The sequence below is a fragment of the Roseomonas sp. E05 genome, from assembly GCF_030063475.1.
In the GTDB taxonomy this organism is placed as follows: Bacteria; Pseudomonadota; Alphaproteobacteria; order Acetobacterales; family Acetobacteraceae; genus Pseudoroseomonas.
Genome location: NZ_JASIRT010000006.1, coordinates 1 through 56,607 on the forward strand (window position 1 = coordinate 1; position 56,607 = coordinate 56,607).

The 56,607-nt window shown below is 69.2% G+C and carries 50 protein-coding genes and 2 tRNA genes (1 of these 52 only partly in view); 44 read left to right on the forward strand and 8 right to left on the reverse strand.

Going from position 1 to position 56,607, the window contains the following annotated elements:
- Positions 1-295: 295 nt before the first annotated feature.
- The 19 genes from QMO56_RS08305 to QMO56_RS08395 all read left to right on the forward strand — a co-directional run bounded on the left by QMO56_RS08305 (position 296) and on the right by QMO56_RS08395 (position 18,577).
- Positions 296-577 carry an HU family DNA-binding protein gene (locus QMO56_RS08305; protein WP_283524855.1) on the forward strand — a complete coding sequence of 94 codons (282 nt, stop codon included), beginning with the start codon at positions 296-298 and terminating at the stop codon, positions 575-577.
- A 108-nt stretch (positions 578-685) separates the two neighbouring features.
- A tRNA-Val gene (locus tag QMO56_RS08310) sits at positions 686-757 on the forward strand.
- Between the two features lie 128 nt (positions 758-885).
- Positions 886-962, forward strand: a tRNA-Asp gene (locus tag QMO56_RS08315).
- Positions 963-1,185: 223 nt separating this feature from the next.
- A complete protein-coding gene (locus QMO56_RS08320; RefSeq protein WP_283524857.1) occupies positions 1,186-1,554 on the forward strand; it encodes an NADH-quinone oxidoreductase subunit A in 369 nt (122 codons plus the stop codon).
- Complete coding sequence (locus QMO56_RS08325) at positions 1,551-2,114, forward strand: NuoB/complex I 20 kDa subunit family protein (RefSeq protein ID WP_408906512.1); 564 nt, start codon at positions 1,551-1,553, stop codon at positions 2,112-2,114. The genes QMO56_RS08320 and QMO56_RS08325 overlap by 4 nt, the downstream gene beginning before the upstream one ends.
- Positions 2,107-2,772, forward strand: coding sequence for an NADH-quinone oxidoreductase subunit C (locus QMO56_RS08330; RefSeq protein ID WP_283524860.1), 666 nt, complete (start codon positions 2,107-2,109; stop codon positions 2,770-2,772). Before QMO56_RS08325 ends, QMO56_RS08330 begins: the two co-directional genes overlap by 8 nt.
- Complete coding sequence (locus tag QMO56_RS08335) at positions 2,769-3,986, forward strand: NADH-quinone oxidoreductase subunit D (protein WP_283524862.1); 1,218 nt, start codon at positions 2,769-2,771, stop codon at positions 3,984-3,986. Before QMO56_RS08330 ends, QMO56_RS08335 begins: the two co-directional genes overlap by 4 nt.
- Positions 3,983-4,648, forward strand: coding sequence for an NAD(P)H-dependent oxidoreductase subunit E (locus QMO56_RS08340; RefSeq protein WP_283524864.1), 666 nt, complete (start codon positions 3,983-3,985; stop codon positions 4,646-4,648). Before QMO56_RS08335 ends, QMO56_RS08340 begins: the two co-directional genes overlap by 4 nt.
- Before the next feature lie 4 nt (positions 4,649-4,652).
- Positions 4,653-5,963 (forward strand): NADH-quinone oxidoreductase subunit NuoF, encoded by a 1,311-nt coding sequence (gene nuoF / locus QMO56_RS08345; protein WP_283524865.1) that lies wholly within the window; start codon positions 4,653-4,655, stop codon positions 5,961-5,963.
- A gap of 6 nt (positions 5,964-5,969) precedes the next feature.
- Positions 5,970-8,033, forward strand: coding sequence for an NADH-quinone oxidoreductase subunit NuoG (nuoG, locus tag QMO56_RS08350; protein WP_283524867.1), 2,064 nt, complete (start codon positions 5,970-5,972; stop codon positions 8,031-8,033).
- Positions 8,034-8,038: 5 nt separating this feature from the next.
- Positions 8,039-9,049, forward strand: a complete 1,011-nt coding sequence (gene nuoH / locus QMO56_RS08355; protein WP_283524869.1) for an NADH-quinone oxidoreductase subunit NuoH — start codon at positions 8,039-8,041, stop codon at positions 9,047-9,049.
- A gap of 53 nt (positions 9,050-9,102) precedes the next feature.
- Positions 9,103-9,591: an NADH-quinone oxidoreductase subunit NuoI gene (nuoI, locus tag QMO56_RS08360; RefSeq protein ID WP_283524871.1), complete on the forward strand. Its 489-nt coding sequence runs from the start codon at positions 9,103-9,105 to the stop codon at positions 9,589-9,591.
- A gap of 126 nt (positions 9,592-9,717) precedes the next feature.
- Positions 9,718-10,437: an NADH-quinone oxidoreductase subunit J gene (locus QMO56_RS08365; RefSeq protein WP_283524873.1), complete on the forward strand. Its 720-nt coding sequence runs from the start codon at positions 9,718-9,720 to the stop codon at positions 10,435-10,437.
- Position 10,438: 1 nt separating this feature from the next.
- On the forward strand, positions 10,439-10,750 hold the full coding sequence (nuoK, locus tag QMO56_RS08370) for an NADH-quinone oxidoreductase subunit NuoK (RefSeq protein WP_283524874.1): 312 nt from the start codon (positions 10,439-10,441) through the stop codon (positions 10,748-10,750).
- A gap of 4 nt (positions 10,751-10,754) precedes the next feature.
- On the forward strand, positions 10,755-12,671 hold the full coding sequence (gene nuoL, locus QMO56_RS08375; protein ID WP_283524875.1) for an NADH-quinone oxidoreductase subunit L: 1,917 nt from the start codon (positions 10,755-10,757) through the stop codon (positions 12,669-12,671).
- Positions 12,668-14,179, forward strand: a complete 1,512-nt coding sequence (locus QMO56_RS08380) for an NADH-quinone oxidoreductase subunit M (RefSeq protein WP_283524876.1) — start codon at positions 12,668-12,670, stop codon at positions 14,177-14,179. The genes nuoL and QMO56_RS08380 overlap by 4 nt, the downstream gene beginning before the upstream one ends.
- A 5-nt stretch (positions 14,180-14,184) precedes the next feature.
- Entirely contained in the window at positions 14,185-15,603 is a 1,419-nt protein-coding gene (nuoN, locus tag QMO56_RS08385) for an NADH-quinone oxidoreductase subunit NuoN (protein WP_283524878.1), read from the forward strand.
- A gap of 8 nt (positions 15,604-15,611) precedes the next feature.
- Complete coding sequence (locus tag QMO56_RS08390) at positions 15,612-16,430, forward strand: biotin--[acetyl-CoA-carboxylase] ligase (protein WP_283524880.1); 819 nt, start codon at positions 15,612-15,614, stop codon at positions 16,428-16,430.
- 485 nt (positions 16,431-16,915) lie between these two features.
- A complete protein-coding gene (locus QMO56_RS08395; RefSeq protein WP_283524882.1) occupies positions 16,916-18,577 on the forward strand; it encodes a ribonuclease J in 1,662 nt (553 codons plus the stop codon).
- A gap of 39 nt (positions 18,578-18,616) precedes the next feature.
- On the opposite strand, the gene QMO56_RS08400 is transcribed toward QMO56_RS08395, so the two are convergent.
- Entirely contained in the window at positions 18,617-19,738 is a 1,122-nt protein-coding gene (locus tag QMO56_RS08400; protein ID WP_283524883.1) for an acyltransferase, read from the reverse strand.
- Between the two features lie 256 nt (positions 19,739-19,994).
- Between QMO56_RS08400 and QMO56_RS08405 the strand changes: the two genes are divergently transcribed.
- From QMO56_RS08405 to dnaE, 5 genes are all read left to right on the forward strand, one after another.
- Complete coding sequence (locus QMO56_RS08405) at positions 19,995-20,255, forward strand: DUF1467 family protein (RefSeq protein WP_283524884.1); 261 nt, start codon at positions 19,995-19,997, stop codon at positions 20,253-20,255.
- A 418-nt stretch (positions 20,256-20,673) separates the two neighbouring features.
- Positions 20,674-21,984 carry a proline--tRNA ligase gene (gene proS / locus QMO56_RS08410; RefSeq protein WP_283524885.1) on the forward strand — a complete coding sequence of 437 codons (1,311 nt, stop codon included), beginning with the start codon at positions 20,674-20,676 and terminating at the stop codon, positions 21,982-21,984.
- Positions 21,985-21,991: 7 nt separating this feature from the next.
- On the forward strand, positions 21,992-23,245 hold the full coding sequence (locus QMO56_RS08415; RefSeq protein WP_283524886.1) for a lipoprotein-releasing ABC transporter permease subunit: 1,254 nt from the start codon (positions 21,992-21,994) through the stop codon (positions 23,243-23,245).
- A complete protein-coding gene (locus tag QMO56_RS08420) occupies positions 23,238-23,957 on the forward strand; it encodes an ABC transporter ATP-binding protein (RefSeq protein ID WP_283524888.1) in 720 nt (239 codons plus the stop codon). The genes QMO56_RS08415 and QMO56_RS08420 overlap by 8 nt, the downstream gene beginning before the upstream one ends.
- A 257-nt stretch (positions 23,958-24,214) precedes the next feature.
- Positions 24,215-27,649: a DNA polymerase III subunit alpha gene (gene dnaE, locus QMO56_RS08425; protein ID WP_283524889.1), complete on the forward strand. Its 3,435-nt coding sequence runs from the start codon at positions 24,215-24,217 to the stop codon at positions 27,647-27,649.
- Positions 27,650-27,710: 61 nt separating this feature from the next.
- Here dnaE and QMO56_RS08430 read toward each other — a convergent pair whose 3' ends face one another.
- Positions 27,711-29,774 carry a methyl-accepting chemotaxis protein gene (locus QMO56_RS08430; RefSeq protein ID WP_283524890.1) on the reverse strand — a complete coding sequence of 688 codons (2,064 nt, stop codon included), beginning with the start codon at positions 29,772-29,774 and terminating at the stop codon, positions 27,711-27,713.
- 289 nt (positions 29,775-30,063) lie between these two features.
- Here QMO56_RS08430 and rpsB point away from each other — a divergent pair, with 289 nt between their 5' ends.
- From rpsB to gloA, 15 genes are all read left to right on the forward strand, one after another.
- Positions 30,064-30,918, forward strand: coding sequence for a 30S ribosomal protein S2 (gene rpsB / locus QMO56_RS08435; RefSeq protein ID WP_283524892.1), 855 nt, complete (start codon positions 30,064-30,066; stop codon positions 30,916-30,918).
- A 28-nt stretch (positions 30,919-30,946) separates the two neighbouring features.
- Positions 30,947-31,858, forward strand: coding sequence for a translation elongation factor Ts (gene tsf / locus QMO56_RS08440; protein WP_283524893.1), 912 nt, complete (start codon positions 30,947-30,949; stop codon positions 31,856-31,858).
- A gap of 185 nt (positions 31,859-32,043) precedes the next feature.
- Positions 32,044-32,763: a UMP kinase gene (pyrH, locus tag QMO56_RS08445; protein WP_283524894.1), complete on the forward strand. Its 720-nt coding sequence runs from the start codon at positions 32,044-32,046 to the stop codon at positions 32,761-32,763.
- Between the two features lie 16 nt (positions 32,764-32,779).
- A complete protein-coding gene (frr, locus tag QMO56_RS08450; RefSeq protein WP_283524896.1) occupies positions 32,780-33,352 on the forward strand; it encodes a ribosome recycling factor in 573 nt (190 codons plus the stop codon).
- A 7-nt stretch (positions 33,353-33,359) separates the two neighbouring features.
- Complete coding sequence (locus QMO56_RS08455; protein ID WP_283524897.1) at positions 33,360-34,121, forward strand: isoprenyl transferase; 762 nt, start codon at positions 33,360-33,362, stop codon at positions 34,119-34,121.
- A 2-nt stretch (positions 34,122-34,123) separates the two neighbouring features.
- On the forward strand, positions 34,124-34,987 hold the full coding sequence (locus QMO56_RS08460; RefSeq protein ID WP_283524898.1) for a phosphatidate cytidylyltransferase: 864 nt from the start codon (positions 34,124-34,126) through the stop codon (positions 34,985-34,987).
- A complete protein-coding gene (gene dxr / locus QMO56_RS08465; RefSeq protein ID WP_283524899.1) occupies positions 34,978-36,150 on the forward strand; it encodes a 1-deoxy-D-xylulose-5-phosphate reductoisomerase in 1,173 nt (390 codons plus the stop codon). The genes QMO56_RS08460 and dxr overlap by 10 nt, the downstream gene beginning before the upstream one ends.
- Positions 36,151-36,207: 57 nt before the next feature.
- Positions 36,208-37,317 carry an RIP metalloprotease RseP gene (rseP, locus tag QMO56_RS08470; RefSeq protein WP_408906513.1) on the forward strand — a complete coding sequence of 370 codons (1,110 nt, stop codon included), beginning with the start codon at positions 36,208-36,210 and terminating at the stop codon, positions 37,315-37,317.
- Positions 37,318-37,529: 212 nt separating this feature from the next.
- Positions 37,530-39,854 (forward strand): outer membrane protein assembly factor BamA, encoded by a 2,325-nt coding sequence (gene bamA, locus QMO56_RS08475; RefSeq protein WP_283524901.1) that lies wholly within the window; start codon positions 37,530-37,532, stop codon positions 39,852-39,854.
- Between the two features lie 23 nt (positions 39,855-39,877).
- Entirely contained in the window at positions 39,878-40,621 is a 744-nt protein-coding gene (locus QMO56_RS08480) for an OmpH family outer membrane protein (RefSeq protein WP_283524902.1), read from the forward strand.
- 4 nt (positions 40,622-40,625) lie between these two features.
- A complete protein-coding gene (gene lpxD, locus QMO56_RS08485; RefSeq protein WP_283524904.1) occupies positions 40,626-41,717 on the forward strand; it encodes a UDP-3-O-(3-hydroxymyristoyl)glucosamine N-acyltransferase in 1,092 nt (363 codons plus the stop codon).
- A 6-nt stretch (positions 41,718-41,723) separates the two neighbouring features.
- Positions 41,724-42,212 carry a 3-hydroxyacyl-ACP dehydratase FabZ gene (gene fabZ / locus QMO56_RS08490; protein WP_283524905.1) on the forward strand — a complete coding sequence of 163 codons (489 nt, stop codon included), beginning with the start codon at positions 41,724-41,726 and terminating at the stop codon, positions 42,210-42,212.
- A 16-nt stretch (positions 42,213-42,228) separates the two neighbouring features.
- Positions 42,229-43,083, forward strand: coding sequence for an acyl-ACP--UDP-N-acetylglucosamine O-acyltransferase (gene lpxA, locus QMO56_RS08495; RefSeq protein WP_283524906.1), 855 nt, complete (start codon positions 42,229-42,231; stop codon positions 43,081-43,083).
- Between the two features lie 4 nt (positions 43,084-43,087).
- A complete protein-coding gene (locus tag QMO56_RS08500; protein WP_283524907.1) occupies positions 43,088-43,939 on the forward strand; it encodes an LpxI family protein in 852 nt (283 codons plus the stop codon).
- Between the two features lie 16 nt (positions 43,940-43,955).
- Positions 43,956-44,369: a lactoylglutathione lyase gene (gene gloA / locus QMO56_RS08505; protein WP_283524909.1), complete on the forward strand. Its 414-nt coding sequence runs from the start codon at positions 43,956-43,958 to the stop codon at positions 44,367-44,369.
- A gap of 42 nt (positions 44,370-44,411) precedes the next feature.
- On the opposite strand, the gene QMO56_RS08510 is transcribed toward gloA, so the two are convergent.
- Together QMO56_RS08510 and QMO56_RS08515 are read right to left on the reverse strand one after the other, a co-directional pair.
- Positions 44,412-45,224 carry an alpha/beta hydrolase gene (locus QMO56_RS08510; RefSeq protein ID WP_283524910.1) on the reverse strand — a complete coding sequence of 271 codons (813 nt, stop codon included), beginning with the start codon at positions 45,222-45,224 and terminating at the stop codon, positions 44,412-44,414.
- Positions 45,225-45,360: 136 nt separating this feature from the next.
- Positions 45,361-45,807 (reverse strand): thioesterase family protein, encoded by a 447-nt coding sequence (locus tag QMO56_RS08515; protein ID WP_283524911.1) that lies wholly within the window; start codon positions 45,805-45,807, stop codon positions 45,361-45,363.
- Positions 45,808-46,032: 225 nt separating this feature from the next.
- Between QMO56_RS08515 and minC the strand changes: the two genes are divergently transcribed.
- The 3 genes from minC to minE are packed head-to-tail and all read left to right on the forward strand — an operon-like array spanning position 46,033 to position 47,941.
- The gene (gene minC / locus QMO56_RS08520) at positions 46,033-46,788 is read left to right on the forward strand and encodes a septum site-determining protein MinC (RefSeq protein WP_283524912.1); all 756 of its coding nucleotides are present in this window, start codon (positions 46,033-46,035) and stop codon (positions 46,786-46,788) included.
- A 32-nt stretch (positions 46,789-46,820) separates the two neighbouring features.
- Positions 46,821-47,639, forward strand: coding sequence for a septum site-determining protein MinD (gene minD, locus QMO56_RS08525; protein WP_283524913.1), 819 nt, complete (start codon positions 46,821-46,823; stop codon positions 47,637-47,639).
- Entirely contained in the window at positions 47,636-47,941 is a 306-nt protein-coding gene (minE, locus tag QMO56_RS08530) for a cell division topological specificity factor MinE (RefSeq protein WP_283524914.1), read from the forward strand. Before minD ends, minE begins: the two co-directional genes overlap by 4 nt.
- A gap of 251 nt (positions 47,942-48,192) precedes the next feature.
- Here minE and QMO56_RS08535 read toward each other — a convergent pair whose 3' ends face one another.
- The 4 genes from QMO56_RS08535 to QMO56_RS08550 form a co-directional block, all read right to left on the reverse strand.
- Positions 48,193-48,378 (reverse strand): hypothetical protein, encoded by a 186-nt coding sequence (locus tag QMO56_RS08535; protein WP_283524916.1) that lies wholly within the window; start codon positions 48,376-48,378, stop codon positions 48,193-48,195.
- Between the two features lie 70 nt (positions 48,379-48,448).
- On the reverse strand, positions 48,449-48,901 hold the full coding sequence (locus tag QMO56_RS08540) for a MarR family winged helix-turn-helix transcriptional regulator (RefSeq protein WP_283524917.1): 453 nt from the start codon (positions 48,899-48,901) through the stop codon (positions 48,449-48,451).
- Positions 48,902-48,975: 74 nt separating this feature from the next.
- A complete protein-coding gene (locus tag QMO56_RS08545) occupies positions 48,976-52,812 on the reverse strand; it encodes a translocation/assembly module TamB domain-containing protein (RefSeq protein WP_283524919.1) in 3,837 nt (1,278 codons plus the stop codon).
- Complete coding sequence (locus tag QMO56_RS08550; RefSeq protein ID WP_283524922.1) at positions 52,812-54,707, reverse strand: autotransporter assembly complex family protein; 1,896 nt, start codon at positions 54,705-54,707, stop codon at positions 52,812-52,814. Before QMO56_RS08550 ends, QMO56_RS08545 begins: the two co-directional genes overlap by 1 nt.
- 25 nt (positions 54,708-54,732) lie before the next feature.
- Between QMO56_RS08550 and QMO56_RS08555 the strand changes: the two genes are divergently transcribed.
- Both QMO56_RS08555 and QMO56_RS08560 read left to right on the forward strand, forming a co-directional pair.
- A complete protein-coding gene (locus tag QMO56_RS08555; protein ID WP_283524923.1) occupies positions 54,733-55,890 on the forward strand; it encodes an amidohydrolase in 1,158 nt (385 codons plus the stop codon).
- Between the two features lie 165 nt (positions 55,891-56,055).
- Positions 56,056-56,607, forward strand: partial view of an aldo/keto reductase gene (locus QMO56_RS08560; RefSeq protein WP_283524924.1) — the 5' portion only. It continues 276 nt past the right edge of the window; only the first 552 of its 828 coding nucleotides appear in the window; its start codon is at positions 56,056-56,058; its stop codon lies off the right edge, out of view.

Here is a 56,607-nt window from a genome sequence, read left to right on the forward strand (position 1 = left end):
CAATCCGTTCCCTTTAGGTTCCGAACCCGCCAAAACACCCCCAAAATACCAACGCCCGCTCCGGCCCGTAGTGAAACGGGGTCCGAAACGGGCGTCAACAGATTAAGCTAGTGGCTGGGGGGCTTGCCTCCCGGCCTTTTTCTTTGCCCGAAGGTCTGCAGGACGGACAGGACGGCATGATCCGGCCACTTCGGCGGAGCACTGCAAGCCCGGCGTTGACGCGGCAAAATCCTGTTGCCTAGTGTCGGTACCGTGCGGGCCAGCCCGGGCTGATTCCGTCCACTCTCAGGCGAGGATGAACCAGGTGAACAAGCAGGATCTCGTCGCGGTTGTCGCGGAGACGGGAGAGCTCTCCAAGGCCAAGGCCGGCGAGGTGCTAGAGGCGGTATTCGACGCGATCAGCCAGGCGCTCAAGGCCAAGCAGGAAGTCCGGCTGGTGGGCTTCGGCACCTTCTCCACCTCCAGCCGAAAGGGGGGCAAGGGCCGCAACCCGCGGACCGGGGAGGAGATCGAGATCGCCGCTTCCACCACCGTGCGATTCAAGGCCGGAAAGGCGCTGAAGGACACGCTGGGGTAAGCCGCAGGTGAGGCGGATTTGGGAAAAGGCCGGCATCACCGCCGGCCTTTCGCGTTTTTGGGCTTTGCCAGCAGTGGGGGAGGGCGCTAATCGCTGCGTCGGAAGGGTGGGCACTTAGCTCAGCGGTAGAGCGCCTCGCTTACACCGAGGATGCCGGCGGTTCGAATCCGTCAGTGCCCAGTCCCCCGTCCCCCCGCCTCCAGCGAGATCCTGGCCAATCGGTTTCTTCTGCGGATTGATCACCGGGAGGCGGTTTTCGTTGATTGACAGGGGGGCGCCGCCGGATTATTTCCCCCTCCACGCCGCAAGCGGGTGTAGCTCAGTTGGTTAGAGCGCCGGCCTGTCACGCCGGAGGTCGCGGGTTCGAGCCCCGTCACTCGCGCCAGTGCGTTTTGAAACGCTGCCCCAGGGATCTGGGGCGGCGTTTTCAGCTTTAAGCCTACCTAATTTCAATGTGCTGCAATGCCCCAGGGGCTATGGCGAAGCGGGCGTCAGGGGGGTAATGTCCGCCCCGAGCGTTGCGCTGCGGCATGGCCTGTGGCGTGGCTGGCCATGCGCTCCCCTGCGCTTGGCCATGATGGGCCATAGGCCCGAGGGACGGACGCATCATGACCCAGCCACTGCTGGCGAACTATTTCCCGATCCTGGTCTTCCTGGCCATTGCGGCCGCGATCGCCGTCGCCATGGTGGTGGGGAGCGTATTGGCGGCCCGCCAGAAGCCCTACGCGGAGAAGGTCTCGGCGTATGAGTGCGGCTTCGAGCCGTTCGACGACACGCGCCGGCGCTTTGACGTGCGGTTCTACCTGGTGGCCATCCTGTTCATCATCTTCGATCTGGAGGTGGCCTTCCTCTTTCCCTGGGCGGTGGCGCTGGGCGACATTGGCTGGCTGGGCTTCCTCTCCATGATGGGCTTCCTGGCCGTGCTGACGGTGGGCTTTCTCTACGAATGGCGCAAAGGCGCCCTGGATTGGGAATGAATCCCATGAGTACGAGCAACGAACTGGCCTGGAACAAGCAGGCCCTGCAGCCTGGCGCCGATCAGGACGCGGTGGTGAAGGCCGCCACCGACGAAATCGAGGACAAGGGCTTCATCGTCGCCAACCTCGACAAGGTGGTGAACTGGGCGCGCACCGGCAGCCTCTGGCCGATGACCTTCGGCCTGGCCTGCTGCGCCGTGCCGATGATCCATGCCTACATGCCGCGCTATGACCTTGACCGCTTCGGCACCATTCCGCGCGGCTCGCCGCGGCAGTCGGATGTGATGATCGTGGCCGGCACGCTGACCAACAAGATGGCCCCCGCCCTGCGCAAGGTCTACGACCAGATGGCCGAGCCCCGCTGGGTCATTTCGATGGGCAGCTGCGCCAATGGCGGCGGCTACTATCATTACAGCTACAGCGTCGTCCGCGGCTGCGACCGCATCGTGCCGGTGGACGTCTACGTGCCGGGCTGCCCGCCCACGGCCGAGGCGCTGGTCTATGGCGTGCTGCAGTTACAGAAGAAGATCCGGCGGACGGGGAGCATCCTGCGTGGCTGACGAGACCGCCATTGCCCCGGCCGAGGCGCCCCGCGCCCCGACCGCACAGGAAGAGCTGCTGAACGCCGTGCTCGGCGCCATCCCGCAAGGGGTGGTGACCGAGTCGGGGATCGCGCGCGGCGCCGAGGTGGAGATCCGCGTGCAGCGCGCCGCCATCCATGCGGTGCTGCAGCTGCTGCGCGATGAATCGCGCTTCGCCTTCGAGCAGTGCATGGACATCTGCGGCGTGGACTGGCCGAGCCGGCCGGAGCGCTTCGATGTCGTCTATAACCTGCTGTCGCTGACGCATAACCACCGCATCCGCGTCATCACCACGACCGATGCCACGGCGCCGGTGCCGACCGTTTCCGACCTCTGGCCCTCCGCCACCTGGTTCGAGCGCGAGGCGTGGGACATGTACGGCATCATCTTCAGCGGCCAGCCCGACCTGCGGCGCCTGCTCACCGACTATGGCTTCGAGGGGCACCCGCTGCGCAAGGACTTCCCGCTGACCGGCTATGTCGAGGTCCGCTACGACCCCGAGCGGCAGGCCGTGGTCTATGAGCCGGTCAAGCTGCAGCAGGATTTCCGCAACTTCGACTTCCTCTCGCCCTGGGAAGGCATGACCACGCTGCCCGGCGACGAGAAGGTGCACCTCAACCGGATCACCCGCGAATGAGCCTCAGCACCGAAGACACTCCCGCCGCCGCCGGCAAGCGCGTCGTCGAGATCGACAGCCACACCATCAATTTCGGCCCGCAGCATCCGGCCGCGCATGGCGTTCTGCGTCTCATCCTGGAATTGCAGGGTGAGGTGGTGGAGCGTGCCGATCCGCATATCGGCCTGCTGCATCGCGGCACCGAGAAGCTGATCGAGCACAAGACCTATATCCAGGCGCTGCCCTATTTCGACCGGCTCGACTATGTGGCGCCGATGTCGCAGGAGCATGCCTTCGCCCTCGCCACCGAGCGCCTGCTCGGCATCGAGGCGCCGATCCGCGCGCAGTACATCCGTGTGCTGTTCGCCGAGATCAGCCGCATCCTGAACCACATCCTGAACATCACGACCTATGCGCTGGATGTGGGCGCGACGACGCCGAGCCTCTGGGGCTTCGAGCAGCGCGAAGCGTTGCTGGAGTTCTACGACTCCACCTCCGGCTCCCATTACCACGCCAATTACTTCCGCGCCGGTGGCGTATCGAAGGATCTGCCGGCCGGGCTGACCGACCGCATCGCCGCCTGGGCGGAGCAGTTCCCCAAGTTTGTGGACGATATCGAGCGCCTGCTGACGGGCAACCGTATCTTCAAGCAGCGCACCGTCGATATCGGCATCATGACGGCCGAGGAGGCCTTCGCCTGGGGCTTCTCCGGCCCCTGCCTGCGCGCCTCGGGCTGCGCCTGGGACCTGCGCCGCAGCCAGCCTTATGACGTGTACGACCAGCTCGACTTCGAGATCCCGGTTGGCAGCCATGGCGACTGCTATGAGCGCTATCTCGTCCGCATCGCGGAGATGCGGGAGAGCCATAAGATCATCAAGCAGTGCCTGGCGCAGATGCCGGGCGGCCCGATCAAGGTCCAGGACAGCAAGATCGCCTCTCCGAAGCGGGCCGAGATGAAGCGCTCGATGGAATCGCTGATCCATCACTTCAAGCTTTATTCCGAAGGCTACCACGTCCCCGAGGGCTCGACCTACACGGTGGTCGAGGCGCCGAAGGGCGAGTTCGGCGTGTTCCTCGTGGCGGATGGCACCAACCGCCCCTACCGCTGCAAGATCCGGGCGCCCGGCTTTGCGCATCTGCAGGCCATGGAGAAGCTTTCCAAGGGGCACATGCTGGCCGACGCCGTGTCCATCATCGGCAGCCTGGACATCGTTTTCGGAGAGATCGACCGGTGAGCGCCCAGCAGGACGTGAATCATCACGAGGAACCCGCGAGCTTCGCCTTCGATCCGGAAAGCGAAGCGCAGATCGAAAAGATCCTGAAGCGCTATCCGGCCGGCAAGGAGGCGAGCGCGGTCATCCCGCTGCTCTACGTCGTGCAGAAGCAGATGGGCCGCGCCACCGGCAGCGCCTGGGTGCCGCGCGTCGCGATGGACGTGGTGGCGACCCGGCTGCACATGGCGCCGATCCGCGTCTATGAGGTGGCCACCTTCTATTTCATGTTCAACACCAAGCCGATCGGCCGGTTTCACCTGCAGGTCTGCGGCACGACGCCCTGCTGGCTGCGCGGCTCGGATGAGGTGCTGCGCGCCTGCAAGGATGCCGGCGCGCTCAAGGGCTATGGCGACACCAGCGAGGACGGTCTGTTCACCCTTTCCGAGGTGGAATGCCTCGGCGGCTGCGTGAACGCGCCCGTGCTGGCCGTCGATGACGACTACTACGAAGACCTGGACTACGAGAGCACGGTGAAGCTGATCGAGTCCCTGAAGCGGGGCGAGCGCCCGAAGCCGGGCAGCGCCAAGGGCCGCCTCTGCAGCGCGCCCGAGGGCGGGCCGGAGGTGCTGCTCGACATTCCGCTGAAGGACCCCGCCATCGTGGTCGGGCGGAAGGGAGAATGACGCCATGCCGCTGAGCGACAAGGACCGCATCTTCACCAACCTCTACGGCATCCATCACTGGGGGCTGCAGGAGGCGCTGCGCCGCGGCAACTGGGACGGCACCGCCGGCATCATCGCCAAAGGTCGGGACTGGATCATCGAGGAGATGAAGCAGTCGGGCCTGCGCGGCCGCGGCGGGGCCGGCTTCCCGACCGGCATGAAGTGGAGCTTCATGCCGAAGGCCTCGCCCGATGGCCGGCCGTCCTACCTCGTCGTCAACTGCGACGAGTCGGAACCGGGCACCTGCAAGGACCGCGACATCGTCCGCAACGACCCGCAGACGCTGATCGAGGGCTGTCTGATCGCCTCCTTCGCCATGGGGGCGCACGCGGCCTACATCTACATCCGCGGCGAGTACTACAACGAGGCCGTGGTGCTGCAGGCGGCCATCGACGAGGCCTACGACGCGGGGCTGCTGGGCAAGAACGCCGCCGGCTCGGGCTGGGACTTCGACCTCTACCTGCACCGTGGTGCCGGCGCCTATATCTGCGGCGAAGAGACGGCGCTGATCGAAAGCCTCGAAGGCAAGAAGGGCATGCCGCGCCTGAAGCCGCCCTTCCCGGCGGCGGTGGGCCTCTATGGCTGCCCGACCACGGTCAACAACGTCGAGACCATCGCAGTGGTGCCGACCATCCTGCGGCGCGGTGCCTCCTGGTTCGCCGGCTTCGGCCGTCCGCGCAACTCGGGCACCAAGGTCTTCTGCATCCAGGGCCATGTGAACAAGCCCTGCAACGTGGAAGCCGAGATGAGCATCCCGATGCGGGAGCTGATCGAGCGCTATGCCGGCGGCGTGCGCGGCGGCTGGGACAACCTGCTGGCCGTCATCCCCGGCGGTTCCTCGACGCCGCTGCTGCCGAAGCACATCTGCGACGACGTGCTGATGGATTTCGACGCCCTGCGCGACCACAAGTCGGGCCTCGGCACCGCCGCGGTGATCGTGATGGACAAGTCCACCGACATCATCAAGGCCATCTCGCGCCTGGCCGATTTCTACAAGCACGAGAGCTGCGGCCAGTGCACCCCCTGCCGCGAGGGCATGGGCTGGCAGAAGCGCCTGATGGACCGCATGGTCGAGGGCCGCGCCGAGATCGAGGAGATCGACCTGCTGGACGGCGTCACCCGCCAGATCGAGGGGCACACCATCTGCGCCCTCGCCGATGGCGGCGTCTGGCCGGTGCAGGGGCTGATCCGGCATTTCCGGCCCGTGATGGAGGAGCGCATCCGGGCCTACAAGCAGAAGCACGGCGGCACCCATGTGCCGCTGGCGGCGGAGTAAGGCGCCATGGCCAAGGTTACGATCGACGGGACCGAGGTTGAGGTTCCGAACGGCGCTTCGGTGTTGCAGGCCTGCGAGGCGGCGGGGAAGGAAATTCCCCGCTTCTGCTACCATGAGCGGCTGAGCGTCGCCGGCAATTGCCGCATGTGCCTGGTCGAGGTGGAGAAGGCGCCGAAGCCGGTGGCCTCCTGCGCCTATCCGGTGGCGGACGGCATGAAGGTGTTCACGGACAGCGCGATGGTCCGGAATGCCCGCCGCAACGTCATGGAATTCCTGCTGATCAACCACCCGCTGGACTGTCCGATCTGCGACCAGGGCGGCGAGTGCGACCTGCAGGACCAGGCGACCGCCTATGGCGGGCAGGGCGGCCGCTACCGCGAGGAGAAGCGGGCGGTCAAAGACAAGTACATGGGCCCGCTGGTCAAGACGATCATGACCCGCTGCATCCAGTGCACCCGCTGCGTGCGCTTCGCCACCGAGGTGGCGGGCGTGCCGGAGCTGGGCGCCACGGGGCGCGGCGAGAACATGCAGATCGGCACCTATGTCGAGAAGGCGCTGACCACCGAGCTTTCCGGCAACCTGATCGACATCTGCCCGGTCGGCGCGCTGACCAGCCGGCCCTACGCCTTCGTGGCGCGGCCCTGGGAGCTGCGCAAGACCGAGAGCATCGACGTGCTGGACGCCGTGGGTGCCGCCATCCGCATCGACACGCGCGGCCCCGAGGTCGTGCGCATCCTGCCGCGCGTCAATGAGGACGTGAACGAGGAGTGGATGGCCGACCGTGGCCGCTTCTCCTTCGACGGCTTCCGCCGCAAGCGGCTGGACCGCCCCTGGGTGCGCCAGGACGGCAAGCTGCGCCAGGCGAGCTGGGAAGAGGCCTTCGCCGTCATCACCGAGCGGATGCAGGGCATTCCCGGCAACCGCGTCGGCGCCGTGGCCGGCGATCTGGTGGACGCCGAGAGCGCCTTCGCCCTGCGCGAGCTGATGGTGGGCCTCGGCTCGGCCAATCTCGACTGCCGGCAGGACGGTGCGGCGATCGACGCCTCCCGGCGTGACTACTACCTCTTCAATTCCGGCATCGCCGGAATCGAGGAGGCGGACGCGCTGCTGATCATCGGCAGCAATCCCCGCAAGGAGGCGCCCGTGCTGAACGCGCGCATCCGCAAGCGCTGGGCGGCGGGTGCGCTGAAGGTGGGCTTCATCGGCCCGGCCGGGCTCGACCTGACCTATCACACCGAGCAGCTGGGGGAGGGCCCCGGGGCCATCTCCACCCTGCTGGAGGGCGGCAACGCCTTCGCCGAGGTGCTGAAGGGCGCCAAGCGGCCGATGGTGATCCTCGGCCGTGGTGCCGTGGCGCGCCCGGACGGCGCGGCAGTGCTCGCGGCGGCCTGGGAGCTGGCGCGCTCGGTCGGCGCGCTGACGCCGGACTGGCATGGCTTCAACATGCTGCACCTCTTCGGCGGCCAGGTCGGCGCGCTGGACGCCGGCTTCGTGCCCGGCCCGAACGGGCTGGACCTCGCCGGCATGCTGGCGGGCGGCGTGGACGCGCTCTGGCTGCTCGGCGCCGATGGCTTCGATGCCGGCCTGATCCCGGAAGGCGCCTTCGTCGTCTACCAGGGCCATCATGGCGACCGGGCGGCGGCGCGGGCGGACGTGATCCTGCCGGGCGCTGCCTACCCGGAGAAGGAAGGCACCTACGTCAACACCGAGGGCCGGGTGCAGCATGGCCGTCTGGCGCTCTATCCGCCGGGCGAGGCCAAGGAGGACTGGCGCATCATCCGTGCTGCTGGCGCAGCGCTGGGCGTGGACCTGCAGTTCAACACGCTGGACGCGCTGCGGGCGCGGCTGGCGGCGGCGAACCCTGCCTTCCGGCTGGTGGATGGCCGCGTCGCCGGCGGCTGCGCCGATACCACCGGCCCGCAGGCCAGCGGCGTCAGCCTTGGCCAGCAGCCCTTCACCCTGCCGATCACCGACTACTGGCGGGCTGATGTGATCAGCCGCGCCTCCGACGTGATGGCCGAGTGCAGCCGCATCTACAACGACCCCACGCCGCGGCTGGCGGCGGAGTGACCGGGATGGACACGTTTCTCGCCTCGCCGCTCGGCATCCTCGTCATCACGCTGCTGCAGACCCTGGCCCTGCTGGTGCCGCTGCTGATCGGCGTCGCCTACCTGACGCTCGCCGAGCGCAAGGTCATGGCCGCGATGCAGATGCGCAAGGGCCCCAACGTGGTCGGCCCCTTCGGCCTGCTGCAGCCCTTCGCCGATGCGCTGAAGATGCTGCTGAAGGAGACCATCATCCCCTCCGGCGCCAACCGGGGGCTGTTCATCTTCGGCCCGATGCTGACGCTGATCCTGGCGCTGGTGGCCTGGGCCGTCATTCCGGTGAATGATGGCTGGGCGGTCGCCAACATCAATGTCGGCGTGCTGTACCTGCTGGCGATCTCCTCGCTTGGCGTCTACGGCATCATCATCGCCGGCTGGGCCTCCAACTCGAAATATGCCTTCCTGGGCGCCCTGCGCTCGGCCGCGCAGATGGTGTCCTACGAAGTCTCGATGGGCCTGGTGATCGTGACGGTTCTGCTCTGCGTCGGCAGCCTGAACCTGAACGCCATCGTGCTGGCGCAGAAGACCGTCTGGTTCTTCATCCCGCTCTTCCCGATGTTCATCATCTTCTTCATCTCGACCCTGGCCGAGACGAACCGCCCGCCCTTCGACTTGGCCGAGGGCGAGTCGGAGCTGGTGGCGGGCTTCATGGTGGAATACTCCTCCATGACCTTCGCCCTCTTCTTCCTGGGCGAATACGCCAACATGATCCTCATGTCGGCGATGACCACCATCCTGTTCCTGGGGGGGTGGCTGCCGCCGCTGGATGTGGCGCCCTTCAACTGGGTGCCGGGCCCGCTCTGGTTCATCCTCAAGATCTGCCTCTGCCTGTTCACCTTCATCTGGGTGCGCGCGACCTTCCCGCGCTACCGCTACGACCAGCTGATGCGCCTGGGCTGGAAGGTATTCCTGCCGTTCAGCCTGATCTATCTGGTGCTGACCGCCTTCGTGCTGAAGCTCGCAGGGTGGCTGCCGGCATGAGGTCTCTTGTTCAAATGACGGGCGCGGGTTACCCCCGCGCGACGAGGTGAGAGATGGCAACGCTTGACCGCGTGGCACGCAGCCTGCTGCTGACCGAGCTGGTCTCCGGTATGGCGCTGACGCTGAAGCAGTTCTTCAGCCCCAAGGCCACGATCAGCTATCCCTATGAAAAGACGGCACTCTCGCCCCGCTTCAAGGGCGAGCATGCGCTGCGCCGCTACCCCAATGGCGAGGAGCGCTGCATCGCCTGCAAGCTCTGCGAGGCGATCTGTCCGGCGCTCGCGATCACCATCGAGGCCGAACCGCGCGAGGACGGCTCCCGCCGCACCACGCGCTACGACATCGACATGACGAAGTGCATCTACTGCGGCCTCTGCGAGGAAGCCTGCCCGGTGGATGCCATCGTCGAGGGGCCGAATTTCGAGTTCGCGACGGAGACGCGCGAGGAGCTGCTCTACGACAAGAACAAGCTGCTCGCGAATGGTGACCGGTGGGAGCCGGAGATCGCCAAGCGCCTCGAGCTCGACGCGCCCTATCGCTGATTACCGCCGCGGGGGTGGGCCTGGTCGTGACGCCCCCGCAGCCTTCCTCCACGGCCCCGTCCTCCTGCCAGGGCGGCTCTTTCGGAACGGTGCCATGATGCTGCATCTGCACGCGGGCGGGCTGCGATGATCGCCGCACTCGCCTTCTATGTCTTCGCGGCCATCCTGATCGCCAGCGCGGTCATGGTGGTGACCAGCCGCAATCCCGTGCACAGCGTGCTGTTCCTGATCCTGGCGTTCTTCAACGCCGCGGCGCTGTTCCTGATGGCGGGGGCCGAGTTTCTGGCCCTGATCCTGGTCATCGTCTATGTCGGCGCGGTTGCGGTGTTGTTCCTGTTCATCGTGATGATGCTGGACATCGACTTCGTCCAGCTGCGGCAGGGACTGCAACGCTACGCGCCGATCGGCGCGGTGATCGGGGCCATCCTCTTCCTGGAACTGCTGTTCGTCTTCGGCTCCTGGCAGTTCGCGCCGGATGTCGCGATGCTGCGGCTGAACGCCGTGCCGATCGACCCGGCATTGTCGAACACCGAGGCGCTCGGGCGGCTGGTCTATACGGACTACATCCTGCTGTTCCAGATTGCCGGCCTGATCCTGCTGGTGGCCATGATCGGTGCCATCGTGCTGACGCTGCGCGACAAGCCGGCCAACAGCAAGCGCCAGGACATTGCCGTGCAGCTGGCCCGCGCCGAGGCCGTGGCGCTGACGAAGGTGCCCGCACGCACCGGTCTGGACAAGCTCGGCATCGTCCGGCGCAAACTGCCGGAGCCGCCGAAGCCGAAGAAGGTCGCGCACGAGGCGCACGGCCACGGGCACCACGACCAAGAAGAAGGCGGGCACCACTGACATGCTGAGCATTGGCCTGGGCCATTACCTCACGGTGAGCGCGATCCTCTTCGTGCTCGGCGTGTTCGGCATCTTCCTGAACCGGAAGAACATCATCGTCATCCTGATGTCGCTCGAGCTGATCCTGCTCGCGGTGAACCTGAACATGGTGGCCTTCTCCGCGGCCCTGCAGGACCTCACCGGGCAGATCTTCGCCCTGTTCGTGCTGACCGTCGCGGCCGCGGAAGCGGCCATCGGGCTGGCCATCGTCGTCATCTACTTCCGCAACCGCGGCAGCATCGAGGTGGAGGACGTCTCCACCCTGAAGGGTTAGTCGCATGTATGTCGGTGCTGTCTTCTTCCCGCTGCTTGGCGCCTGCATCTCCGGCTTCTTCGGCCGCTGGATCGGCGACAAGGCGGCGCAATGGGCCACCGTGCTCTGCATGGCCCTGGCCGCGGCCTGTGGCCTCTATGGCTTCGTGCAGGTCGGGCTGAACCACACGCCGGGTGTGGTCGAGATCGTCAAGTGGATCGATGTCGGCGGCCTCCAGGTCTCCTGGGCGCTCCGCTACGACACGCTGGCGGCGATGATGGTGGGCATGGTCACGCTGATCTCGACCATGATCCACCTCTACAGCGTGGGCTACATGTCGCATGACGAGACGCCCCCGCGCTTCTTCGCCTATCTCTCCCTGTTCACCTTCATGATGCTGATGCTGGTGACGGCCAACAACCTCGTGCAGCTGTTCTTCGGCTGGGAGGGCGTCGGCCTCGCGAGCTACCTGCTGATCGGCTACTGGTACGAGCGTGAGAGCGCCAACCGCGCGGCGATGAAGGCCTTCATCGTCAACCGCGTGGGCGACCTCTTCTTCATGCTCGGCATGGCGCTGACCTTCTGGACCTTCGGCACCCTCGAGTTCGACGGCATCTTCCAGGGCGTCGAGGCGGCCCGGCAGACCACCTTCGCCGGCTATCCGGCGCTGGAGCTGATCGGCCTGTTCCTCTTCCTGGGCGCCATGGGCAAGTCGGCGCAGATCGGCCTGCACACCTGGCTGCCGGACGCGATGGAAGGCCCGACGCCGGTCTCCGCGCTGATCCATGCCGCCACCATGGTGACGGCCGGCGTCTTCCTGATGGCGCGCATGTCGCCGCTGATGGAATATGCCCCGAACGTGCTCGGCTTCATCGCCGTGATCGGCGGCACGACGGCGCTCTTCGCCGCCAGCGTCGGCATGGTGCAGAACGACATCAAGCGGGTGATCGCCTACTCGACCTGCTCGCAGCTCGGCTACATGTTCTTCGCCGTCGGCGTCGGCGCCTACCAGGCGGCGGTGTTCCACCTGTTCACGCACGCCTTCTTCAAGGCGCTGCTGTTCCTGGGCGCCGGCTCGGTCATCCACGCCATGTCGGACGAGCAGGACATCCGCCGGATGGGCGGGATCTGGAAGAAGATCCCCTTCACCTACGCCATGTTCTGGATCGGCTCCCTGGCGCTGGCGGGCGTTCCGCTCTTCGCCGGCTACTACTCGAAGGACATGATCCTCGAGGCCGCCTATGCGGGCGTGGGCTGGACCGCCACCTATGCCTTCATCTGCGGCATCGCGGCCGCCTTCCTGACCGCCTTCTACTCCTGGCGCCTGATCATCCTGACCTTCCACGGTGCCCCGCGCGCGGACCATCACACGATGGAGCATGTGCACGAGAGCCCCTGGGTCATGCTGGTGCCGCTCTTCGTGCTGGCGGTCGGCGCGGTGTTCGCTGGTGGCGTGTTCCACGAGATGTTCGTCGGCCACCATTGGGTGGAGTTCTGGAACGGCGCCATCGTCAATGCGCCGCACAACGAGGTCATGCACGCCGCGCACGAGGTGCCGGAATGGGTGCCGCTGCTGCCGACCGTCGTGGGCCTGATCGGTATCGCTCTGGCCTATGTGCTGTACATGTTCGCGCCTTCGATGCCGGGGCGGATCGCGGCGGCGGTGCCGGGCCTGTACCGTTTCCTGCTCAACAAGTGGTACTTCGACGAGCTGTATGACCGGATCTTCGTCCGCCCGGCGCGCGCGCTTGCCGTGCAGCTCTGGAAGGTGGGCGACGTGAAGATCATCGACGGCATGCCGAACGGCGCCGCCAGCCTCACCGCCCAGGCTTCCGGCCGCGTGGTGCGCCTGCAGTCGGGCCGGGTGGCGAGCTACGCCTTTGCCATGATCATCGGCCTTGTTCTCTTCGTCAGCATCTTCCTGTTCGGGGTCGGCCGATGAACGCCGCGGGTTTCCCTCTGCTCTCGCTGCTCACCTTCCTGCCGCTGGTGGGCGCTGGCATCCTCCTGTTCATCCGGGGGGAGGAGGCGGTCGTCGCCTCCAACGCCCGCTGGACCGCGCTCTGGACCAGCCTGATCACCTTCGCCCTGTCGCTGATCCTCTGGTTCCAGTTCGACAAGTCGAGCGCCGACTTCCAGTTCGTCGAGCAGATGAGCTGGATGCCGGAATTCGGCCTCGGCTACCACATGGGCGTGGACGGCATCTCCGTGCTGTTCGTGCTGCTCTCCACCGTGCTGACGCCACTCTGCATCCTGGCCTCCTGGGAAGCCATCGAGAGCCGCGTGCGGGAGTACATGATCGCCTTCCTCGTCCTGGAGACGATGATGGTCGGCATGTTCAGCGCGCTGGACATCGTGCTGTTCTACATCTTCTTCGAAGGCGTCCTGATCCCGATGTTCCTGATCATCGGCGTCTGGGGCGGGGCGCGGCGGGTCTATGCCGCCTACAAGCTGTTCCTCTACACCCTGCTCGGCTCGCTGCTGATGCTGCTGGCGCTTCTGACGCTCTGGTTCGAGGCCGGCAGCACCTCGATCCCGGCCATCATGCAGCTGACCATCGCGCCCTCCGTGCAGGTCTGGATGTTCCTGGCCTTCCTCGCCTCCTTCGCGGTGAAGGTGCCGATGTGGCCGGTGCACACTTGGCTGCCGGACGCGCATGTCGAGGCGCCGACCGCCGGTTCCGTCATCCTGGCCGGCGTGCTGCTGAAGATGGGCGCCTATGGCTTTCTCCGCTTCTCCCTGCCGCTGCTGCCGCAGGCGACGGAGTGGTTCGCGCCGCTGATCTTCACGCTCTCCGTGGTGGCCGTCGTCTACACCTCGCTGGTGGCGATGGCGCAGGAGGACATGAAGAAGCTGATCGCCTATTCCTCGGTCGCCCATATGGGCATCGTGACGATGGGCATCTTCACGCTGAACCAGCAGGGCATCTCCGGCGCCATCTTCCAGATGCTCAGCCACGGTGTGGTCTCCGGCGCGCTCTTCCTCTGCGTCGGCGTGCTCTACGACCGCGTCCACTCGCGCGAGATCGCGCGCTACGGCGGCGTGGCCAAGATCATGCCCTCCTACGCCATGGTCTTCATGCTGTTCACCATGGGCTCCATCGCGCTGCCCGGCACGGCCGGCTTCCCGGGCGAGTTCCTGGTCATCGTGGGCGTCTGGCACGTCAACCCGTGGGTCGCCTTCGGCGGCGCGCTGAGCATGATCCTGGGCGCGGCCTACATGCTGTGGCTCTATCGCCGCGTGATCTTCAGCCGGATCACCCGCGAGGACCTGAAGGCCCTGCTGGACCTCAGCCCGCGCGAGTACGTCACCTTCGCGCCGCTCATCCTGCTGACCCTGTGGATGGGCGTCTATCCGTCTTCCTTCCTCTCCTTCTTCGAGGCCAGTGTCGCGGCGCTGGTCACGCGGCATGAAGCCGCGATGGCCCTGCCGCGCATGGCCGGGATGTGACCGGCATGAACTGGACCCTCATCCTCCCTGAACTCGTGCTGGCGCTTGGTGGCCTGGTCATCCTGGCCGCCGGTGTGCTGCCCCGGCGGGATACCAGCTTCGCCATCAACATGGCGGTGCTCGGCACGCTGCTGGTGACGGCCGTGCTGGTCCTCAGCCAGCCGGAGGGCGTCGCCTTCCTCGGCCAGTACGTCTCCGACGCCTTCACCAAGTTCATGAAGCTGCTGGTGCTGGCCGGCGCCGCGCTCGGCCTGCTCCTGGCGATGGACTGGAACGTCAAGGAGGGCCTGAGCCGCTTCGAGTTCCCGGTGCTGCTGCTGTTCAGCAGCCTCGGCATGCTCATCATGGTCTCGGCCAATGACCTGATCACGCTCTACCTGGGCCTGGAGCTGCTTTCGCTCTCCCTCTACGTGATCGCCGCCTTCAACCGGGACAGCGAGCGCTCCTCCGAGGCCGGCCTCAAGTACTTCGTGCTGGGCGCTCTGGCCTCGGGCATGCTGCTCTATGGCTCCAGCCTGATCTATGGCTTCGCCGGTTCCACCAATTTCGGCCGCATCGCCGATGCGGTGGGCACAACCGATGGCACGCCCTTCGGCCTGGTGGTCGGCCTGGTCTTCGTGCTGGCGGCGCTGGCCTTCAAGATCTCGGCCGTGCCCTTCCACATGTGGACGCCCGACGTCTATGAGGGTGCGCCCACGCCGGTCACCGCCTTCTTCGCCACGGCGCCGAAGGTGGCGGCCATCGCCTTGCTGACCCGCGTGGCCGCGGGGCCGTTCGGCGAACTGGTCGAGCAGTGGCAGCAGGTGCTGATCCTGGCCTCGCTCGGCTCGATGATCCTGGGCGCGCTGGGCGCCATCGGCCAGCGCAACATCAAGCGGCTGATGGCCTATTCCTCCATCGGCCATATCGGCTATGCGCTGATGGGCCTGGCGGTGGCCAGCGAGATCGGCATCCGCAGCCTGCTGCTCTACATGGCGATCTATGTGTTCACCAGCGTCGGCACCTTCGCCGTGCTGATCGCCATGCGCCGCAACGGGCGCGCGCTGGAGGGGGTCGAGGACCTCGCCGGCCTGGGCCGCACCGATCCCGCCATGGCCCTGGGCATGACGGTGTTCATGCTCTCCATGGCTGGCATCCCGCCGCTGGCCGGCTTCTTCGGCAAGCTCTACGTCTTCCTGGCGGCGGTGCAGGGTGGCTACTGGACCCTGGCGGTCGTGGGCGTGCTCACCTCGGCCATCTCGGCCTACTATTACCTGCGCGTCATCAAGGTGATGTATTTCGACGCCGGCACCGCGCTCGACCCGCGGCCGGCCAGCCTCTCCGCTGTCCTGGCGGGCACCGGGCTGTTCACCGTCTTCTTCTTCGTCTTCCCGGCGCCCTTCCTGGCGGCGGCACAGGCGGCGGTCGCGGCCCTTCTGGGGTGACGGGCGGCGTGGCCGCATGGCGGCTCACGGTCCATGAGGAACTGGCCAGCACGCAGGATGTCGTGCTGGCCGCCGCAGCCGCGGGGGAGCCGGAAGGGCTCGCGGTCCTGGCCCGGCGGCAGACCGCCGGGCGCGGCACCCAGGGGCGGCCCTGGCATTCCACCGCCGGCAACCTGCACCTCTCCTTTCTCTGGCGTCCCGCAGGCCCGGCCCGCGAATTGCCGCAATGGGGCCTCCTCGTGGCCGTGGCCCTGGCCGAGACCGTCGCGGAGCTTCTGCCGCCGGATGCGGAACTGGCGCTGAAGTGGCCCAACGACCTGTTGCTGGGCGGAGCCAAATGCGCCGGCATTCTCACCGAGGCGGCGCCGGACGGGCAGGGCGGCATCGGCTGGATCATTCCGGGGATCGGCGTCAATCTACGGGAGGCTCCCCCATTGCCGGACCGCCCGACGGCCAGTCTTGCGGGCGCGGGTATCGCCCCGCCCGAGCCGGCCGCCTTTGCGGAGCGTTTCCTGGCGGCCCTCGGCCGCTGGCGGCAACAGCAGCAGGCCGCCGGCTTCGCACCGATGCGGGAGGCCTGGATGCGTTTCGGCCCTGCCCTCGGCACGCCGCTATGGGTGAGGCAGCGACACAAAATGTTGAGCGGGCGCTTCGCGGGGCTGGCCGAGGACGGGCGCCTCATGCTCGAAGTGGAGGGGGTACGCATTCCTGTGGCAGCCGGCGAACTCGCCAGCATGCCGCCCCTTGCAACCCGTGCGGGAAATAACGCGCCGGCAGCAGAGACGCCCCGCAGAGGCCGGGCGGAAGGGCCTGCTTCCGGCGCCTGAGCAAGGCTGCCACCCGGCTGCTGTCGTTCGGGTGGTACACCCTGACCGCCTGTCCTGCGGAGCAGCAACAGGAGCGTCCTGCCCAAGGCCGCCGGCGTCCAGTTGCGCAGGCCCGCGTCGCAGCACTCCGCCAGAGAGAGCAATCGCCTCGTCCGCAATCCGTGATCGGCGGGAGGACGGTTCCGCCGATGCAATCGGGCGTTGTCTGGGGTTATGTGGGGTTGTGTGGAGGGAAGCATTGCGCCGCAGCCCCGGAGATTTCACGGCCTCGCAGCCGCAAGGAGAGTTGGCGCTGGCGGCAACTGTCCGGGCGATCACGTCCGATGTCGGACTGCTGTTGGAGAAATGCGGGTGCGCTCCCATTTCCCTCCTGAAGAATTTGCCTGACGCGCCCGGCCCTCAGAAGGGGCATGGGCATGACGAGGGCCACGGAATCTGCCCTGTGAAGGGCATGACTGCATGAACACCACCACTGGCGAGAGTAGATGAACCTGAACAACGATGGAGACTTGGCCTTCATTCCGCTGGGCGGAACGGGGGAAATCGGCTGCAACCTGAATGTCTACCGCTGCGACGGCCAGCTCCTGGCGATCGACTGCGGCATCGGCTTCGGCGGTGCCGAGCAGCCGGAAGCCGAGGTCATGGTGCCGGATCCCGCCTGGCTCGCCGAGCGCCGGGACAAGCTGCTGGGCCTCGTCATCACCCATGCGCATGAGGACCATGTGGGCGCCGTGGCGCCGCTCTGGCCGCAGCTTCGCTGCCCGGTCTATGCCAGCCCCTTCACGGCGGCCGTGCTGCGGCGGAAGCTGGGCGAGGCGGGCCTTTTGGGACAGGTCGAGCTGATCACCGTGCCGCTCGGCGGCGAGGTGGAGCTGGGGCCGTTCCAGCTGCGCTTCATCCGCGTGACCCATTCCGTGCCGGAGCCGCAGTCCATCGCCATCCGCACCCGGCATGGCACCGTGCTGCACACCGGCGACTGGAAGCTGGACCCCGACCCGCTGATTGGCCAGCCCGCCGACGAGGAGGCCTTCGCCGCGCTCGGACGCGAGGGCGTGCTGGCGATGGTTTGCGACAGCACCAATGCCCTGGTGGAAGGCCATTCCGGCTCCGAGGCCGAGGTCCGCCGCAGCATGACGGCGCTGATCCGCAAGCTGAAGGGCCGCGTGGCCGTCAGCTGCTTCGCCACCAATGTGGCGCGGATCGAGTCGATCACGGCGGCGGCGCGGGCCGCCGGGCGGCAGGTCGCGCTGTTCGGCCGCAGCCTGCGGAATGCCGAGGCGGCGGCGCGGGAATGCGGCTATCTCCAGGGCGTCCCGCCTTTCCTCCAGGAGGAGGAGGCGGATGACGTACCGGACGATCAGCTGCTGATCATCTGCACCGGCAGCCAGGGCGAGCCGCGCTCGGCCATGGCGAAGATCGCCGCCGACACCCATCCTCGTATCTCGCTGGGGGAGGGGGACACCGTGATCTTCTCCTCCCGCATGATCCCCGGCAACGAGCGCGCCATCCTGCGCATGCAGGACGACCTGGCGCGTGGTGGCTGCAAGGTCATGACCGCGGACGACCACATGGTGCATGTCTCCGGCCACCCGGCACGGGACGAGCTGCGGCGCCTCTATTCCCTGGTGAAGCCGCGCTTCTCGGTGCCGGTGCATGGCGAGTGGCGCCATCTGCAGGAACACGCCGCCCTGGCCCGCGAGATGGGCTCGACGCCTGTGCTGGTCGAGGATGGCGACGTGCTGCAGCTCGCGCCGCGCACCGGCAACGCCGCGCCGGAGGTGGTGGAGGGGGTGCCCACGGGCCAGCTCGCGCTGGATGGCGAGCGGCTGTTGCCGCTCGACGGCAGCGTGCTCGGCGCCCGGCGCCGGATGCTGTTCAACGGCGTGGTGATGGCCTCGCTGGCGGTGGACCGCAGCGGCCGGGTGTTGGGCAACCCGCAGATCTCTGCACCCGGCCTGTTCGACATGGCGGACATGGAGCCCGGTCAGCTTGCCGACGAGCTGGCGCGCGCGGTCACCGACCTTCCACCGGCCCTGAAGCAGGAGGACGACACGCTGCGCGATGCGGCGCGTACCATGCTGCGCAAGGCGGTCAGCCGGCGGCTCCGCAAGCGCCCCAGCGTAGAGATCCATCTGCTTCGCGTCTGATGAGAGGGCGGCGGGGAGGGGGGTGGCTCCCTCCTCGCTTCACGTCAGGCGGGCCTGGAGCCGGCCTGTACGCGGCGCCGGCAGGCTGCGCGCCAGCCGCTGCGCCGGGCGTTCGACCAGCGCGTGCGTGATGGCGGCGGCGGGCAGGGCGAGTGGCACAGCCAGCAGCGCGACCATGCCCGGCGTGGCCCGATCACGCAGGAGATGCGTCAGCATCAGCAGCACGGGCAGGTGCACCAGATAGAGGCTGAAGGAGACTTTCCCCAGCCAGAGAAGGGACGGCCGGCGCAGTCCATGCGCGAAGCTGCCGCCCCGCTGCGCCAGCAGGATCAGCAGCACGGAGCCGGCAATGACGCCGTAGTCATGCGCCGCCATGGCCATGACCGCCACCCCGACCCCGGCGGCGAGGGCCTGGCCACCGTCCAGGCGGGGCAGAGGGCGCAAGGCCAGCGCCGCACCGGCGGCGAAGGCGGGCAGGAAGCCGGCGCTGGCGGCGAAGGTGCCGGGGAAGCTGTCGCCGAGCGACACATGCCCCTCCGGCATTCCCGCCAGCCGCGCGATACCGGCGCCAATGAAGGCGACCGCCAGCAGCAGCGCCAGCCGCTCACGGAACAGCAGCACCAGCGGCAGCAGCAGGGCGACGCGCCACTCATGCACCAGCGACCATAGCACCGGGTCGAGCTGGAACCCGTCGCCGTGCTCCAGCAGCAGCGCCTGGGCGGCGAGGTCGCGCCAGGTCCAGGGCGCGGCCCAGGCAGCGCCGCCGGTGATATGCGGCGTCCCGGCCGGCAGCGGACCGGACCAGGTCATTGACTGCAGCAGGGCGGAAAGCACCACAGCCGCCAGCACCGGAAGGCCCAGGCGGATCGCCCGCTGCGTCCCGTAATGCGCCCAGCCGCCACCGCTCAGGACGCTGCCGGGCCGGCGTTGCTCCTGCCGCGCCAGAGCACGGGTCAGGACATAGCCGCTCAGCACGAAGAAGAAGATCACCGCCTGCCGGCCCATGCCGATGGGGCGCAGCGGCGTGTCGTTCACCGCCCAGGCGACCCAGCCCGGCACCTCCGGCAGGCTGAGATAGGCATGATGGACCACCACGATGAACGCGGCGATGCCCCGCAGGGAATCGAGCTCGACAAGGCGGGAGGAGGCTTCTGCTTTCATGGGCTCCCGGGTTCGAACAGGCCTTGGCGTCAGGGCGCCGGGCCGGTTGGTGCGCGGACGGTGGGATGCGCCGCACAAAAGGAGGCATGGCCGGCACGCGGAGCAGCGGCCGTGCTTTTTCTTCGAACCACGCTTGTCCGGCAGAGTTGCGGGATCGCCATCACGCTCCTGCGAGGATGTGGCGAGGCACAAAGGGTGGCCGAGCCGGCGCGAAGTGCCTATCTCCCCAGGGTCCTGCAGGATAGAGGCGCAGCAGATGAACTGGTTTACCGGACTGGTGGTCTATTTCCTGGTGTGGTGGACCGTGTTGTTCACTGTTCTGCCGGTCGGCGTCCGGCCGGATGCGGAGGGCCAGGCGCCGGGGGGCTGGCGCGGCGCGCCGGAGGCGCCGGGGCTTGGCCGCAAGGCGCTCTGGACCACGGCGGTCGCGACGCTGATCTTTCTCGGGCTCTACGCTCTCATCACCAGCGATTGGCTGAGCTTCCGCCATGGCTGGCTGGCTATGCCGGTAGATTAGGCGGAATGCTGAATATTCGCGCCTACTTGCCTGCATTATAAGCATTATACGCTTCTTCGCACAATTTTCCGGCTTTTTTGGGGGGATTTTGCGTTGCGGTGCAGCGAGGGCGGGCTCAGGATCAGTTTCAGGAAGAGAGCTGGTTCTCTTCCTGCCGTGTGACTGGCGTTTCCTCCCTAAACTCGGGCCGCACCTCTGGTGTGGCCCATTCTTTTTTGGCCGCCCTGGATTCCGCTCCTGTGGCGGCCAAACGGTGATACGGCGGGCGGCCGATCGCGAAGTATAAATTTCAATTCTTCGCCTCCGATAGCAACAAAATTGCGTTGTGGCCTTCACGCGCCGGAACGGAGCCTGGCCCCTGGCATCCTGAGCCTCGGGCCCTTACCTTCGCGCACCGCTGACCGGACGGAGTTGACCCGTGCGCCTCTCCCGCGCCTTCCTGCCCACCCTGAAAGAAGTTCCCGCCGAAGCCGCCATTGCCTCGCACAAGCTGATGCTTCGCGCTGGCATGATCCGGCAGACCTCCGCCGGCATCTATGCCTGGCTGCCGCTCGGGCTACGTGTGCTGCAAAAGGTCAGCCAGATCGTCCGGGAGGAGCAGGACGCCGCCGGCGCTCAGGAAATCCTGATGCCGACGATCCAGAGCGCCGACCTGTGGAAGCAGTCCGGCCGCTATGAGGCTTATGGCAAGGAGATGCTGCGCTTCACCGACCGGCACGAGCGGGAGATGCTCTACGGCCCGACCTACGAGGAAATGGTGACGGACATCTTCAAGTCCTTCGCCCGCTCCTACCGGGACCTGCCGCGTAACCTCTATCAGATCCAGTGGAAGTTCCGGGACGAGATCCGCCCGCGCTTCGGCGTCATGCGCGGCCGCGAGTTCCTGATGAAGGACGCCTACTCCTTCGACCTGGACGTCGAGTCCGCGCGGCTCTCCTACAAGAAGATGTTCGTCGCCTATCTCCGCACCTTCGCCCGCATGGGCCTGAAGGCCATTCCGATGCGCGCCGACACCGGCCCGATCGGCGGCGACCTCAGCCACGAGTTCATCATCCTGGCCGAGACCGGCGAGAGCCAGGTCTACCTGCACAAGGACCTGCTCGACTTCGACGTGCTGGCGCAGAAGCCCGACTATGAGGGCGACCTGAACCCGACCGTGGATTTCTGGACCAGCCGCTACGCCGCGACCGACGAGATGCACGACGAGGCGGCCTGGAACGCGCTGGGCGCGGAGAACCAGGTTTCGGCCCGCGGCATCGAGGTCGGGCACATCTTCTTCTTCGGCACCAGGTACAGCGCCAGCATGGGTCTCTCGGTCGCCGGGCCGGACGGCAACCCGGTGACGCCGCAGATGGGCAGCTACGGCATCGGCGTCTCCCGCCTGCTCGGCGCCATCATCGAGGCCAACCACGATGAGGCCGGCATCAAGTGGCCGGACCCCGTGGCGCCCTTCCGCTGCGCCATTCTCAACCTGAAGCCGGGCGACCTCGCGACCGATGCCCTGTCCGAGAAGCTTTACGCCTCGCTGCCCGGCGATGCCGTCTATGACGACCGCAACGAGCGCGCCGGTGTGAAGTTCGCCGATGCCGACCTGGCCGGCTATCCCTGGCAGGCCATCATCGGCCCGCGCGGCGCCGCCAGGGAGGTTATCGAGCTGAAGCGCCGCGCCACGGGCGAGCGGGAGGAGGTTTCCCTCGAATCCGCTCTTTCGCGCATCCTGGGGAACTGACCGCCTGATGTTCGGAGCCTTCGAGCGGAAGGTCGCGTTCCGCTATCTGCGGGCGCGCAAGGGGGAGCGCTTCGTCTCCGTCATCGCCACCTTCTCGCTCGTGGGCATCGCCCTGGGCGTGGCCACGCTGATCATCGTGATGAGCGTGATGGGCGGCTTCCGGCAGGAGCTGCTCGGGCGCATCCTCGGCCTGAACGGCCATCTTGGCGTCTATGCCGCCGGGTCGGGCGGGCTGCAGAACTATGACGACATCGCCGAGCGGGTGCGGAAGCTCCCCGGCGTCGCCATGGCAACCCCGATCGTCGAAGGGCAGGTGCTGCTGACCAGCGAGGCCGGCGGCGCCACCGGCGGCCTCGCGCGCGGCATCAAGCCGGAGGACCTGCGCGCCCGCCCGATCCTCGCCAACAACATCCGTGCCGGTTCGCTCGACGCTTTCCAGGGCGACGACGCCATCATGGTCGGCACGCGCCTGGCGCAGAAGCTTGGCCTCGGTATCGGCAGCAAGGTGACGCTGGTCTCGCCACAGGGCCGCACCACCGTCATCGGCACCGTGCCGCGGATGCGCGCCTATACCGTCATCGCCATGTTCGAGGCGGGGATGAACGAGTATGACAGCTCCTACGTCTTCCTGCCGCTGCAGGCCGCGCAGGTCTATTTCCAGATGCGCGACGCCGCCTCGCAGATCGAGGTCTTCGTGCAGGACCCCGACAATGTCCGGCAGGTGACGCAGGAGATCATTCGCGCCCTCTCCCCCATGCCCTTCCGCGTGCTGGACTGGCAGGCCTCCAACAGCTCCTTCTTCGCCGCCGTGCAGGTGGAGCGGAACGTGATGTTCCTGATCCTCACCCTGATCATCGTGGTGGCGGCCTTCAACATCATCTCCTCGCTGATCATGCTGGTGAAGGACAAGGGGCGGGACATCGCCATCCTCCGCACCATGGGCGCCACGCGCGGCGCGGTGATGCGCATCTTCCTGATCTGCGGCACCTCCATCGGCGTGCTCGGCACCGGCATCGGCTTCCTCATCGGCGTGGTCTTCTGCCTGAACATCGAGCGCATCCGCGAGGCGTTGCAGGCACTCACCGGCACCCAGCTCTTCAGCCCGGAGGTCTACTTCCTGACCCAGCTTCCGGCGGTGCTGAACCCGCATGAGGTGATCCAGGTGGTGCTGATGGGCCTCGGCCTCTCTGTCCTGGCGACCCTGTATCCGTCCTGGCGCGCGGCGAAGACCGACCCGGTGGAGGCCCTGCGCAATGAGTGACGCCGCGGGAACCGAGCGCCTGCGCCTCGCCGCCGTCGAGCGCCGCTACCGCAGCGAGGCGGGCGAGCTGCCCGTGCTGCGCGGTGCCGACCTGACGTTGCATGGCGGCGAGATCGTCGCCCTGGTGGCACCTTCCGGCACCGGCAAGTCCACGCTGCTGCATTTGGCCGGCCTGCTGGAGCGGCCGGACGGGGGAGAGGTCTTCATCGGCGGCCAGGCGGCCGGCAGCCTTGGCGACGAGGCCCGTAGTGCGCTCCGCGGCCGTGCCATCGGCTTCGTCTACCAGTTCCACCACCTGCTGCCGGAATTCACCGCGCTGGAGAACGTGGTGCTGCCGCAGATGGCCAATGGCGTCGCCGAGCGTGCCGCCAATGCCCGCGCGCATGAGCTGCTCGCGGGCTTCGGGCTGACCGGGCGCGAATCGCACCGGCCCGGGCGGCTCTCCGGCGGCGAGCAGCAGCGCGTTGCCATCGCCCGCGCCCTGGCCAATCGCCCCGGCCTGCTCCTGGCCGACGAGCCGACCGGCAATCTCGACGTGGAAACCTCCGAGCGGGTCTTCGCCCAGCTCCTGGAGGCGGTGCGCGGGGCAGGGGTGGCGGCGCTGATCGCCACCCACAACCCGGAACTGGCCGCGCGGATGGATCGGGTGGTCACCCTGCGCGATGGGCGCATCGTGCCGGCAAGTGCGCGCGCAGCAAGCTTGGGGGAGTGAACTCCCCCAAACCCCCTCCTTCTTCTGTCAGTTTTCGGTTGCGCAGGTAGCGGCAGCTGCGCCTTACCAGTCCCCTGGGTGCAGTCGTCGGGGCTGCTTCAGCCCCGGCGTGAGCGCATGAGGCCAGCGCTGAAAACTGACAGAAAAAAAGAAGAGGGGGTCCGGGGGAGAATTCATTCTTCCCCGGCTCCGCCTTCGATCCCTTCGCAGGTCGGGGACTCAGGCACGGCGGCGCGGTCTGTGCTAAACCCCGCGCCATGACCGGAAGCTTCGTTCACCTGCACGTCCACTCCGCCTATTCCCTGGCCGAGGGAGCCATCAAGGCGGAGAAGGTGGCCGATCTGGCCAGGGCCAACGGCATGCCCGCCGTGGCCCTGACCGACACGGCCAACATGTTCGGCGCCCTGGAATTCGCCAAGGCCTGCTCCGGCAAGGGCGTGCAGCCGATCATGGGCTGTCAGCTCTGGCTCTCGCGCTCCGCCGCCGATCCGCGCCCCGAGGTGGCCCGCCTCGCGCCCGACTGCGTGGTGGCCCTCGCGACCAACGCGCAGGGGCTGGAGAACGTCCAGCGCCTCTCCTCGCACGGCTTCCTGCGCGACGACCCCTCCGGAAAGCCCGCCATCACGCTGGAACTGCTTCAGCAGCACGCCGAGGGCGTGTTCCTGCTGACCGGCGGCACCTGCGGTCCGCTCGGCCGCCTGCTGCTGGAAGGCCGCCGTGACGCCGCCGTCACCCTGCTGGACACGCTGAAGGAAAGCTTCGGCGACCGGCTGGCGGTCGAGCTGACCCGCCACGGGCTCGACATCGAGCGCGGGCTGGACCCGGCCCTGCTGGCGCTTGCCGACCAGGCCGGGCTGCCCATCGTCGCGGCCAACGACGTCTATTTCGCCAAGTCCGAGATGTACGAGGCGCATGACGCGCTGCTCTGCATCGCCGAGGGCCGGACGCTCGCCGAGCCGGACCGCCGCCGCCTGACCGCCGAGCACTACTTCAAGTCGGCCGCGGCGATGCGGAAGCTCTTCGCCGACCTGCCGGAGGCCTGCGACAACACCCTCGCCATCGCCCGGCGCTGCGCCATCATGGCCGAGACCCGCAAGCCCGAGCTGCCCATCTGCCCCAAGGTGCAGCCGGGCATGACCGAGGCCGAGACGGTGCGCGACATGGCCCGCCGCGGCCTGGAGGCGCGGCTCGATGCCCAGGGGACCACCGACCGCGAGCCCTACCGCACTCGGCTGGAGTTCGAGCTCGACATCATCGAGAAGATGGGCTTCTCCGGCTACTTCCTGATCGTCGCCGACTTCATCCAGTGGGCCAAGGAGCACGGCATCCCGGTGGGTCCGGGCCGTGGCTCGGGCGCCGGTTCCGTCGCCGCCTGGGCGCTGACCATCACCGATCTCGACCCGCTGCGCTTCGGCCTGCTCTTCGAGCGCTTCCTGAACCCCGAGCGCGTCTCGATGCCGGACTTCGACATCGATTTCTGCCAGGACCGGCGCGACGAGGTGATCCAGTACGTGCGTCGCGAATATGGCGAGGACCGGGTGGCGCAGATCATCACCTTCGGCCGCCTGCAGGCCAAGGCGGTGGTGCGCGACGTCGGCCGTGTCATGGGCATGCCCTATGGGCAGGTGAACAAGATCGCCGAGCTGATCCCCTTCAACCCGGCCAAGCCCGTGACGCTGCAGCAGGCGCTCGACGAGGAGCCGCGCCTGCAGGAGATGCGGCAGGCCGACGAGACGGTGGACCGGCTGATGGAGACCGCCCTGGTGCTGGAGGGGCTCTACCGCAACGCCTCCACCCATGCCGCGGGCGTCGTCATCGGCCGCAAGCCGCTGATCGACACCGTCGCCCTCTACCGCGACCCGCGCTCCGACATGCTGGTGACGCAGTACTCGATGAAATACGTCGAGAACGCCTCGCTGGTGAAGTTCGACTTCCTTGGCCTCAAGACGCTGACGGTGCTGCAACGCGCCGTGGAGATCCTGGCCGAGCAGGGGATCACCATCGACCTCGCGCGCATCCCGCTGGACGATGCCCGCACCTACGAGATGCTGGCACGCGGCGATTCCGCCGGCGTGTTCCAGTTCGAAGGTCAGGGCATGCGGGACTGCCTCCGCATGATGCGCCCCGACCGCTTCGAGGACCTGATCGCCGCCGTCTCGCTCTACCGCCCGGGCCCGATGGCGAACATCCCGGCCTATTGCGCCCGCAAGCACGGCGAGCCCTGGGAGCCGGCGCATCCGGCGATGCGCCACCTCGTCGAGGAGACCTACGGCATCCTGGTCTACCAGGAGCAGGTCATGCAGATCAGCCAGGACGTCGCCGGCTACAGCCTCGGCGGCGCCGACCTGCTGCGCCGCGCCATGGGCAAGAAAATCCGCTCCGAGATGGAGGCACAGAGAAAAATCTTCGTGGACGGCGCGGTGAAGAACGGCGTGCCCGAGGGCAAGGCCGGCGAGATCTTCGACCTGATGGAGAAGTTCGCGGAATACGGCTTCAACAAGTCGCACGCCGCCGCCTATGCGCTGGTCGCCTACCAGACGGCCTACCTGAAGGCCAACCATCCCGTCGCCTTCCTCGCGGCCTCCATGACCTTCGACATGGACAAGACGGAGAAGCTGGCCAACCACATGCAGGAGGCGTCACGGCTCGGCATCGCCGTGTTGCCGCCGGACGTGAACCGCTCCGCCGCCGACTTCCGCGTCGAGACCATGGAGGACGGCAAGCAGGCCATCCGCTTCGCCCTGGCCGCGGTGAAGCGCGTCGGCATGCAGGCGATGAAGGACATGGTGAAGGCGCGGGACGCGAAGGGGCCCTTCCGCTCGGTGGCCGATTTCGCCGGGCGCGTGGACCCCAAGCTGCTGAACAAGATGCAGTTGGAGAACCTGGCCCGCGCCGGCGCCTTCGACAGCCTGGAGAAGAACCGGGCGAAGATGACCATGAGCGCCGAGGTCATCCTCCGCCGCGCCCAGGCCGCCGCCGAGGAGCGGACTTCCAGCCAGATCGGCTTGTTCGGTGGTGGCGATGCCCGCCCCGAGCCGCTGCGCATGCCCAATGTGCCGGACTGGCCGGAGCTGGAGCGCCTGACGCAGGAGGCCGAGGCGGTGGGCTTCCACCTCTCCGCCCATCCGCTCGATACCTATAGGGAGGTGCTGCAGAAGCTGCGCGTGGTGCCCATTGCCCAGCTCCAGACGCGGGCGGAGCGCGGCGCGGCGAATCTCAAGATCGCCGGCACGGTGGTGAACAGCAAGGAACGCACCACCCGCACCGGCAGCCGCATGGCCTGGGTGCGCCTCTCGGATGCCAGCGGCAGCACGGAGGTCACGTTGTTCTCCGAGGTGCTGCTGCGCTCACGTCCGCTGCTGACGGAAGGCACGGCCATCCTGGTCACCACCGAGGCACGGATGGAGGGCGAGACCTTGCGCCTCACCGCCCAGGGCATCGAGGCACTCGACAAGGCAGCGGCCGGCGTGGGTCAGATGCTGCGGCTCTGGATCGAGGATCCGGCCGCAGTAGAGCCGATTCGCGACATGCTGAGCCGTGAAGGGCCAGGGAAGGGGCGGGTCGTCCTCATTCCCCGGCTTGCTGCGGGGCAGGAGCTGGAAGTGGCGCTGCCCGGCGCCTGGAACGTCTCGCCGCGGCTGGCGCAGGCCATGAAGGTGGTGCCGGGCGTCTGCGAGGTCGCGACCGGATAAGGCGCCTGCCACGGGCAGGTGGCGCGCGGCCCGATGGCCGGCGCGCCGCCTTTGCCCGGGATCAGGCCGCCCTGAGAGCGGTCAGGAACTGCTCCATCCGGCTGCGCAGGCTGTCCGCCTGCCGGGCCAGCTCGCTGGAGGCGCCGCGCACATCCTCGGCGGCGCGGCCGGTGCGCTCCGCGTCTTCGCTCACGCCGGCCGCGTGGTGCGAGGCCTCCTGCGTGCCGACCGCCGCCTGCGCCACGGCGGAGCCGATCTCCCGCGTCGCCTCCGCCTGCTGCCCGGCGGCTTCGGCGACCACGGCCGTCGCCTCGTTCAGTGCCACGATCATCTGCGCAATCCCGCCGATCTCCTGCGCCGTGCGCTCGGTCTCCGCCTGCATGGTGGCGATCTGCTGGCTGATTTCGCCTGTGGCCTTGGCGGTCTGGCTGGCGAGGTTCTTCACCTCGCCGGCCACCACGGCGAAGCCCTTGCCAGCCTCGCCGGCCCGCGCGGCCTCGATCGTCGCGTTGAGCGCGAGGAGATTGGTCTGGCTGGCGATGCCGGCAATCAGCTGCACCACGTCGCCGATCCGCGCCGCCGCCTCCGAGAGTCCCCGCACCGTGCGGTCGGTCTGCTGCGCCGCCGCCGAGGCCTGCTCGGCGCGGGCCGCGCTGTCGCGCACCTGGCGTGCCACCTCGGCGATGCTGGCCGAGAGCTCCTCCGCAGCGGCGGCCACGGTCTGGACATTGCCGCTGGCCCGCTCCGAGGCGCCCGCAACCAGGCTGGCGCGGTCCTTTCCGGTGGCTGCGATCGTGGCCATGCCGCCGGCCGTCGCGTCCATCTCGGCCGCGGCGCTGGCCACCGTGCGCAGCATGCCGGCGGTCTCCTGCTCGAAGGCCTTCAGCAACTGGCCGACGCGCTGGGCCCGCTCGATCTGCTGCTGCTGCGCCTCGTGCTGGGCCGTGACCATCTCAAGTCGCTCGGCCGAGCCGCGGCGCAGCGTCTCCACCGCCGCCGCCATCTCGCCCAGCTCGTCGCGCCGCTCGCCATGCGGCACCTCCAGGTCGAGATCGCCTCCGGCGATCCGGGTGACGCAGCCCGTCAGCGCCTGCACCGGCCGCACGATGCGCGACATCAGCATCAGCACCGCGACCAGCGCGGAGGCGGCCATCAGCAGCGCCAGGCCGAGTGCGCTCAGGAACACCGTCTGGCTGGCCGCGTGCTGGGTGTCGGTCGTGGTCATCGCCTCGTCCAGCGCGGCATCGCGCAACTTCAGGATCTCCGCCTGCGAGGCGACCGACCAGGGCCGGAACTCGGGAACCGTCGTGCCCCAGTCAGGATTGCCGCCGTCGAGCGCGATGCGGCTCTTCTGCATGATCTCCTGCCAGCGGGCCTCGATCGGACCCCGCGCGGCCGCCTGCTCGCGCAGGGCCGCCTGCAGCCCCTCCAGGTCCGGCAGCGCCTTGATCTGCCGTTGCGCCGCGGCCCAGCTCTGCTCCATGCGGCCGGTATAGACCAGCATGCTCTCATAGACTTTCGGATCGATGGGGGCGCCGCCGATCCAGGCGGTGAGGGAGGTGCTGCGCCGGCCGATGAAGTCGCGGTAGTCCATGGCCGAGTTGGCGACGTTGATCAGCGCCGAGGCCTCGGGCGAGGTGGCGAAGACGCGCCGTGCCGCCTCGAAGGCAAGCCCGCTCAGCGCCTCGACCCCTTCGTTGCGCAGTGCCTGGGTGATCTTGGGCAGTTCCGGATCGCGCGCGGCAAGGGGGCGGGCCAGTTCCTCCATGGTGCGCTGCCGGACCGGCCGGATGCGCGCCAGTACATCCTCCGCCAGCTGCGCCTTGAAGCCGCCCTCCCGGGCGCTGGCCACCGCGGCCGTCAGCCGCTGCTCGGTCACCTGGCCGGAGCGGCGCAGCGTCTCGACGTCCGGATTGGCGAGCTGGAGCTGTCCGGAAAAGGCCCCCACCTCCACCGCGATCGCCGACTGCGCGCGCTGGGCATCGCTGACGGCGCGCGTGGCGAGCTGGGCGGCCTCGGTCCGCTGCAGGTCCGACCAGGCATCCAGGGCCAGCCAGCCGGCCGCTGTCGCGCCGGGCACCGCAACGGCGCAGAAGCAAACCAGGAAGAAGTCCCGAATGCGCACGGAGAGTGCTCCTGTGGAAGTGTCCCTCCGCCACTATCCGGGCCGAGGGTTAAGGCCGCCTTGCTGCGGCACAGAGCCGCGCCGCGCAGCCGCGGTCCGTCCGCGGCATCGCTTGCTTCGCGGCGGGATCCATGGCAATTGCAGCGCAGCCGCCCGTGAGCCGGGCTTGGGGCGGCAAATCCACACGCGGCGCGCCCTTCCGCCTTCCGGCGCAGGGTCCGGTCCCCGTCTTGGGGGTTCAGCGCCGCGGAGGCTCAACCGGACGTGATCTGAAGGAAGGACCGCCGCCATGGCGATGCCCGAAGTTTCCCTGCGCCAGCTGCTCGAGGCCGGTGTCCATTTTGGCCACCACACCCGCCGCTGGAACCCCCGCATGGCGCCGTACATCTTCGGCGTGCGCAACCAGGTGCATATCCTGGATCTGCAGCAGACCGTGCCGATGATGGACCGCGCGCTGCGCACCATCCGTGACGTGGTGGCCGGCGGCGGCCGCGTGCTGTTCGTCGGCACCAAGAAGTCCGCGGCCGAGTATGTCGCCGAGGCGGCGACCCGCTGCGGCCAGTACTACGTCAACCACCGTTGGCTCGGCGGCATGCTGACCAACTGGAAGACCATCACCGGCTCCATCAAGCGCCTGAAGCAGATGGACGAGCAGCTCGGCGGCAACACCCAGGGCCTCACCAAGAAGGAAGTCCTGATGCTGACCCGCGAGCGCGAGAAGCTCGACCGGGCGCTGGGCGGCATCCGCGAGATGGGCGGCCTGCCGGACATCCTGTTCGTGATCGACGTGGTGAAGGAGCGCCTGGCGGTCGAGGAGGCCAACAAGCTCGGCATCCCCGTCGTTGCGGTGGTCGACTCCAATGCCGATCCCGAGGGCGTCGCCTTCCCGATCCCGGGCAATGACGACGCGATCCGCGCCATCAACCTCTACTGCGACATGGTGGCCGGCGCCGTGTTCGACGGCATCAGCGCCGAGCTGCAGGCCTCCGGCGTCGATATCGGTTCGGCCGAGGACCTGGGCGGCGAGGAACTGCCGACGGTCGAGGGCGTTGACCAGGACAGCGTGGCCGGTGCCGTCGCTGAGGGCGAGGCGCTGGTTGGCGGTGCCGACGCCCCGGCCGAGCCGGCCGCGCCGCAGTCCTGAAGCAGAGCCGTCAGACAGGAGCAAACCCATGGCTGAGATTACCGCCGCGATGGTCCGCGACCTGCGCGAGAAGACCGGCGCGGGCATGATGGACTGCAAGAAGGCCCTGGTCGAGAACAACGGCGACGCCGAGGCCGCGGTCGACTGGCTGCGCAAGAAGGGCCTTGCCGCCGCCGCCAAGAAGTCCGGCCGCGTCGCCGCCGAGGGGCTGATCGGCACCGCGACCGGCCCGCAGGTCGGCGGCATGGTCGAGGTCAACGCCGAGACGGACTTCGTTGCCCGCAACGAGCTGTTCCAGAACTTCGTCGCCGAGGTGGCGGGTCTGGTCCTCTCCGTTGGCGACGACGTGCAGAACCTGCTGGCCGCCACCTATCCCGGCACCACGCACTCGGTGCAGGACGAGCTGACCCGGCTGATCGCCACCATCGGCGAGAACATGACCGTTCGCCGCGCCAAGCGGTTCCAGGTCTCTTCCGGCACGGTCGCGACCTATGTCCACTCGGCGGTGAAGCCGGGCCTGGGCAAGATCGGCGTGTTGGTGGCACTGGAAGCGCCCTCTGAGCTCGAGGCGCTGGAGACGCTGGGCCGCCAGATCGGCATGCATGTCGCCGCCGCCCGCCCGGAGGCGCTGGACATCAGCGCCGTGGACCCCTCCGCGCTGGAGCGGGAGAAGGCTGTGCTCACCGAGCAGGCCGCCGGCTCCGGCAAGCCCGCCGCGATCATCGAGAAGATGGTCGAGGGACGGGTCCGCAAGTACTACGAGGAAGTGGTGCTGCTGGAGCAGGTCTGGGTGCATGACGGCGAGAGCCGCGTGAAGGCCGTGGTGCAGAAGGCCGGCGCCAAGCTGACGGGCTTCACCCGCTTCCAGCTTGGCGAGGGCATCGAGAAGCAGTCCAGCGACTTCGCCGCCGAGGTCGCGGCCGCCGCCGGCACCGTCTGATCCGCCTGGCCTGGGCGGGCGCCCCCTGCGCCCGCCCAGGCCGATTGCCGCTCCGCCGGGGCGCCGGCATGCCGGCCGCATCCGGGGCGCGGCCGTTAACTTAGTCGTGGCCTTGTCGTGCCCGGAAGCGGCCCGTATCTTGCCGCGGCTCCCCTGATGCTTCTTGCTGCCGGAATATTCCACCCATGCCCAGCCCGATCTACAAGCGCGCCCTGCTGAAGCTCTCGGGTGAGGCGCTGATGGGCACACGCGACTATGGACTGGACAACGCGACGGTCCGCGAGATCGCGCAGGACATCAAGGGCGTGGCGGAACTCGGCGTTGAGGTCTGCGTGGTCGTGGGAGGTGGCAACATCTTCCGCGGCGTCGCCGGCGCCTCCGCCGGCATGGACCGCGCCCAGGCCGACAGCATGGGCATGCTGGCCACCGTGATGAACGCGCTCGCCCTGCAGAATGCGCTGGAGAAGGCGGGGGTGCCGACCCGCGTGCAGTCGGCCATCCCGATGAGCAGTGTCTGCGAGCCCTTCATCCGCCGCCGTGCCCAGCGCCACATGGAGAAGGGACGGGTGGTGATCTTCGCCGCCGGCTCCGGCAACCCGTTCTTCACCACCGACACCGCTGCGGCCCTCCGCGCCGCCGAGATGGGTTGCGACGTGCTGCTGAAGGGCACGCAGGTGGACGGCGTCTACTCCGCCGACCCGCGCAAGAACCCGCAGGCCGAGCGCTACGTCACGCTGACCTACCTGGAGATGCTGGCGCGCGACCTCGCCGTGATGGACGCCGCCGCGATCAGCCTGGCACGCGAGAACAAGCTGCCGATCATCGTCTTCAATATCCACGAGCCGGGCGCCTTCACCGCCGTGATGCAGGGCGAAGGCCGCTTCACCACGGTCGTGGATCAATAAGAAGGAAGCCCTGGCCATGGCCGCCCCAGCCGATCTGAACACGCTGAAACAGGACCTCTCGCGGCGCATGGACGGCGCGCTGGAGTCGCTGAAGAAGGAGTTCTCGGGCCTGCGCACCGGCCGCGCCTCGCCGGCGCTGCTGGAGCCGATCCGGGTCGAGGTGTATGGCGCGGTACAGCCGCTGGTGCAGGTGGCGAACATCTCCGTCTCCGGCCCCAGCATGCTCTCGGTGCAGGTGTGGGACCGCGGCGCCACCAAGGCGGTCGAGGTCGCCATCCGCGATTCTGGCCTCGGCCTCAACCCGCAGGCGGAGGGCCAGACCATCCGCGTGCCGCTGCCGCCGCTGACCCAGGAGCGCCGCAACGATCTCGCCAAGCAGGCGGCGAAGTATGCCGAGGCCGCCAAGGTGGCGGTGCGCGGCGTCCGTCGCGATGGCATGGACCAGATCAAGGGCTGGGAGAAGAAGTCCGAGATCAGCAAGGACGACGCGAAGGACTGGTCCGACGAGGTGCAGAAGCTCACTGACCTGACCATCAAGAAGGTCGATGAGTTGCTCGCCGAGAAGGAAAAGGACATCAAGGCCGTCTGATCGCCCCATGAGCGCCGCCTCCCTGAACCAGCCTTTCGCGGCGCTGCCGGCCGTCGCGGCCCCTCCGGATGGGCCTTTGCATGTCGGCCTGATCATGGACGGCAACCGCCGCTGGGCGAAGGCGCGCGGCCTGCCGCGCGCCCTTGGCCACAAGGCCGGCGTGGAGGCGGTTCGCCGTGCCATCCAGGCTGCGGCCGATGCCGGCATCGGCTGGCTGACCCTGTTCGCCTTTTCCTCGGAGAACTGGCGGCGCTCGGCGGATGAAGTGCGCGACCTCACCGGGCTGCTGCGCATCTATCTGCGGCGCGAGGTCGCCACCCTGGCCAAGAACGGCGTGCGCCTGCGCGTCATCGGCGAGCGGGAACGCTTCGGGCCGGAGACCGTCGCCGCCATCGAGGCGGCCGAGCGGGCGACGGCGCACAATACCAAGCTGAACCTGACCGTGGCGCTGTCCTACGGGGCACGGGCCGAGATCGCCGCCGCCGCGCGCGCCATCGCGCAGGAGGTGGCCGCCGGTCGCCTCGACCCTGCCAGCATCGGCGAGGAGACGCTCACGCGCCACCTGGCCACGCGGGACATCCCGGATCCGGACCTGATCATCCGCACCTCCGGCGAGCAGCGGCTCTCGAACTTCCTGCTCTGGCAGGCCGCCTATGCCGAATTCGTCTTCCTCGATGTGCTCTGGCCCGATTTCGACGCGAGCCATCTGGGGCAGGCACTGACCGAATACCGCCGCCGCGTCCGCCGTTTCGGGGTGGGCAGCGGCTGACGATGGCGCCTTCCAGCCCGGAGCCTGATTCCGCCAAGCGTTGGCGCGACCTCAAGAAGCGCGCCATTTCCGCTGCCGTGCTCGGGCCGGGCGCGCTGCTCTGCGCCTGGCTTGGTGCCTTGCCGTGGACGGTGCTGATGGCCCTGGCCGTGGCGCTGCTCTGCTGGGAGTGGGTGCGGCTCTGCGGCTTGCGCAGCCGCGCCTGGCCCGGTATGGCGCTGCCGGCGGTGGTGTTCGTGGCCTGTGCCCTGGCGGTCTTCGGGCAGCCGGCGGCCGGGTTGACAATCCTGGTGCTCGGCTTCCTGGCCACCTGGGCGGCGGTGCCCCGGCTGTGCCCGCGTGCCGCCCCTCCACCGCCGGCAAGCTGGCTTGCCCTGGGTGTGCTCTATATCGGCATCGCCGGCATTGCCCTGATCGAGCTGCGGCATGACAACGAAGCCGGGCGTGGTAACATTCTGTTTCTCTTCTTTGTGGTCTGGGCCAGTGATATCGGTGCCTACATGTTCGGGCGCCTGCTCGGCGGGCCCAAGCTGGCCCCCGCCATCTCACCCGGAAAGACCTGGTCAGGCGCTGCGGGCGGCCTGATCTCCACCATGCTCGTCGGCTGGTTCGCGGCAGCCTGGCTGGCCCCCGGCACGCCCTCGGTCGCGCGGGTGCTGATGGTGGCGGCGGTGCTCGGCATCGCCACCCAGCTCGGCGACCTGCTGGAGAGTGCGGTGAAGCGCCACTTCAAGGTGAAGGACAGTTCAATGCTGATCCCCGGCCATGGCGGGCTGCTGGACCGGCTGGACGGGCTGATGGCTGCGGCGCCAGTCGCTGCACTGCTCGCCTTCGCCGTCGGGTACGGGGTGCCGCTGTGGCGGTAGGCCCGCGCCGCGTCACCATCCTCGGCAGCACCGGATCGGTCGGCCGCAGCACGGTCTCCCTGCTGGAGGCAGCGCCGCCGGGCAGCTTCGCCGTGGCCGCCCTGGTGGCGGGGCGGGATGCCGAGGCCCTGGCCGAGCAGGCGCTGCGGTTGCGGCCGCAGATCGCCGTCCTCGCCGATCAGGCCGCCGCACCCCGGCTGAAGGAGCGGTTGGCGGGCTCGGGCATCGCCTGCGCCTGCGGCCAGGAAGCCGTGCTCGCCGCCGCCGCCATGCCGGCCGACTGGACCATGGCCGCCATCGTCGGCGCCGCCGGGCTGGAACCGACCCTGGCCGCGCTGCGCAACGGCGGCACCCTGGCGCTGGCCAACAAGGAGGCGCTGGTCTGTGCCGGTGAGCTGGTGCTGCGGGCCGTGCGCGAGGCCGGTGCCACGCTCCTGCCGGTCGATTCCGAGCACAATGCCATCTTCCAGACGCTGGACGCGCGCGATCCGACGGCGGTGGAGCAGATCGTGCTGACCGCCTCGGGCGGCCCCTTCCGCGAGATGCCGCTGGAGCGCATGGCCCGCGTCACGCCCGAGGAGGCGGTGCGCCACCCCGTCTGGTCCATGGGCGCCAAGATCAGCGTCGACTCCGCCACCATGATGAACAAGGGGCTGGAGCTGATCGAGGCGGCGCGGCTCTTCCCGGTGCCGGAGCCGCGCATCGCCGTGCTGGTCCACCCGCAGTCGGCGGTGCATGGCATGGTGCAGTACACGGACGGCTCGCTGCTGGCGCAACTCGGTACGCCGGACATGCGGACCCCCATCGCCCATGCCCTGGCCTGGCCGCAGCGTATGCCCGTGGAGCTGCCGCGGCTCGACCTCGCGGCGCTGGCGCGGCTGGAGTTCTTCGCGCCCGATACGAATCGTTTCCCTGCCTTGCGGCTGGCCCGCGAGGCCTTGCAGGCGGGGGCAGGGGCCCCCACCATCCTCAATGCCGCGAATGAGGTCGCCGTCGGGCTGTTCCTGCAACGGCGGCTCGGCTTCCTCGACATCGCCGTGGTGGTGGAGGAGACGCTGGCGGCGCTGGGCGCCCCCCCTGTCCCGGACCTCGCCGCGGTGCTGGCATTGGACGGCGCCGCACGGCAGGATGCCTCGGCCCGCGCGGCGCGCCGCGCGGCCTGAACACGCCCTGAGCCCCTGCCCGCCGCGCAGGGGTGGCCAGGGCAGGAGAACGCGACCTTGGACCTGTTGCCTGAGCCCTTCCGCTCGATCATCGCCTTCATCGTGGTGCTGGGCGTGCTCGTCTTCATCCACGAGCTGGGCCATTACCTCGCCGCTCGCTGGCGCGGCGTGCATGTCGATGTGTTCTCCATCGGTTTCGGCAAGCGCATCCACAGCTGGGTGGACCGGCACGGCACCGAATGGCGGCTCTCCTGGCTGCCGCTCGGGGGCTTCGTCAAGCTGCACGGCCAGGAAGGGCCGAGCGAGGCCGATCCGGAGGTGCGCGCCGCCTGGCGTGCCGGCCGGACGTTCCACGACAAGCCGGTGAGGGACCGGGCGATCGTCGTCGCCGCCGGGCCGGTCGCCAATTTCCTGCTCGCGGCCGTCCTCTTTGCCGGCCTCTACATGACGGTGGGCCAGCCGCAGCCGACCGCGACGGTCGGTGCCGTGGTCGCGGGCAGCGCCGCCGAGCGCGCCGGCCTGCAGCCGGGCGACCGCATCCTCAGCCTGGATGGCGCCCCTGTGATGCGCTTCGAGGAGGTCCAGCGCCACATCCAGCCGCGCGCCGGCCAGCCGGTCGAGGTCCGCGTTCAGCGTAACGGTGTGGAGGAAAGTCTGCGGGCGACGCCCGAAGGCCGTGAAACGAACGGCAGCACGGTCGGCGTGCTGGGCATTTCCGGCGGCGTGCCGGAGTTTACGCGCCTCAATCCGTTCAGTGCCGTCTGGGCCGGGGTGGAGCAGACCGCCAACGTCACGGTGCAGACATTGGCCGGTCTCTGGCAGATGATCTCCCAGCAGCGCGGCACGGAGGAACTGGGCGGCCCGCTGCGCATCGCCCAGCTCTCCGGCCAGGTGGCGCAGCTCGGCATTGCCAGCCTGATCTCCTTCATGGCGGTGCTGTCGGTGAACCTGGCGCTGATCAACCTCTTTCCGATTCCGGTGCTGGATGGCGGCCATCTGCTGTTCTACGCCGCCGAGGCCATCCGGGGGCGCCCGCTGCCGCCGCGTGCCATCGAGTACGGCTTCCGCGCCGGATTCGCGCTGCTCCTCGCGCTGTTCATCTTCGCCACCTGGAACGACCTTTCCAGCCTCGGTGTGGTGCGCTGGGTGAGCGGGCTGGCCGGCTGAGTCGCCGGGCGGCGGCCGAGCACTTCGGACGCCGCTCACGCACCGTTCGCTAACATACTGAAAAATTTCCTGATCCACGGAAAGGCCTCGCTTCCCCCGGGGGGGTGGCGGGGCGCCGCGTTCCCGGCTAGTCTCCGCCGCCCGAAGCCCCTGTTCCCGGGGGTTCCAAGGCCTTTCTCCTGGCCCCCATCAACCGGCCCCGGATCCGACCTTTGCACGCCACCCGCGCCCTCCTGCTCGCCGCCACCTGCCTCGTGCCTGTGCTGATGCCGCCCGGGGCCGTCGCCCAGCCGCGCAACGCGCCCCGGCGCGCCGCCCAGCCCGCCGGCCCGGTGGTCAGCCAGATCGAGGTGCGGGGCAACCAGCGCATCGAGACAGACACCGTCCGCTCCTACATGCTGCTGCAGCCCGGCGACGTGTATGACGACGCGCGGGCCGACCGCAGCCTGCGCACCCTCTTCGCCACCGGCCTGTTCAAGGACGTGCGGATCAGCCGGCAGGGCGACCGCGTGATTGTGCAGGTGCAGGAGAACCCGATCGTCAATCAGGTGGCCTTCGAGGGGAACAGCAAGCTCTCCGACGACACGCTGCGGCCGGAGGTTCAACTCCGCCCGCGCGCGGTCTTCACCCCCGCCGCCGCCCAGGCCGACCGCCAGCGCCTGCTGGAGCTTTACGCCCGGCGCGGCCGCTTCGCCGCCCGGGTCGAGCCCAAGATCATCGAGCGCGACCAGAATCGCGTGGACGTGGTCTTCGAGATCACCGAGGGTGATGCGGCGCTGATCAGCCGGATCAACTTCGTCGGCAACGGCTCCTATTCCGACAGCCGGTTGAAGGAAGTCGTCGCCTCCAAGGAGGCGGCCTGGTACCGCCCCTTCAGCTCCGCCGACACCTATGAGCCGGAGCGGCTGAACTTCGACCGCGAGCTGCTGCGCCGCTTCTACCTGCGCGAGGGCTATGCGGATGTGAGCATCACCGGCGCCGCCGCCGAACTGGCCCCGGACCGCAGCGGCTTCTTCGTGACCTACACGATCAACGAAGGGCCGCGCTATCGCGTCGGCGATGTCGAGATCAGGTCCAGCCTGCGCAATGTCGGCCCCGAGCGGCTGCAGCGGGTGCTGGAGATCTCCAAGGGCGACTGGTACGACGGCGACGCCGTCGAGCAGATGACCGAGGCGCTGACCGACGAGGCCAACCTGGCCGGCGCCCCCTTCGTCGAGGTCGAGCCGAAGATCACGCGCGACCGCGAGAAGCACGTCGTCAACGTCGTCTTCGACGTGCATGAGGGGCAGCGGGCCTATGTCGAGCGGATCGACATCACCGGCAATACCCGCACGCAGGACCGGGTGATCCGTCGCGAGTTCCGCCTGGCCGAGGGCGATGCCTTCAACGCCGCGCAGGTGCGCCGCTCGCGCCAGCGGATCCGTGACCTCGGCTTCTTCAACGACGTGCAGGTCAACCCGGCGCCCGGCTCGACGCCGGACCGGGTGGTGCTGAACACCCAGGTCTCCGAGCGCGCCACCGGCGAGATCTCGCTGGGCGGCGGCTACTCGACCGATGCCGGCGCGCTGGCCGATTTCGGCCTGCGCGAGCGCAACATCGTCGGCACCGGCGTGGACGCTCGCCTCAACACCACGATCGCGCAGCGCCGCAGCCAGGTGGACCTCTCGGTCACCGATCCGGCCTTCCTCGACCGCAACCTCTCGGTCGGCGCGGACGTGTTCTACATCGTGCGCGACCTGACCGACTATTCGGGCTTCGAGGAGCGCCGCGCCGGCTTCAGCCTGCGCGCCGGCTACGAGTTCAACGAGCGGCTGCGCCAGTCCTGGGCCTATACGCTGTCGCGCCGCAACGTGTTCAACGTTGACGACGACGCCAGCCGCTACATCCAGGAGCAGAAGGGCGTCACCATCCTGTCGCAGATCGGCCAGACGCTGACCTACGACACCCGCGACTCCCGCCTCGACCCGCATGACGGCTATGTGGTGCGCCTCGGCACTGATCTCGCCGGCCTGGGCGGCGATGTCAGCTATGTCCGCATGCGGCTGGACGGCACCTACTACGTTCCCTTCGAGCGCTGGCTCGGGAATCCGGACTATGTGCTCGCCATTTCCGCCGGCGTCGGCCACCTCATGACCTATGGCGGCAAGGATGAGCGGATCATCGACCGCTTCTTCCTCGGCGGCGAGAATCTGCGCGGCTTCGCCGTGGCCGGTGCCGGCCCGCATGACACCTCCACCGGCGATTCGCTGGGCGGCCGCACGATCTGGACCCAGAGCACCGAGATGCGCTTTCCGCTGCCGGGCGTACCCTCCGAGCTGGGCCTGCTCGGCCGCGCCTTCGTGGATGTCGGCTCGCTGTCCGGTTCCGTCTCGGACCCCCTGGTCGCCGACGATGCCTCGCCACGCGTCGGTGCCGGCGTCGGCATTTCGTGGCGCAGTCCCTTCGGCCTGATCAACATCGACCTGGCGCAGGCCGTGGTGAAGAAGTCCTACGACGACACGCAGGTCTTCCGCTTCGGCTTCGGCACGCGCTTCTGAGTTTCCGTACGGAGTTTACCCAAATGGCCCGACGCGCTTCCACCGCGCTTGCGGCGGTCCTGCTGTCCTCCACGCTGCTCTCCGGAGGGGTGGCGCTGGCGCAGCAGCAGCAGGAATGGTTTGTCCCCAACCAGCAGCAGCCGGCCCAGCCGCAGCGCTCCGCGCCGCAGCGCCAGGCGCCGCCGCAGCGTGCGGTGCAGCCCAACCCCGCTCCCCTGCCGGCCGGCGAGCAGCCGCCCGCCCCGGTCATCGGCATCGTCGATGTGCCGGAGGTGCAGCGCAACTCCACCGCCTTCAACCAGGTGCGGGAGGAAATCGAGAAGCGGCGCCAGAAGCTGAACGACGACCTGCAGCGTGAGCAGGCCCGCTGGCGCGAGGAGCAGCAGGCGCTGGCCAATCAGCGCGGCAGCCTCTCGCCCGAGGATCTGCGCAGCAAGGAGCGCGACCTGCAGGAGCGCGTGACCGACGCCCAGCGCGTCTTCCGCGACCGCTCGCGCGGCATCGAGCAGGCGGCGCAGCAGGCATTGCAGGAGATCGAGCAGGCACTGGCGGTGGTGATCCGCCAGGTGGCGACCAGCCGGAAGGTGAACATCGTCCTGCCGCGGCCGCTGGTGATCTACAATGACCCGCCCTTCGACCTCTCGCCGGAGGTCTCGACGCAACTCAACAAGATCCTGAAGTCGGTCAAGGTCGCGCCGGAAGAGAGCGCGGCTCCGGCGCCGGCCGCGAACCGCCCCGCCCAGAGTCAGCCGCAGAAGCGGAACTGAGGCCGTGGCCGCCGATCCGCGCTTCCATCCGGCTGCCGGTCCGTTCCCGCTCGCGCGGGTGGCCGAGGCGGGGGCGGCGCAGTTCAGCGGCGATGGCGCACGGCGCTTCCGTGACGTGGCGCCGCTGGATGCCGCGGGGCCGGAGGAGGTGGCCTTCCTCGACGGGCGCCGCAACCTGGAGGCGCTGCAGCGCAGCCAGGCAGGCGCGGTGATCCTGCAGGCGGAGTTCGCTGATGCCGTGCCGGCGGGCTGCGTGGCGCTGGTGAGCCCGGCGCCGCACCTTGCCTTCGCCCGCATCGCGGCGCTGTTTCATCCGGCGCCCGCGCCGGTGCCCGGCATCCACCCGACCGCCAGCGTGGCGCCGGACGTGGTGCTCGGCGAGGGCAGCGAGGTCGGTCCCCATGCCGTGATCGGCGCCGGGGCGGTGCTGGGCGCGCGTGCCTATGTCGGGCCGCATGCCGTCATCGGCCCCGGCTGCGTCTTTGGCGATGATGCCCGCATCCATGCCCACGCCAGCGCGATCTGCTGCCTGGCAGGGCACCGTGTCACGCTGCATCACGGCGCGCGGGTCGGGCAGGAGGGCTTCGGCTTCACCCCGACGCCGGAGGGGCGCTTCATCACCATCCCGCAGCTCGGCCGTGTGGTGCTGGGCGACGAGGTGGAGATCGGCGCCAGTGCCTGCGTGGACCGCGGCGCGCTCGGCGATACCGTGCTGGGGCCGGGCACCCGGCTCGACAACCTGGTGCAGATCGGCCACAACGTGGTGACGGGCCGTGGCTGCGTGATTGTCGCACAGGTCGGCATCTCTGGCTCCACGCGCCTTGGCGACTACGTGACCATTGCCGGGCAGGCAGGGCTGACGGGGCATCTGAACATTGGCTCCCGGGCGCGGATCGGCGCCCAGGCCGGCGTGCAGAGCGACATTCCGCCCGGTCAGGATGTGACGGGCTCGCCCGCCATGCCGGTCAAGGATGCCTTGCGAGCGGCGCTCTACCTGCGGAAAGTGGGCGCCCGCAAGGCGCCGGCTGCCGGCGCCGCGCAGGGACGCGCAGATCAGAAGGGGCCGCCCGGGAGGCGGCCGGGACAGACGGACTAAACGCACATGGACCAGCAAGAACAGACCGGCTCCGAGCCGGCGGCGAAGCAGAGTCTGGAGGTTTGCGACATCGCCCGCATCATGCGGGCAATTCCGCACCGCTACCCGTTCCTGATGGTTGACCGCGTGGTCGACATGGCGCTCGGCGAGAGCGCGGTCGGCATCAAGAATGTCAGCATCAACGAGAACTACTTCCAGGGGCACTTCCCGGCGCATCCGGTAATGCCGGGCGTGCTGATCATCGAGGCGATGGCGCAGACCGCCGCCGTGCTGGTGGTCGAGACGCTGGGGCCGAGTGCGCAAGGCAAGCTGGTCTATTTCATGAGCGTCGAGAACGCCAAGTTCCGCCGCCCGGTCGGCCCGGGGGATCAGCTGCGCATCCATATCCAGAAGGAGCGGTCGCGCGGCAATGTGTGGAAATTCAATGCCGTGGCCCGGGTTGATGGCGTCGTGGTGGCCGAGGCCAGCTACGCCGCGATGATCCTGGACCGCTGATCGGATATTTGAGAGCGTGACGCAGACAGAGCGCGGAATCCACCCCTCCGCCGAGATCCACCCCACCGCCATCGTTGCCCCCGGCGCGGCCATCGGCCCGGGCTGCCGCATCGGGCCGTTCTGCCTCATCGGTGCCGAGGCGGCGCTGGGTGAGGGCGTGGTGCTCGACTCCCATGTCTCGGTGGACGGGATCGCCGAGATCGGCCCCGGCGTGCGGGTCAGCCCCTACGCGACCATCGGCCATGCGCCGCAGGACCTGAAGTACAAGGGCCAGCCGACCCGGGTCGTGGTCGGCGCCCGCACCATCATCCGTGAGCACGCCACCATCCATCGCGGCAGTGTCGGCGGCCATGGCGTGACGACGGTGGGGTCGGACTGCCTGATCATGGTCAACGCCCATGTCGGACATGACTGCACGCTGGACCATCACGTCATCCTGGCGAACAACGTGATGCTCGGCGGCCATGTGCAGATCGCCGACACCGTCTTCGTCGGGGGCGGCGCGGCCATCCACCAGTTCGTCCGCATCGGGCGGCAGGTGGTGGTGGGCGGCATGAGCGGCGTGGAGGCGGACATCATCCCCTTCGGCGCCGTGATGGGCAACCGTGCCCGGCTGACCGGCCTGAACCTGATCGGCCTGAAGCGCCGCGGCTTTCCCCGCAGCCAGATCCATACGTTGCGCGCCGCCTATCGCAGCCTGTTCCGCACGCCGGGCGCCTTCCAGAACCGGGTGGAGGCCACCGAGGCCGCCTTTGGCGAGGATGCGGTGGTGCGCGAGATCCTGGCCTTCATCCAGGCCGACAGCCATCGGGGCCTGTGCCGTGCCGGCCGCGAGATGCTGGAGGACGAGGACGCCGAGGCCGAGACCTGAGGCGATGGGCGCGCCGCTCGGCATGATCGTCGGCGGCGGGCTGCTGCCGCAGCGGGCTGCCGCGGCCGCCGCAGCCGCCGGCCGCACCCCGCATGTCGTGGTCCTGGACGGTTTTGGTGACCCGGCCGATTATGCCGGCTATCCGCACATCGTCTGCCGGCTGGGCGCCGGAGGGCGGATGCTGGAGTGGCTGCGCGGCGCCGGGGTGCGTGATCTGGTGCTGGCCGGCAAGGTCACCCGCCCGAGCTTCTTCGCGCTGCGGCCGGATGCCGGCGCGGCGCGGCTGCTGCCGCGGATTGGCATGAAGGCTTTCGGCGGGGACGACTCCCTGCTGCAGGCCGTGCTCCGCGTGTTGCGGGAGGAGGGCTTCAACCCCATGCCGGCGCAGGACGTGCTGCAGGAATTGCTGCTGCCCGAGCCCACCGGGCTGACCAGCGCCCTGCCGGACGAGGCGGCGCGCCAGGACATCCGCCGCGGCATTGCCGTGGTGCGGGCGCTGGGCGCCGTGGATGTCGGTCAGGGCGCCGTGGTGCAGCAGGGGCTGGTGCTGGCCGTGGAGGCGATCGAGGGCACGGATGCCATGCTCGCCCGCGCCGGGTCACTGCGCCGCGAGGGACCGGGAGGCGTGCTGGTGAAGATCCTGAAGCCGGGGCAGGATCGCCGCGTTGATCTACCGACCATCGGGCCGGACACCGTGGCCGGTGCCGCCGCAGCCGGGCTGCGCGGCATTGCCATCGAGGCGAACGGCACCATCGTGGTGGATCGGGCGGAGACCGTGGCGGCGGCCGAGGCGGCGGGCCTGTTCCTGATCGCCCTCGACCCGGCCGCGCTGGTCTGGGCTGAACCGAAATCCTGACGGAGGAGAACCGCGCATGAGCAGCTTCCTGCACACCATGATCCGTGTCGGCGACCTGGAGCGCAGCGTCGATTTCTACACCCGCCTGCTGGGCATGAAGGAACTGCGCCGCAACGACGTGCCCGAGGGCAAGTACACGCTGGTCTTCGTCGGCTTCGCACCGGAGAGCAGCGGCGCCGGCGTCATCGAGCTGACCTACAACTACGGCACCGAGAAGTACGAGCTGGGCAATGCCTTCGGCCATCTCGCCATCGGCGTGCCCGATGTCTACGCCACCTGTGAGAAGCTGCGCGCCGAGGGTGCGAAGATCACCCGCGAGCCCGGACCGGTGAAGTTCGGCACCACCGTGATCGCCTTCGTCGAGGATCCCGATGGCTACAAGATCGAGCTGATCGAGCGCAAGTCGGCCGAGGCCGGCACGCGCGGCTGAAGCCCGCCGGGCGGGGAGGGCAAGGCGCTCCCCCCGCCCGCGTCAGGCCTCCTCGATGAGCACGCGGGCCGTGTGGCAGAGCAGCCCATCCGGCGCTTCCAGGGCCTCCAGCACGCCGTCCTCGTCGAGGCCGGGCAGCGGCAGCAGCGGCCCGACGCCCCCGTCATTCTGCCGCGCCATGTGGAAGGCGCGTGACGCGCGCTGCCGCTCCGTTGGCTCCGCCTCGCCGAAGGCCAGGGCAAAGGGCTTGCGAATGACCGGCAGGCGCTGCGGTGAAAGCGCCTCCACCTCCAGCGGGCTCAGCCCCAGCACTTCCTCCAGCGGCGCCAAATCGTAGAGGCCGGAGAGTCCCAGCCCGGCCTTCACGCGCGGATGGTCCAGCAGCAGCGCCGCCAGCAATGCGCCGGAATCCCAGCCGCAAGCCAGCACCGGGCCGGCAATGCCATGCAGCGGCCCCTGTCTGCCCAGCCAGTCGAGCGCCCGGTGCAATTCGCGGGCAATGCGGGTCAGGCTGGCGCCAGGCATTGGGCTGTGGCCGGGCAGGGCGGCCGACCAGCCATGTGCCAGCAGCCCGCGCGCCAGGGCGCCGAACTCCTTCCGGCAGCCGGAGCGCCACTGGCCGCCATGCAGCAGCACCAGGCACGGCGCGGCCGGGCTGATGGCGGGGAAGAGGTCCCAGCGGCAATGCTCGCCCGCGGCATAGGGCAGGTCCAGCTTGCCCGGCCGTGCGGCGCGCAGGGCGGCGGACTCCGCGGCGCGCTGCGCCGCCCACTCGGCGGGCGAGGGCGCGGCGGCCCGGCGGACCATGGGCGCCGTGGCCGGCCCCTGCGGTGCGCCGGTGGACGCGGCGCTCATGTCGCCCTCGCCCGCAGGTTGCGAGGGAGGGCGGAATTCTTCCGGTCGGGCGTGCGCGGCATGCAGGGGAGGCTCCGGCTTAGCAAGTCACCCCAAGCCCTCTGCAACCTCCGTGCCGCGCCGCGCGGCACCCTGCTCAGGTGGTGGGCGGTGCCATCAGCGGCGCCAGGGCTGCCCGCAAACTGGGCGGCACCGGCTGGGTCCGGCTCTGCGTCGCGGCATCCACATGCACGTGGATGAAGTGGCCCTCGGCACAGGCGGTGTCCTGGTCCGGCCGGAACAGACCGATTTCGTAGCGCACCGAGCTGTTGCCGATATGGGCGACCCGCAGGCCGGCGCTCAGGACGTCGGGGAAATAGGCGGGCGCGTGATGGCGGCAGAGCGTCTCGACCACCACGCCGAGAACGTCGCCGTTGCGCATGTCGAGGCCACCCGTTGCGTTCAGGAAATGCGCGACCAGCGTGTCGAAATACGTGTAGTAAACCGCGTTGTTGACATGCCCAAAGCTGTCCTGGTCGCCCCAGCGGGTCGGAATCTCCAGAAAGAACCGGTAGTCGGACCGGCGGGGAATGGTCTTGCCCATGGGGAGTGGGGACTCCTGTTGCTGCTGTGATGCTTTTCGCACGCGCGGCCGCAAAACAACGCCGCTCATGTCAGCCAGGGCTTCGCCCAGGCGCTCCGCTTTTGTATAGATGATGAATTCGTGGCGAACAGGATGTCTCCCGGCGGCGGAATGCCGCCAGGCCAGGCATCTGCCGCGCCGGAAGCCTCTCACGCCGCCCCCAGGCCAGGATCGCCACTGCAGCCGATGTCAGCTCCCGCCGCCACCCCCCGCCTTGAGCCATTCCGGCTGCGCGGTGCCAATTTCAACCTGCTCGTGCTTCGGTTGCTCGATCCGCGGCCGGAGGTGATCATTCCGGCGCTGGCCGACCAGTTCCGCCGCGCACCGGGCTTCCTCCGCTTCGCGCCGCTGGTGCTGGGTCTGGACGACCTCGTCATCGCGCCGCATGAAATCGACTTCGCCGCATTCGCGGCCGAGCTGCGCCGCATCGAGATCACTCCGATCGGCACGGTCGGCGGAACGCCGGAGCTGCGCGGCGCGGCCCAGGGCGCCGGCCTGCCACCGCTGCGCCTGGCCGGCGGCGGCAAGGAGGAGGATGTGGCGCTGCCCACGCCTGCTCCGGCCGCCGCGCCGCAGGAGCCCGCCGCGCCGCCGCTGCCCCCCGGCACGGCGCGGCCGACCATGGTGATCGACCATGCCGTGCGCGCCGGCCAGCGCATCTGGGCGCAGGGCGCCGACCTGATCGTCAACGGCACCGTGAACCCGGGCGCCGAGGTGATCGCGGACGGCAATCTGCACGTCTACGGTACCCTGCGCGGCCGCGCCATCGCCGGTGGCGCCGACAATACCGAAGCGCGCGTCTTCGCACTGAATTTCGACCCTGAGCTGGTTTCCATCGCGGGCTACTACGCGGTACGGGAAGGGCTTGCGGATGCTCCGATCGGCAAGGCCGTGCAGGTGCGGCTGATCGGCGAGAATATGCGATTCGACCGGCTGGGCTGACTGGGCTGCCCGCCGGCACAAAGGAGAGACTCATGGCGCAAGTGATCGTGGTGACGTCCGGCAAGGGAGGGGTCGGCAAGACCACAAGCTCCGCCGCCTTCGCCACCGGTCTCGCCCAGAGCGGCAAGAAGACGGTGGTGATCGACTTCGACGTCGGCCTGCGCAACCTCGACCTCATCATGGGGGTGGAGCGCCGCGTGGTGTTCGACATCGTCAATGTCATCACCGGCGAGGCCAAGCTCAACCAGGCGCTGATCCGCGACAAGCGGGTGGACACTCTCTCCATCCTCCCCGCCAGCCAGACGCGCGACAAGGACGCGCTGACCAAGGAAGGTGTCGCGACCATCATCGAGGAGCTGTCGAAGGACTTCGACTACATCCTCTGCGACAGCCCGGCCGGCATCGAGAAGGGCGCGCTGCTGGCGCTCTACTTCGCCGATCAGGCGATCATCGTGACCAACCCGGAAGTCTCCTCGGTCCGCGACTCCGACCGCATCCTCGGGGTCCTGCAGTCGAAGTCGAAGCGCGCGGAGGAGAAGCGGGACCCGGTGAAGGAGCATCTGATCGTCACCCGCTACGACCCCAACCGGGTCGAGAGGGGCGAGATGCTGAAGCTCGAGGACATCCGCGAGATCCTGGCGATCCCGCTGCTGGGCGTCATCCCCGAGAGCGAAAGCGTGCTGAAGGCCTCGAACACCGGCAATCCCGTCATTTTGGACGAGGCATCCAACGCCGGTCTGGCCTACAAGGATGCAGTCGCGCGCTTCCTGGGCGAGGACAGGCCGCATCGCTTCCTGGACCCGGAGAAGAGGGGCTTCCTGTCGCGCCTGTTCGGGGGGAGGGCCGCATGAGTTGGCTCGATGTCTTTCGCGGCGCCCGCAAGCCGCCGCCAAGTGCGGGCGCCGCCAAGGAGCGGCTGCAGATCGTGCTGGCGCATGAGCGCATCAGCCGCACGGGCACCGACTTCCTGCCGCGGCTCCAGCGCGAGCTGATCGAGGTGGTGGCGCGCTACGTCGCCATCGACCCGAAGGCGGTGAACGTGTCGCTCGACCGCGGCGGCGACATGAGCACCCTCGCCATTGAGGTCGAGTTGCCCGGGCCGGAAAAGGTGGTCATCAAACCGGAGATCAAGGGCGATACCAGCCCTGCCTGAACGCCCCGGCTGGCCCCTCACACTGCCTTGGCCTGGACCGAAGCGCTCCTCGCTGGCTCTGCCGGCGAGGAGTTTTTTTTTAGAGTACCCGCTGCCTGGGGCAGCTTGCGCCCGGAGGAGGGTGGCTCCGCCCCGGCGGCCGACCGGGTCAGCAAGGCCCGCGGGTGTTCCGGCAACTCGGTGGCCGCCAGCAGGGCCTCGCCCCGCCCCTGCCCGTGCCGGCGAGGGAGCCGCGCAATGGGCGTGCCGCGTCAGCGCGCCGCCAGTTCCGTCTCCAGCGCCTTGATCTTGGCGGTCAGCGACTGGCGCAGCGAGGCCGCGGCATGCGGCTTCAGCGCCGCCAATGCCTCCTTGAGGTCGCGCAACTGCCGCTTCTTCTCCTCAACTGTCCGGGAGATGGGGCGGCTGCCGGAAAGCTGTCCGTCAAAGGCACGCATGATGGCAAATCCTTCGGATGCTCCGCCGGCCACGAAGGCGGGCCGGCGCAGAATGGGGAAACGGGGTTGATCAGAGGCCGTTCAGCTTGCGGAGCAGGCTGAGGAGGGTTTCACGCTCCTCGCTCGTCAGCGGGGCGGCCATGTCGCTCTCATATGTCTCGACGCAGGCCTTGAGAGAGGGCAGCAAGGCTGCGCCTGCGGGGCTGAGACACAGGGCCTGGGTGCGGCGGTCGCCGCTGACCGGCTGGCGTTCCACCAGCTGGCGCTCGGTGAGGCGTTGCATGGCGGGGCTGAGGGTGGACTTGTCCAGCGCCGCCGCATGGGCGAGCTGGCCGAGCGTGATGCCGGGATTGGCCTCCACCAGGCAAAGCAGGGCGAACTCGCTGGCGGTGACGCCCAGTCCGGCGATCGCCTCCGCGAAGCCCGTCTGCATGCGGCCATGGGCGCGGCGCAACAGATGCCCCAGCAGCCCCGGCAGGGGGCCGAGGTCGATCGGCTCCTGCCTTGCTCGCACCGTGTCCATTCCAGCAACCTAGCGCACAATTCGGCGCCGCGGAACCATGCTGCCATGCACCGCAGAAGGGCTGGGGCCGAGGCTCAGTACTCGAATTCGTAGGAGAGCCCGACCCGCTCGCCGACCTCGCCGCCGGTGCTGCTTTCCAGCTTCAGGCGCGGCGTCAGCTCGACCTCGACGCCGACGCGCGGCCCGCCCTTGGTGCCCTGCTCGACCCCGACATAGACGCCCTTGCCGACATAGCCGCCGGCCTCCAGCGAGGGGTTCCCGACACTGCTGCTGTTGTCCCCGGAGCTGCTGCCGGTGTCACTGGTGCTGCCGACACCCAGCCGGTCCAGCCCCAGCTTATCGGCGATCTTCCCGAAGAAGCCGCGTGATCCGCCGGGTCCGACGCCAGCCAGGCTGGCGGCACCACCGGCCAACTGCGCGATTTCGAAGGGCGAAAGCTTGTTCAGCGGACGGTTGAACAACAGCCGCGCCAGGATCTCGTCCTGCGGCATCTCGGGGGAGGAGCTGAAGGTGATCTTCGGGTCGTTGGCCGGCCCGGTGATCGAGACGGTGATGCTCACTCCCTGCGCCGTGGTGGTGGCGGTGAAGTCGAGCCGCGGCGTCATCGTGCCGTCGAAGGTCAGGCTGCCCTCGCTGAAGTTCAAGCGCCGGTCGAGCAGCTGGAAGTTGCCCCGGCGCAGGGTGAAGGCGCCATCCGGCTGCGGGTTGGCCGCGGTGCCGCCGATCGTCAGCGAGCCGCCCAACTCGGCGTCCAGGCCGCGCCCGCGCACCAGGATGGACTGCGGTGCCTCCACCTTGATGTTCAGGGCGATCGGCGGGGCGGCTGGGCCGGGTGCCGGCGGCTTCGGCGCCGCGGCACCGCGCTCCCGCACCTCTCCGAGCGTCGGCACGCCGCCGCCCGGCAGGCTCTGCGGAATGGTGATCGCCACGCGCTGCAGCCGCACCGTGCCGCCCAGGGCCGGGCTGGTCTGCAGCGGCCCCGTGAAGCGCAGGTCGGCATCCATCAGTGCGGTGACCAGCTCGCTCTGCAGCGGCGTGGCGTCGCGCGCGGTGATGTCGACCTCCATCGGAATGCCGGGCTGGAAGGGCTGGGCATTGCCGCGCATCGTGATGCGGCCGCTGCCGGCGCGGGCCACGAAATTCTCCAGCAGGATCTGGTCGCCCGCGGCGCGCACGCGGCCGGTGATGTTGGTCAGCCGCAACCCGTAGAGCGGGTTCCGCACCTCGCCATTCGCCAGCGTCGCGGTGCCGTTCAGCGAGGGCGCGCCAAGCGTGCCGGAGGCGCCGCCGTCGATGCTGATGCGGCCCGCCACCTGGTTGGCGCTGCCGCCGAGAGTGGGCGCGGCCAGCGGCTGCAGGTTGGCCTGCCCGGTGACACGGGCGGAGAGCGGCGCGTCGGCGCCCGGCCCCTGCGGCAGGTTGGCCTCGGCATTGAGTGTCACGACGCTGCCCATCCGCAGGGCGGCATTGGCCCGCACCGCCCCGCTGCCGGCGCGATGCGCCTCGACGCGCAGCGTGGCGGCGGGCCAGCCGGCCGCCCAGTCGGCCCCGGTGCGCAGGTTGGTGCCGTTCAGCGTGGCGTTCACCTCCGGCGCGGAAACCGGGCCGGTGATCCGCGCCTCGCCCACCACGGTGCCGGAGAGCGGCGGCTGCGGCGCGAACTGGTTGACCACCGAGGCGGGCAGGGCGGCCAGCGCGACGCGGATATCGGCCGTGTCCGGCCCCCAGCGGCCGCTGATGGTGAAGTCGCCCGCCGGCTGGGCGGCCAGGCGCAACCCCGGGATCTCGATGGCACCATTGGGCAGCCGGCGGATGGTGGCGGGCTGGGTGAGCCGCACGCCCATCTCGCCCTGGCTGGCGTTGAAGGCGGCGATGTCGAGCCGCATCCCCTGGTCGGTTTGCGCGAACTGGCCGTGGCCCTGCAGGTTGGCCTGCGGCAGGTCGGCCTTGACGTTCCAGTCCAGCGCCGCGTTGCTTCCCTGGAGGGTGGCGTCCACCGCATAGGGCTGCCCGGCGAGCTGGAAGTTGCGCGTGGCGGCATGGGCATCCACCAGTTGCCGGCCGTCGGGCGCGGTCTCCAGCTTCGCCTCCACGCGCAGCCCGCCGGAGACAGGCTGGCCGATCAGCCCCGCGAGCGGCGCCAGGTTCTCCGCCGCCACGTTGAGGCCGCCGTCGAAGCGGGTGGTGGCGGTGTTGAACACGCCGTCGGCGGTGGCGTGGGCAGGGCCGAAATCAGCCTCGGCCTCGGTGAGGCGCACCAGGTCGCCGTCGCGTGCCGCGTGCAGCGCGACCGAGACCGGCTGGCCCTCCGCCTGGGCCGTCAGCCGCAGCGTGCCGGCCATGCCGCTCACCGAGGGCATTTCTGCGGTCAGGTCCAGCGCCTCGATCCGGCGCCCTGCGGCGACGAGCCCGGGGCTCTGCAGATGGGCGGCGATGGCCGGATCGGTGGCGGGGCCGGTGACATGCGCCTCCAGCGTGGCCGGGCCGGAAAGCTCGGGGCGCACCGCCTGCAGCTCGGGCACGGTAAGCTTCGCTGTCAGGTCGAGCTGGTCCCAGCCGGTGCCGCTGGCCTCCAGGGTCGCGCCGCGGCCACGCACGGTGAGGGAGTCGATGCGGAAGGCGGTGCCGGCATAGTCCGCCACCGGCTCCGGCCCCAGCACGCTGGCGAGCGGGTCCGGCCCGGTCAGCCCGTGCGGCCGCAGCGTCGCCTGGATCTGCTCGCCGTTGGTGACGCGGGCGTCGAGGTCGATGCTCTCCCAGCCGATGATCTGCGGCACCAGCGTGCCCAGGGCGGCGGAGGAGGCGATATGCGCCTCGGCCCGCAGCAGGTCGAGGTTGCCCTGCGCGGTGACCTCGCCGGCGGGAGCGGTAAGGCGCAGGCGGTTCAGAACCGGCTGCTTGTCGGCCGTGATGCCGCCGTCGAGGTCGAAGTCCACAGTGGCGACGGGCGGCGGGGCGAGGCTGGCCGGGGCGTCCAGATGGCCCTGCAGGGCCAGCGAGCCGCTGCCATCCGGCGCCATGGCCAGCCGGCCATTGGCCTGGAAGCCCGCCTGACCGCCGAAATCGGCGCTGGCGCGCAGGTCCGCGCCGCTCGGCGGGCCCTCCAGGTGCAGCGAGAGCTGGGCAGGGGCATCCGGGATGCGGAGCGCGGTGGCGAGCACGCCCTGCGGCGGCTCCTGCACCTGCAGGTCCACCAGCAGCTGCTGCTTCGGGTCCATGCGGAGCTTGAGGTCGAGCCGGCCTTCCGCTTCCAGCCGCTGAACCGCCAGGTCGGCGGTCAACGCCGCATCAGTGAGGCTTGCACTGCCGTTCAGCGACAGCGCGAAGCCGGGCGTGCGGCCATGCTCCTCCACTGTGGCGGCGACCAGCTCGCGCGGAATCTCGATGCGGGCCACCGAGAGCTTCTCCACGAAGAGATCGACCGGCAGGTCGGGCAGGCTGGGCAGCAGCGACTGGTTCTGCTGGTCGGGCGGCGGTGGCGCGGGCTGCTCGGCGCCGGCTTCCGGCAGACGCAGCAGCGCCATGCGGGCGGCGGTCAGCTCGGAGATGCGGAGGTCGCGCTTCAGCAGGGCGAAGAGGCCGAAGTTGAGCCGCACGTCGTCCAGCTCCAGCCATGGCCCCTTGGCATCGGCCATGGTCAGGCGGCTGAAGCTGATCGCGCCCGGGACCGGCCGCAGCCCCTCGATCTGCAGGCCCGGGACAAAGCGCTGCAGCAGGCTGACGACCATGCGCCCCGCCGCGCCGGAGATCAGGCCCGGCTCCGGGGCCGCTTCCGCAGCCTGGGTATTCGTATCCTGGGTATTCGTGCCCTGGATATTCGTGCCCTCGGGCGCCGCCCCGGCGGTGAGCACCGGCAGGCCCAGGCCCAGAATCACCGCGGCAACGAGGGACCAACGGAACACGCGGCGCATCAGAAAGCCTGCCCGATACCGACGTAGAAGCCAAAGGCAGCGTCGCCGCGCTCCTTGTTGAGCGGCACCGCGAAATCGGCGCGGATCGGGCCGATGCCGGTCAGGTAACGCACGCCGAGGCCCGCCCCGAATTTGAGATTGCTGAAGTCGGGTGTCGGGTCGCGGGTGACGGAGCCGGCATCCACGAAGGCCGCCATGCCCCAGGGGCCGCTGACCCGCTGGCGCAGCTCGACCGTGCCCTCGATCAGCGAAAGCCCGCCCGCCGGCTCGTCATCGGCGGTGCGCGGACCGATGGACTGGTAGTCGTAGCCGCGCACCGAGCCGCCGCCGCCGGCATAGAAGCGCTTGTCCGGCGGCACGCCGCCGAAGGAGGCGCCGACGATGCTGCCCACCGCGCCGCGCAGCGCCAGGATGCTGCCCTTGTCGCCGGTGATGTCGTAGTAGGTGCTGACCTCGCCACGCAGCCGGGTGAACACGTTGCCCTCGCCGAGGCTGTAGATCGGGTTCACCAGGAAGGCGGCGCGCAGGCCGCGGCTCGGGTTGAGCGGGCTGTCCACATCGCTCCAGGCCAGTTGCCCGAGCAGCCCGAAGAGCTGGTAGTTCGTGGTGACCTCATCCTGCGTCACCCGGCTGAACTCGATCTGCGGCCCGAGGGTGACGGTCAGCTTCGGCGAGACTTTCCGCTCCACCAGGGCGCCGAAGGTGAAGGCGTCGCGGTCATAGGCATCGAGCCGCTCGCGCAGCGCGGCGACGTCGAGGGTGAGCGTTTGGTTGCGGCCGGCGAACCAGGGGGTGCGCAGGCTTGCCTCCAGCTTGCCGCCGGTGTCGCTGGTGTCGCCCGTGGTGCCGAAGCGGTTGACCTCCGCCTCCAGCCGCAGCCGCTCGGCGCCGCCGAACAGGTTGCGATGCTCCCAATAGGTGCTGAAGGTCGGGCCGTACCGGGTCTCGTAGGCGGCGCTGAAGCCGATGGCATGCAGCGGCCGCTCCAGCACGGTGTAGGTGACGGGGAGGCGGCCCTCCTCGTTCAGCCGGTCCGCCGCGCGGGCACGCACCGTACTGAACACGCCGAGGCTGAGCAGATCCTGCCGCTTCTTCTCGATCTCCTCCTCGCTATAGACCTTCCCCTCCAGCGGCCGGACGACCCGGCTGACCAGGTCGCTGTCCGTGCGCTCCTCGCCGGTGACGCCGGGGCGGGCGAATTCGGCGCGCGGCCCGGCATCCACGGTGAAGGCCACCTGCATGGTGTGGGTGTCGTGGTCCACCGTGACGCGGCGGCTGATGTCCACGAAGGGATGGCCGGCATCCTTCAGGCGGGAGGCCATCTGGTTCTGCGCGTCGATGATCGGCTGGGCGCGGGCAGGGCTGCCCTTCTCCAGGCCGACCGGGCCCGCCTCCGCCAGCGAGGCGCCGGGCGACTTGGCCTCGGCGGTGATGGAATCGAGGCGGTACTGCGGCCCGTGGTCCACCGTGATGGCAAGGGGGATCGGCCCTTCATGGCTGGTCAGCCGGTCGGCCAGGCCGGGCGTATCCGGTGGCTCGCCGGCCACGGTGATGTCGGCCGTGCCGCCGTAGTAGCCCTCGGAGCGCAGCGCGTCGCGCATGTTGTCGCGGTCGGCCAGCGCGCGGCTGACCAGCCCGAAGGCATCCACCGGCGCGCGCTCGCGCAGCTGTTCCAGGGCCGAAGCGCGGCGGACGGCATCGTCCAGCGAGTCGTCGTCCGTATCGGGCAGCTCGACGGTGTATTCGACGGTGGATGCGTCCTCGGCCTCCCCTCCTGGCTGCGGCTCCGCCTTTGGCGCGTCCTGCGCGGCGGCGGGTGGCAGCAGGGTATGCGGCAGCGCCGCCAGCAGCGTGGCGGTCAGCGCGAGCCCGGGGAAGTGAGGTTTGAGGCGCATCGTCTTACGGGGTATGCCTTGTCAAATGGATCCGACCCTTGCTGAAACACTGACCGGCTGGCGCCGGCATCTCCACGCCAACCCCGGCCTTACCCTGCACGAGGGCCCCACCGCCGCCTTCGTCGTCGAGAGGCTGAAGGAACTCGGCGTCACCGATATCGTCCCCAATGTCGGTGGCCATGGGGTTGTGGCAACCCTTCATCGGCCCGGCAGCAACCGCAGTGTCGGCCTGCGCGCCGACATGGACGCGCTGCCGATCGAGGAAGCGGCGCAGGATCTGCCCTGGCGCAGCACCAATCCGGGCGTGATGCATGCCTGCGGGCATGACGGCCACACCACCGCGCTGCTGGGCGCGGCGGCGCTGCTGCTGCGGGACGAAAGCTGGAGCGGCACGGTGCGCCTGGTGTTCCAGCCGGCGGAGGAAGGCGGCGGCGGTGCCGCCGCGATGGTCAGGGATGGTCTGTTCCAACGCTTCCCCATGGACCGGATCTTCGGCTGGCACAACTGGCCGGGCCTGCCCGCCGGGACCATCGCGGTGCATGACAGCGCGGTGATGGCCGCCGGCAACCGCTTCGAGATCGCCATCGAGGGCCATGCCGGCCACGCCGCGCTGCCGCACCTGACGCGGGACCCGGTGGTGGCGGCCGGCCACGCCATCGTGGCCTGCCAGTCGATCGTCGCGCGCAGCCTCGACCCGCTGGACACCGGCGTGGTCAGCCTGACCATGGTGCATGGCGGCGAGGCGCAGAACCAGATCGCTGCCCGTGTGCTGATCAGCGGCAGCATGCGTTTCGTGCGCGATGAGGTGGGCGAGCAGATCCGTACCGGCCTGCGCCGCGTGGCCGAGGGCGTCTCCGCCACCTTCGGCGTGAAGGCCGAGATGCGCATCCTCGGCGGCGTGCCGGTGACCCGCAACCATCCGGAGGAGCGCGAAATGGCGGCCGAGGCCGCTGCCGCCGTGACCGAGCTGCGCCGCGACGTCCCGCCGGCCATGACGGGCGAGGACTTTTCGCACTTCCTGCACGAGGTGCCTGGCGCCTTTGTCTGGATCGGCAACGGCCCGGCCGAGGGTGGGCGCGAGCTGCACAACCCGCATTATGACTTCAACGATGCCGTCCTGCCGGTGGCCAGCGGCTACCTTGCAGAGACGGCGCGGCGTGCGCTGGCCCAGGCGCAGGACTGAAGCGCCGGCGGCGGAACCCGGGCAGGCGTGGAGGGCCGGCATGGGTCTTCCAACGCAGCCCGGCCGTGGCGGTTGCAGGGCAGCCGCACCTCATGTGGGGGGGCGGGGTTGCGCCCGCTGGCGCTCCCCGCCGATGCTGCCGGCGTGAAGCCGGAAGGAAGCCGCATGATCCCGCTCGTGCAGACGCCACGCATCAGCATTCCCAAGCTCGGTCTCGGCACCTGGAAGCTCGCCGGCGCCGAGGGCCGGGCGGCGGTGGAGAGCGCCCTGGCGCTGGGCTACCGCCATCTCGACACCGCCGACCGCTACGGCAATGAGGAGGTCGTCGGTGCCGCCATGGCCGCCTCGGGCGTGCCGCGCGGCGAGATCTTCCTGACCAGCAAGGTCTGGTGGGACAATCTGGCGCCGGAGGCGATCCGCCGCTCGCTGGAGGGTTCGCTGCGCAAGCTCGGCACGCCCTATCTCGACCTCTTCCTGGTCCACTGGCCCGCGCCGGAGATGGACCTGCCAACGGTGGCCCGCACCATGCAGGCGGCGCGCGACGAGGGGTTGGTGCGGCGCTGGGGTGTCTCGAACTTCCCGCTCGGCCTGATGCGGCGGCTGGAGGAGATCGGCGCCGAGCCGGCCTGCCTGCAGGTGGAGTACCACGCGCTCCTCTCGCAGCAGCGCCTACTGGACTGGTGCCGTCCGCGCGGCATCGTGCTGACCGCCTATTCG

What these genes read in the sequence shown, in the direction of transcription:
- nuoL (WP_283524875.1), top strand. Translation starts at nt 10,755, where the DNA reads ATGTATGTCGGTGCTGTCTTCTTCCCGCTGCTTGGCGCCTGCATCTCC.
- fabZ (WP_283524905.1), top strand. Translation starts at nt 41,724, where the DNA reads ATGGACCAGCAAGAACAGACCGGCTCCGAGCCGGCGGCGAAGCAGAGT.
- QMO56_RS08540 (WP_283524917.1), bottom strand. Translation starts at nt 48,901, where the DNA reads ATGGACACGGTGCGAGCAAGGCAGGAGCCGATCGACCTCGGCCCCCTG.
- QMO56_RS08480 (WP_283524902.1), top strand. Translation starts at nt 39,878, where the DNA reads ATGGCCCGACGCGCTTCCACCGCGCTTGCGGCGGTCCTGCTGTCCTCC.
- minD (WP_283524913.1), top strand. Translation starts at nt 46,821, where the DNA reads ATGGCGCAAGTGATCGTGGTGACGTCCGGCAAGGGAGGGGTCGGCAAG.
- QMO56_RS08545 (WP_283524919.1), bottom strand. Translation starts at nt 52,812, where the DNA reads ATGCGCCGCGTGTTCCGTTGGTCCCTCGTTGCCGCGGTGATTCTGGGC.
- QMO56_RS08395 (WP_283524882.1), top strand. Translation starts at nt 16,916, where the DNA reads ATGAACCTGAACAACGATGGAGACTTGGCCTTCATTCCGCTGGGCGGA.
- QMO56_RS08535 (WP_283524916.1), bottom strand. Translation starts at nt 48,378, where the DNA reads ATGCGTGCCTTTGACGGACAGCTTTCCGGCAGCCGCCCCATCTCCCGG.
- QMO56_RS08420 (WP_283524888.1), top strand. Translation starts at nt 23,238, where the DNA reads ATGAGTGACGCCGCGGGAACCGAGCGCCTGCGCCTCGCCGCCGTCGAG.
- QMO56_RS08555 (WP_283524923.1), top strand. Translation starts at nt 54,733, where the DNA reads ATGGATCCGACCCTTGCTGAAACACTGACCGGCTGGCGCCGGCATCTC.
- nuoH (WP_283524869.1), top strand. Translation starts at nt 8,039, where the DNA reads ATGGACACGTTTCTCGCCTCGCCGCTCGGCATCCTCGTCATCACGCTG.
- QMO56_RS08380 (WP_283524876.1), top strand. Translation starts at nt 12,668, where the DNA reads ATGAACGCCGCGGGTTTCCCTCTGCTCTCGCTGCTCACCTTCCTGCCG.
- QMO56_RS08460 (WP_283524898.1), top strand. Translation starts at nt 34,124, where the DNA reads ATGGCGCCTTCCAGCCCGGAGCCTGATTCCGCCAAGCGTTGGCGCGAC.
- minE (WP_283524914.1), top strand. Translation starts at nt 47,636, where the DNA reads ATGAGTTGGCTCGATGTCTTTCGCGGCGCCCGCAAGCCGCCGCCAAGT.
- QMO56_RS08320 (WP_283524857.1), top strand. Translation starts at nt 1,186, where the DNA reads ATGACCCAGCCACTGCTGGCGAACTATTTCCCGATCCTGGTCTTCCTG.
- pyrH (WP_283524894.1), top strand. Translation starts at nt 32,044, where the DNA reads ATGCCCAGCCCGATCTACAAGCGCGCCCTGCTGAAGCTCTCGGGTGAG.
- frr (WP_283524896.1), top strand. Translation starts at nt 32,780, where the DNA reads ATGGCCGCCCCAGCCGATCTGAACACGCTGAAACAGGACCTCTCGCGG.
- QMO56_RS08455 (WP_283524897.1), top strand. Translation starts at nt 33,360, where the DNA reads ATGAGCGCCGCCTCCCTGAACCAGCCTTTCGCGGCGCTGCCGGCCGTC.
- QMO56_RS08515 (WP_283524911.1), bottom strand. Translation starts at nt 45,807, where the DNA reads ATGGGCAAGACCATTCCCCGCCGGTCCGACTACCGGTTCTTTCTGGAG.
- nuoN (WP_283524878.1), top strand. Translation starts at nt 14,185, where the DNA reads ATGAACTGGACCCTCATCCTCCCTGAACTCGTGCTGGCGCTTGGTGGC.
- dnaE (WP_283524889.1), top strand. Translation starts at nt 24,215, where the DNA reads ATGACCGGAAGCTTCGTTCACCTGCACGTCCACTCCGCCTATTCCCTG.
- QMO56_RS08335 (WP_283524862.1), top strand. Translation starts at nt 2,769, where the DNA reads ATGAGCCTCAGCACCGAAGACACTCCCGCCGCCGCCGGCAAGCGCGTC.
- QMO56_RS08400 (WP_283524883.1), bottom strand. Translation starts at nt 19,738, where the DNA reads ATGAAAGCAGAAGCCTCCTCCCGCCTTGTCGAGCTCGATTCCCTGCGG.
- QMO56_RS08510 (WP_283524910.1), bottom strand. Translation starts at nt 45,224, where the DNA reads ATGAGCGCCGCGTCCACCGGCGCACCGCAGGGGCCGGCCACGGCGCCC.
- QMO56_RS08500 (WP_283524907.1), top strand. Translation starts at nt 43,088, where the DNA reads ATGGGCGCGCCGCTCGGCATGATCGTCGGCGGCGGGCTGCTGCCGCAG.
- minC (WP_283524912.1), top strand. Translation starts at nt 46,033, where the DNA reads ATGTCAGCTCCCGCCGCCACCCCCCGCCTTGAGCCATTCCGGCTGCGC.
- nuoK (WP_283524874.1), top strand. Translation starts at nt 10,439, where the DNA reads ATGCTGAGCATTGGCCTGGGCCATTACCTCACGGTGAGCGCGATCCTC.
- QMO56_RS08415 (WP_283524886.1), top strand. Translation starts at nt 21,992, where the DNA reads ATGTTCGGAGCCTTCGAGCGGAAGGTCGCGTTCCGCTATCTGCGGGCG.
- QMO56_RS08325 (WP_408906512.1), top strand. Translation starts at nt 1,551, where the DNA reads ATGAATCCCATGAGTACGAGCAACGAACTGGCCTGGAACAAGCAGGCC.
- nuoF (WP_283524865.1), top strand. Translation starts at nt 4,653, where the DNA reads ATGCCGCTGAGCGACAAGGACCGCATCTTCACCAACCTCTACGGCATC.
- QMO56_RS08550 (WP_283524922.1), bottom strand. Translation starts at nt 54,707, where the DNA reads ATGCGCCTCAAACCTCACTTCCCCGGGCTCGCGCTGACCGCCACGCTG.
- QMO56_RS08365 (WP_283524873.1), top strand. Translation starts at nt 9,718, where the DNA reads ATGATCGCCGCACTCGCCTTCTATGTCTTCGCGGCCATCCTGATCGCC.
- rpsB (WP_283524892.1), top strand. Translation starts at nt 30,064, where the DNA reads ATGGCGATGCCCGAAGTTTCCCTGCGCCAGCTGCTCGAGGCCGGTGTC.
- QMO56_RS08405 (WP_283524884.1), top strand. Translation starts at nt 19,995, where the DNA reads ATGAACTGGTTTACCGGACTGGTGGTCTATTTCCTGGTGTGGTGGACC.
- QMO56_RS08305 (WP_283524855.1), top strand. Translation starts at nt 296, where the DNA reads ATGAACCAGGTGAACAAGCAGGATCTCGTCGCGGTTGTCGCGGAGACG.
- nuoG (WP_283524867.1), top strand. Translation starts at nt 5,970, where the DNA reads ATGGCCAAGGTTACGATCGACGGGACCGAGGTTGAGGTTCCGAACGGC.
- nuoI (WP_283524871.1), top strand. Translation starts at nt 9,103, where the DNA reads ATGGCAACGCTTGACCGCGTGGCACGCAGCCTGCTGCTGACCGAGCTG.
- tsf (WP_283524893.1), top strand. Translation starts at nt 30,947, where the DNA reads ATGGCTGAGATTACCGCCGCGATGGTCCGCGACCTGCGCGAGAAGACC.
- gloA (WP_283524909.1), top strand. Translation starts at nt 43,956, where the DNA reads ATGAGCAGCTTCCTGCACACCATGATCCGTGTCGGCGACCTGGAGCGC.